Here is a 55009-nt window from a genome sequence, read left to right on the forward strand (position 1 = left end):
GAGTCCCGTGCAATACAGAACTCAGGCCTCGGCTACCCGCTAGAATTTAACCGTCCAACTTCGTGGGGTCAGTTCACTTGCCGTGGCGTTTGCGTTTGTGCCGAGCGGTTCAGCGGCGGCGGAACATCAGATCCCACACGCCGTGTCCGAGCTTGAGTCCCCGTCGCTCGAACTTCGTGACGGGGCGAAAATCCGGGCGTGGCGCATAGCCGTCCGCGGTGTTTTCCAGCGCGCTTTCCGCCGAAAGGACTTCCAGCATCTGCTCGGCATAGTTCTGCCAGTCGGTCGCGAGATGAATGTAGGCGCCCGGCTTCATGCGCGACACGAGCAACGCGACGAACTTCGGCTGAATCAGACGGCGCTTGTGATGACGCGCCTTGTGCCACGGATCGGGGAAGTAGATATGCACGCCGTCGAGGCTGTCCGGCGCGATCATGTGTTCGAGCACTTCGACTGCGTCGTGCTGAAGGATGCGGATATTAGCGAGCCCTTGCTCGCCGATCAGCTTCAGCAGCGCGCCGACGCCCGGCTCATGCACTTCCACGCCGATGAAGTCATCGCCCGGACGCGTGGCCGCGATCTCCGCCGTGGTCGCGCCCATGCCGAAGCCGATTTCCAGCACGCGCGGCGCCTTGCGGTCGAACAGCGCGTCCCAGTCGCCGGGTTGCGGCGTGTAGGGCACGACGAAGCGCGGGCCGAGTTCGTCGATCGCGCGTTGCTGCCCCGGCGACACGCGGCCCGCGCGGGTGACGAAGCTGCGGATGCGGCGATGGCGCAGCGTGGCGTTCGCGTCTGTTTCGGGGGGGACGTCGTTTTCGATGCCGTCGTCGGCGTCGTCCTGAGGATCGTGGTTCATGGCGAGCGATGCTGGAAACTAAAAAGCCGCCCAAACGTGACTTGGGGCGGCTTTCGCTGGGATTCTGGAGCGGGCGATGGGAATCGAACCCACGTCTGTAGCTTGGGAAGCTACGGTAATAGCCATTATACGACGCCCGCATGAGGCGGCTATTGTAAGCGCAACGCGTCCCGAGGCGCAATCGCGCCCGCTGGCGCTCAGATGCCGAAGAGCGTCATCGAGACCGCCATGCGCGTCACCACCATCAACAGCACCTGCACGATCACGAACAGCAGGATCGGCGAGAGATCGATGCCGCCCAGGCGCGGCAGAATGCGGCGCAGCGGATCGAGGAACGGCGCGGTGATCTGGTAGAGCAGCGGCATCGCCGGCGACTGCGGGTTGAGCCACGACAGCAGCGCCATCAGGATCGTCACCCAGATGATCAGGTTCAGCGCCCATTTGACGACGGTCAGCAATGCGACGAGCAGAAGCATCGGCACCATGAGCGTCGGGTCGATGCCCGCGAGCACGACCATCAGCGTCACATAGACAGCCGACGCAATGAAGGCCGCGAGAATGCTGGCCCAGTCGATCTTGCCGCCAGGCAGGATCTTGCGCAGCGGCAGCACGAGCCAGTTGGTCGCCTGCATCACGGCATTCGAGACGGGGTTGTAGGGCGGCATGCGTACGACCTGCATCCACGCGCGCAGCAGAAGCGCCGCGCCGAACAGGGTGAACAGGGTATTGAGCAGAAAACGGGCGATCTCGCCGAACATCTCGGGTCCTCTAGGATGCGTGGGGTCGTTAAAGCGAAAGGTTGAAGAAGGCGAAGGCTAGCGAGTCAAGCGTCGCCCGCCGGGGGTGTCGATATCGACGAGGCCGTCCGCGCGGCGCGAATGGTGGATGCTGACCTTGATCATTGTTCGTTCTCTGGACTTGAGTATCGTGCCGGAGGCATCGCGGCGCGGCGCCTGGATTCCCCGCCCGCCAAATCGTCTGGTGGGATGCGCCGGACGTCACCTTATCATGGCTTTAAAGCAGCTTGGGGACGTTGTCGCACGTGCCGCGCGCGATTCTTCGCGCGAATGCATGAAAGGCTGACGAAAGCTATGTGCAAGCCGGTTTGCACGGTGCGCGCCAGCATCGGAAAACCCTAGTGTTGCCAATTTGAGACGATCTCGGAAAAGCGTATTTCATGCAAAACTGGCAGGATATAAAGACAGAAAGCGAAAAGGCGAAACGGCAGGACGGATGCAAATGTGTTTCCCGCCGGACACGCGAACGGATAAGAACAAGGGCTTTTTTTAACGCGGAGGTGTGTATCGAAACGGCATGCTTTCTGCTGAATGTGGTTTAACGCACATCGATGTGAAGACTTGGTTTCTTTGCGAACATCGATGTACGGACAGGGCGCTCAATATCAAAGAGAAGACGGATTCAGCGGGATAGAACGTGCGGTCCGAGGCCGCCGGGCTTCCCTTGGGGTTTCATTCGCTACGTTCGGAGGTCGCCATGAGCATTTTCTCTTATCGAAAGCATCTGCGATTCTTGAGCCAGGCCCAGCGTCGCCGCTGGTGGGACCAGAAGAAGCGTCTGACGCCGCGGGTCGTGATCGGCGCGGCTTATGTGCCGCCGAACGTCACGCGTGAGTTTGCCTACGTCAAAGTGGGCTGAATCAAACACTAGCTTCGGGTAATTCGCGTAATACATTAAAAGCCCCGCCGGACGGATTGTCCGGCGGGGCTTTTCCATTGTTTTGTAATTAGACGTTACGCGCTTTTTATCGCTTGCCGACGGGTTCGCGCGCCGCGTCGCGCTGAAGTCCGCCGAACGGTCGATCGGAGCGCGGTTGCACGCGCGCTCCGGCTTACACATTCGCATGCGCGTTAAGGAACTTGCAATTTGCAACAAATGGCTTCTGCGACTGGCGCGCTTTTTCGATAAATTGTTTTCATACCGTCGCTCGTGAGCCGTGCAGACCGGCCAACACGCGAAGCGGCGAGGAGAACGAAAGTGAAAAAGCTCGGTGGTCTTTTGGTTGCTGGCGCGCTCGGCGTGGGTTTCGCCACTGTTGCGCAAGCGCATGTTTCGGTCGGCGTGGGTATCGGGGTGCCGGCCTATCCGGTGTATGCCGCGCCGCCCGCGCCCGTCTATATGGCTCCGCCGCAGCCGGTGTATGTGGCGCCGCCTCCGCCTGTCGTGTACGCGCCGCCGCCCGCGGTGGTCGTCGGCGGTTATGGCGGATACGGTTATTACGGCCGTCCGTACTATGGCCGCCCTTACTACGGGCATCACGGCTATTACCGGCACGGGCCGGGCTACTGGCGCCATTAAGCGGTCCGCCGGATAAAACAGAAAGGCGATGCGAGCATGCATCGCCTTTTTGTTTGGGCGTGGGAAAATGGTGTCCCTCTTCGCCTCGCAGGCCGACTCCGATGTCCTCACTTCCCGCCCCGACTTTCGATGACGTCGCCGATGCCGCCAGGCGCATCGAAGGCGCCGCGCATCGCACGCCCGTCCTGACCTCCCGCACCGCCGACGCCATCGCGGGCGCGTCGCTCTTCTTCAAGTGCGAGAACTTCCAGCGCATGGGCGCATTCAAGTTCCGCGGCGCGTACAACGCGATCTCGCATTTCGACGAGCGTCAGCGCGCGGCCGGTGTCATCACGTTCTCATCGGGCAATCACGCGCAGGCGATCGCGCTGTCCGCGAAGCTCGCCGGCATCCGCGCGACGATCGTGATGCCCGAGGACGCGCCCGCCGCGAAGATGGCCGCGACGCGCGGCTACGGCGGCGAAGTGATCACCTACGACCGCTATACGCAGAACCGCGAGGAAATCGGCCGCAAGCTCGCCGAGGAGCGCGGCATGACGCTGATCCCGCCTTACGACCATCCGCATGTGATCGCGGGGCAGGGCACGTCGGCGAAGGAACTGATCGAGGAAACCGGACCGCTCGATTACCTGTTCGTGTGTCTCGGCGGCGGCGGGCTGATTGGCGGATGCGCGCTCGCGGCGGCGGCGCTTGCGCCGGACTGCAAGGTCATCGGCGTCGAGCCGGAAGCGGGCAACGACGCGCAGCAGTCGCTCGCGCGCGGCGAGATCGTGCATATCGAAGTGCCGCGCACGATCGCCGATGGCGCGGCTTCGACGCATGTCGGCGAATACAACTTCCCGATCATTCAACGTCACGTGGACAGCATCGTCACCGTGAGCGACGCGCAACTCATCGAGACGCTGCGCTTTTTCGCGCAACGCATGAAGATGGTCGTCGAGCCGACCGGTTGTCTCGCGGCGGCGGCCGTGCTGCAGAAGGTAGTGCCGGTCGAGGGCAAGCGGGTCGGCGTGATCGTCTCGGGCGGCAACGTCGATCTGGCGAAGCTGGCTCAGTTCGTCGCGTGACGCCGCATTTTCACGATGCCGCGTGGACGATCAGATCGCGGTAGCCATTGACGATCACGCTATACGAGAAGTAAGCGAAGAGCACTGCGGACATGACGTGGCAGGCGCGCAGAAGCCGGGTTCCGGCGCGCTTTCTGCCGTGGCTCGCGAGCGTGCAGATGAAGATCGTCCAGCCGAGCCCGCCGGCGAAGAAGCCGATCAGAAACACCGAAGCGCTCACGGGACTCGTCGCGCCGCTCTTCGCGATCAGCGCGCCGCCCACCGCCGCGAACCACAGAATCGCACTCGGCGATGAAACCGCCAGCAGGCATCCGCGCACGAAGCTTTTCCAGTGCGCGGGCAGCGGCGCGCAGAAATCCGCTTCGCCTTCGACGGGCGGCGCGGTCGCGGGATTGAGCGCCTCGCGCGCCATCTTCCAGGTCAGAAAGAGCAGCACGATCGCCCCGCCGATCCACACGACCCAGCGCACGGCGGAAAACTGCAGCAACGCCGACATGCCGGCCAGCGCGAGCGCCGCATAGAACAGATCGCCGAAACACGTTCCCAGGCCGAGCACGAGCCCCGGCCTGAAGCCATGCGAAAGCGCGAGCGAAATGATCGCGACATTGGCGATCCCGATATCCAGACACAAAGACAGCGACAGAAAAAAACCGTCCGACAGCAGCGACCACGAATGCATGTTGTTATTAATGATTGTGAAGCGTGAAGCTGACATCGAGGCGGCCGGTCGGCACGCTCATCGTGTTGCGCGTCATTGGATTACGGAAGGCGGCGAGCGCATCGCGTTGCCGCTCTGTGCCGATGCCGAGCAGATCGAGCACATGCACGACGACCGCGTTGAGCACCGACGTGTTGCCGTCCTCGACCTTCACCGCGATGCCGAGCGCACCGTGCTCGCGCCGCACGCCGATCGCATAGCTCGCGTCCGCACCCGTCTTGCCGACGAGTTCGCCGCCGAACGCCTGCATCAGCAGCGTGCAGAAGCGCCCCTCGCCCGCGACGAGTTCGGGATACGACGTCATCGCGCGATGGATGCGGGCAAGCGGCGAGCCCTCGGACGCAGCGGCGATCTTCAGATAGAGCCGCGCGAGACGTTCGAGCGGGAAGGCGGGCGTCGGCAGATTGCAGCCGTCGATGGCCCATTGCACTTCGTCGTCGGCGAGATCGACGGCGCGCGCCATCGTGCGCTTCACATGCGCTTGCAGCGGATGCTCTGGCAAGTGGTAATCGGCAAGCGATGCGTTCATCGCCCGCGCGCCCGCCAGCATGCCGGCGTGCTTGCCGGAGCAGTTGCTGCAAACAGCCGTCGGCGTGAAGTCGCGTCTGATCCAGTCTTTGTAGACCGCTTCGGAGATCGGCGGATGGCCGCCGCAGCGCAGATCGCTCTCGCTCGCGTTCGACCGGGCGAGCATCGCCCGCGCGCGCTCGATATGACGCGGCTCGCTGCTGTGCGAGCCGCACATCAGCGCGAGGTCTTCGTCGCTGAAACCGAAGCGCGCGAGCGCGCCCGTTTCGATGACCGCGAGCGCCTGCGCGGGCTTCGCCGCCGAGCGCGGCAGCGTCACGCGATAAGGATCGCCGAAGGAATGCACGAGACGTCCATCCGCATCGACGACCGCGACGTGCGCCGCATGCGTGTTCTCGACGACGTCGCCGCGATAGAGCGTGGCCGCGATCATGATTTATCCAGTCCGAGTTCGTTCCACAGCGCATCGACGCGACGCTTCACGGCTTCGTCCATCACGATCGGGCGGCCCCATTCGCGCGTCGTTTCACCGGGCCACTTGTTGGTCGCGTCGAGCCCCATCTTCGAGCCGAGTCCCGCGACCGGCGAGGCGAAGTCGAGATAGTCGATCGGCGTGTTGTCGACCATCACGGTGTCGCGCGTCGGATCGACACGCGTCGTGATCGCCCAGATGACTTCGTTCCAGTCGCGCACGTTCACGTCTTCATCCACCACGATGATGAACTTCGTATACATGAACTGCCGCAGAAAGCTCCACACGCCGAACATCACGCGCTTCGCGTGGCCGGGGTAGCTCTTCTTCATCTGCACGATCGCCATGCGATAGCTGCAGCCCTCGGGCGGCAGATAGAAATCGGTGATCTCGCTGAACTGCTTCTGCAGCAGCGGCACGAATACTTCGTTCAGCGCGACGCCGAGCACGGCGGGCTCGTCGGGCGGTTTGCCGGTGTAGGTGGAATGGAACACGGCGTCGCGGCGCATCGTGATTTTCTCGACGGTGAAGACCGGAAACCATTCCTGTTCGTTGTAGTAACCGGTGTGATCGCCGTACGGCCCTTCGAGCGCGTGCTCGTACTTCGCGGCGGCGCCAGCCGACGGACGTAGCGGCGCGCCTGCGGGCGCGGGCGGCGGCGCGCCGTCCTGCGGATAGATGAAGCCTTCGAGCACGATCTCGGCGCGCGCCGGCACCTGCAGCGTATCGACGCCCGGCGTCAGACACTTCGCGAGTTCGGTGCGCGAGCCGCGCAGCAGGCCGGCGAACTGATATTCGGACAACGAATCGGGCACCGGCGTCACGGCGCCGAGGATCGTCGCGGGATCGGCGCCGAGCACGACCGCGACCGGGTATGGCTTGCCGGGATTCGCCAGCGCGAATTCGCGGAAGTCGAGCGCGCCGCCGCGATGCGCGAGCCAGCGCATGATGAGCTTGTTGCGCCCGATCAACTGCTGCCGGTAGATGCCGAGATTCTGGCGCGGCTTGTTCGGCCCGCGCGTGACGGTGAGGCCCCAGGTGAGCAGCGGTCCGGCGTCGCCGGGCCAGCAGGTCTGTATCGGCAGCCGATGGAGATCGACGTCGTTGCCTTCCCACACCACTTCCTGACAGGGCGGCGCGCTGACCGTTTTCGGTGCCATGTCCCAGACGGCCTTCGCGAGCGAGAGCAGCTTGCCCGCGTCCTTGAGGCCTTTCGGCGGCTCCGGTTCCTTGAGCGCGGAGAGCAGCCTGCCGACATCGCGCAGCGAGCTGAGCGCGGCGACGTCGCTGCCGAGGCTGACATCGGCGCCGCTCTGCGCTTCCGTTTCGATACCCATGCCGAGCGCGACGCGCCGGGTCGTGCCGAACAAGTTGGCGAGCACGGGCATCGTGTGGCCGGTGGGCGCTTCGAAGAGCAACGCTGGGCCGCTCGCGCGCAATACGCGGTCCGAGATTTCGGTGATTTCGAGAACGGGAGAGACGGGCTGCCGAATGCGGCGCAGTTCGCCGAGCGCTTCGAGGCGGGCGGTGAAGTCGCGCAGATCTTTATATTTCATCAATAGTCGGAATAGGGCTCGAAGGACTCGAAGGCGCCCGACGCACGCGGTGAAGGGCCGGGACGGCTGCGCGCTAGGCGATTGTCGATTTTACCTGCGCCGGCGTCCGTGCGTTGGGGGACATTCAGCAAATTCCGGTTCGAAAGGCCCGTGAGACGTGCTTTTCGGGCGCTGAACGCTGTTCAATATAACTGTAAGTAATTGAAACAGAAGTCTATAGCATTGACGGATCATTAAACCCTGATAGAATCGCCTCACACCCATTGCAGGTTTTGAAAGTTTTTACCTTCGCCTCAGGTTTTTTCAGACGCACGTGCGTCGCCTGCGCCGCTCCTGCCCGGCGATTCATGGCTGTTGGTTGTCCTTGCCGGCGTTTGACACGCCGGTTTTTCGCGTGGAAAGCCATGTGCGCATCCAGGGCATGCAGTTCGTGCCGCGCAACCGGTGGTCTTTGACCGGATCGGCTTTCCAGACGGCGCATGCCGTATCCCCGATGCCGCTTACGCTTGCCAGGTGCGAGCGGTGTCTGATTTGTGTTTCGAATGCGTGTTCAATTCGTATTCATCTGCGCAAATCATGCAACATTGGGAGTATCGATGAACGCTTCATTCTGGTGGGGTTCCGACACCCGCGCCGCGCAGATCGTGCGTGTGGCGCTGCGTCGTGGACGCCGTTTGAGTCACCATCTCTTCGCCATCGTGGGCTGCGCGGCGGTCGTCAGCGCGCTCGCACTGTGGTTGCTGCCATCCTGGCGCACCACGTTTGCCGCAAAGATCATGCCGTTCGTGTCGGCGGCCGTGCAGGCCGGACCGGCGCGTCTGCTCGCGGGCCAGCCGCTGCCGCCGTTCGCGGCGGTACATCGCCCGCCGAGCGATCCGATGCTGCCCGAGAACCTCGCGGCCAACGCCGCAGCGGTCGAGTCCAAGGCGCCCGGCGCTGTCGTGCCGTCGCTCGGCGCGGCCGCCAGCGACGACGCCAGCACGCACCGGCTCACCGGCGGCATCAGCCTCGCAGTCTCGCCCAACGGGCTGGACCCGCGCACGATGCCGTCCGTCGGCATGCTCGCGAGCATGATTCCGGCGCAACGCGTCGTTGCCGATGCGCGTGACGACCGCGTGCTCGTCTCCACGCGCGAGCAGAAGCTCGTCGCGAACTTCATCGCGCGCCGTTATCGCGTGGCGGAAGATCCGGTCAGCGAACTCGTGCGCGCCGCGTTCGACACCGGCCGCGAAGTCGGCCTCGATCCGCTGCTGCTGCTTTCCGTCATGGCGATCGAATCGGGCTTCAATCCGTACGCCGAAAGCGGCGTGGGCGCACAGGGCCTGATGCAGGTGATGTCGAAGGTTCATTCCGACAAATTCCAGTACTTCGGCGGCTCGCACGCGGCGCTCGATCCGCTTGCGAACATCAAGGTCGGCGCGCTGGTGCTGAAGGACTGCATCGCGCGCGGTGGTTCGGTGGCGGGTGGTCTGCGCTACTACGTCGGCTCGACGACGCAGGACGACGGCGGCTACGGCGCCAAGGTGCTGGCCGAGCGTTCGCGCCTGCGCGATATCGCGCGCGGCCGCAATGTGCCGATCAATGCGCCGCAAGCGCCGGTTCAGGCCGCGCCGAAGCAGGTTTTGGCGTCGACGACCGCTGAAAAGCGCGTCCACGTGACGATCGACTCGGCGAAGAAGTCGGCATCGCAGGATGATGGCGACGGCGAAACGAAACACGTTGCGTCGGCGGAATTCGGCGCTTGAGATATTCGTCGGACGTAAAAGAAAAGGGCACCTCGCGGTGCCCTTTTTTCTTGCCTGTTGCGTTCAGGTCATCGGCTGAACAGCGTTCCCAGCCTCTGAACCGCTTCTTCGAGCTTCGAATACGCCGTGGCGTAGGAAAGACGAATGTAGCGCTCCGGCGCATGAAAGCCGAAATCCGCGCCCGGCACGAGCACGACGCCCGCGTCGTGGAGCATCGAGTGCGTGAGCGCATCGCTGTTGCCGGCGGCGGGGTGGTGAACCGAGGTCGTATCGGCGTAGACGTAGAACGCGCCGTCGGGCACGACCGGCACGCCGAAACCCAGCGAGCGCAGCGCCGGCACGATGTAATCGCGCCGCCGCTTGAACTCCAGCCGGCGCGCTTCGTAAATCGCGAGCGTCTCGGGCTGAAAGCACGCGAGCGCGGCATGCTGCGCAAGCGCCGACGCGCAAATGAACAGATTTTGCGAGAGCTTCTCGACCGCGCCGACCATCGCGTGCGGCACGACCAGCCAGCCGAGCCGCCAGCCGGTCATGTTGAAATACTTCGAAAAGCTGTTCACGGTCACCACGTCTTCGCCGAAGGAGAGCGCGGACACGGGCTTCGCGTCGTAGCTCAAACCCTGATAGATCTCGTCGACGATCGTGAAGCCGCCGCGCGCGCGCACCTTTTCGACGATGCGCCGCAACTCGTCCGGTTCGATCGACGTACCGGTCGGATTCGATGGCGACGCGAGCAGCACGCCGCGCGTTTTATCGGTCCAGTTTTCCTCGACATGCGCGGCCGTGAGCTGAAAGCGCTCGGCCGGACCGCTCGCGATGAGCACCGGCTTGCCATCCGCCGCCGACACGAAGTGCCGGTTGCAGGGATAGCACGGATCGGGCATCAGCACTTCGTCGCCGTTATCGACGAGCGCCATGCACGCGAGCAGCAGCGCCGCCGACGCGCCCGCCGTCACGACGATGCGCTCCGGTTCGACCGCGAGGCCGAAGGTATCGCGATAATGCTGCGCGATCGCCTCGCGCAGGGCGTGAATGCCGAGCGCGTTGGTGTACTGCGTGACGCCGCGCTTCAGTGCATCGGCGGCGGCGTGGATTACCGGCTCCGGCGCGGTGAAGTCCGGTTCGCCGATGCTCATGTGGATGACGTCGCGGCCCGCGCGTTCCAGCGCCTGGGCCTCTTTCATCAGCTCCATCACGTAGAACGGCTCGATCGCATCGACGCGCGACGCGAGCCGGACGAGCGGTTCCGAAACGGCGGTCATTTACGCTCCGCGCCCGCGCGCCTGCGCCTCGGTGGGGCGCATCACGACGGCGAGCTTGTCGAGCACGCCGTTCACGTACTTGTAGCCGTCCGAGCCGCCGAAGGTCTTGGTCAGCTCGACCGCCTCGTTGATGACGACGCGATACGGCACGTCGATGTGATGCTTGAATTCGAACGCGGCGACCAGCAGCACCGCGCGCTCGACCGGCGACAACTGCTCGATCGGGCGGTCGAGGCACGGCTGCAACTGTGCGGACAGCGCGTCGGATTCCTTGATCACGCCGTGCAGGATCGCATCGAGATGCGCCTGATCGGCCTTGTCGAAGCCCTGTGCGTTGCGCAATTGCGCGTCGATTTCGCCGGCGGGCGCGCCCGACAGCAGCCATTGATAAAGCCCTTGCGTCGCGAGTTCACGCGAACGGCGGCGTGCGCTCTTCATGCGCGGTCCTCGTCTTCTTCGTCTTCGTCTTCGTCATCGCCGCCGAGCTGCTCGAGCGCGACGGACAGATTCGCCATTTCGACCGCCACGCGTGCAGCGTCGCGGCCCTTCTCGGTCATGCGGGCGACGGCTTGTTCGTCGTTTTCGGTCGTCAGCACGGCGTTCGCAACCGGAATGCCGAAATCGAGCGCGATGCGCGAGATGCCCGCGCCGCTTTCGTTCGACACCAGTTCGAAGTGATACGTCTCGCCGCGCACGACCGCGCCGAGCGCGATCAGCGCGTCGAACTGGCCGGACTCCGCGAGCTTTTGCAGCGCCAGCGGAATTTCGAGCGCGCCGGGCACAGTGACGAGCAGCACGTCCTGGCCGATCACGCCGAGGCGCTCCAGCTCTTCGATGCACGCGTCGGCGAGGCCGTTGCACACCGGTTCGTTGAAGCGCGACTGCACGATGCCGATGCGCAAGCCGTCACCGTCGAGGTTCGGCTGGTATTGTCCGATTTCCATGAATGAGGTCCTTCCCTTGGAATTGTGTGGAATGAGGTTGTGCGGCCGGCGGTCTCAGACCGAGCGCAACTGGGTGAGGGGCGTGTCCACGGGCGCGGCCGTGGCGGGGCAGCCGGGCATCGGCACGAAGCCGGTCACTTCCAGGCCGTAGCCCGACATGCTGCCCAGCTTGCGCGGATTCGCGAGCACTTCCATCCTGCCGACACCGATATCGCGCAGGATCTGCGCGCCGATGCCGTAAGTCTTGAAGTCGATCGGACGGCGTTTGAGCACGGCCGCCTTTTCCTTCTGGTCGAACGCCTGGAACACGTCGACGAGATGGTCCTTCGTGTCGCCGCAGTTGAGCATGACGATTGCGCCGAGGTCGCGCGCGGCGATTTCCTTCATCGCGGCGTCGATGGTCCACGAATGCGTCGAGGAATCGATTTCGAGCAGATCGAGCACTGAAAGCGGCTCGTGCACGCGCACCGGCGTGTCGCGGTCGGGACGCGGCGTGCCGCGCACGAGCGCGATGTGCGGCGAGCCCGTCGGCTCGTCGCGGTACAGCACCGCGCGGAACGGGCCGTGCGCGGTCTGCATGGTGCGCTCGCAGACTTTCTCGATGATCGACTCGGTGCGGCTGCGGTAATGGATCAGATCGGCGATCGTGCCGATCTTGATGCCGTGCTGCTGGCTGAACTCGATGAGATCGGGCAGACGCGCCATCTCGCCGTCGTCCTTGATGATCTCGCAGATCACCGCGGCGGGCGTGAGGCCGGCGAGCGCGGTGAAGTCGCAGCCGGCTTCCGTGTGGCCCGCGCGCACGAGCACGCCGCCCGGTTGCGCCATGATCGGGAACACGTGGCCCGGCTGGACGATGTGCTCGGCGCGCGCATCGTGCGCGACGGCCGCGGCGATGGTCTTTGCGCGGTCGGCGGCGGAAATGCCGGTCGTCACGCCTTCCGCCGCTTCGATGCTGACCGTGAAGGCCGTGCCGTATTGCGTGCCGTTGCGATGCGTCATGAGCGGCAGATTCAACTGCTTGCAGCGGTCCTGCGTGAGGGTGAGGCAAATGAGGCCGCGGCCGTGCTTCGCCATGAAATTGATGGCTTCGGGCGTGACGAATTCGGCGGCGATGACGAGATCGCCTTCATTTTCGCGGTCTTCTTCGTCGACGAGGATCACCATCCGGCCGGCTTTCAGTTCAGCGATGATCTCAGGAGTGGAGGCGAGCGACATGATGACGTCCCGTGCGGGGTCCGGTTTGGGGAAAGGGCGTATTTTACGCCACGGCCGATGGACCGAGGCTGAAATCACTTGCCGTCGACGGATGGCGATTTGCCTAAGCCATTCGGACGAATGGTGTGGCGGCGTTGCGCTTGAGAAACTAGGGGCACCTAAAACTTCAATGCGCAAATATCGTACAATGTTAAGTACATTAATTCGTACGGAGCCTGCCGTGGCTTACACCGCAAAGGACATCATCCCGCTGTCGCAGGCGCGTGCCAATCTTTCCGAACTGGTCGAGGAAGTGCGCGGCGGAACTGAAAAAATCATCACCAAGAATGGCGAAAGTTGCGCAGCGCTGATCAGCACGGAGAAGCTCGAAGCGTTCTACCGAATGGAAAAGGCGCGCATTCATCTGGTGTTGCTGAACGACGCGTTGACGGCGCTGAAGAATCTCGACAGGAACGGCACGGAAGACGCCGACGAGTATTTCGCTCGTCTCAGAGCCCGTCTGGGCGCCGAGCGAAGCGATGACGGGGAGCCGGATCGTGAATGATGAATGCAAGCGCGCGACCATCCGAATCTCGAGCGACTTCGACGCCCGACTCACGGATATCGAGCGCTACTGGAATCGTGTCAACGAGCCGAAAAGCTTTCTGCGGCTGATCGAGGCGATCGACAAAAAGGTCATACCGTTGCTGCAGCGCTTTCCGGCTCTCGGGCGACGCCTGCTCAATTCGAAGCCCGATACGGTCGACGCTTTGCTCGCGATCGAGGAGATCGCCGAGATGACGAAGGCCGGTGGAGTACGCCAGGGCGAACTCCACGAATATGTGTTCGACAACTACGTGCTGCTTTATCTGTTGTCGGGTGACGCGGTGACGTTCCTATCACTGCGGCACACGAAAGAGATTTCCTTCGAATTCAGGGACCTCTGGGGCGCGGAGCGTTAAGTCGCGCCGGGTCGAACAAACGCGGCGAGTCACTGCGCGCTCATCATGCGCTCGACATAGCGCGCGATCAGATCGATTTCCAGATTGACCTTCGCGCCTTTCGCAAGTGCGTTGAGCGTCGTGACTTCGACCGTGTGCGGAATCAGGTTGATGGAGAATTCGCAGCCATCCGCGCGGTCGCTGACGGAATTCACCGTGAGACTCACGCCGTTCACGGTAACCGAGCCCTTGTAGGCCAGATATTTGCCGATGCCCTTCGGCGCGACGATGCGCAATTCATGCGACTCACCCACCGGCTCGAACTTCGACACGACGCCCAGTCCGTCGACGTGACCGGAAACGAGATGCCCGCCCAGCCGGTCGTGCGCCCGCAACGCCTTCTCCAGATTCACGCCCGCGCCGGCATCGCCGAGGCCGACCGTCTTGTTCAGGCTTTCGCGCGAAACCTCGACGTCGAATGCATTGGCGGACTTCTGAATGACCGTCATGCACGCGCCCTGAATCGCGATGCTGTCGCCAAGCTCGACATCCGCCAGATCGAGCGCGCCCGCGGCGACCGTCAGGCGCACGCCCGCTTCCGGCTCCGCGCCGAGCGGCGTGACTTTTTCGATGCGGCCCACCGCCGCGACGATTCCTGTAAACATCGGCTTCGTTCCTTGATTTTCGTGTGTGATCCGCTCAGGCGTTGCGCGCGAGAATGCGCAAGTCGTCGCCGAGCCGGTCGATGCGATGAAATTTCAGATGCGGCCGTGCATCGAGCGTGTCGGGCGGCGCGAAGTCGAACATGCCGGGCGCGCTGCCGAGCAGGCTCGGCGCGAGATAGATCAGCAGTTCGTCGACGCAGCCTTCACGCAGCAGCGAGCCGTTCAGCTTGTGGCCCGCCTCGACGTGCAGTTCGTTGATGCCGCGATCCGCGAGCGCGGTGAGCATCGCGGGCAGATCGACCTTGCCGTGCTCGTTCGCCAGTTCGATCAGATCAGCACCTTTCTCGCGCAACGCGTCGATGCGCGCGGGATCGGCGTCGGCGGCATGGAAGATCCACGGCGGCGCGCCATCGAGGATGTGCGCCTGCATCGGCACGTCCAGACGGCTGTCGATCAGCACGCGCTGCGGCTGGCGTGGCGTGTCGACCGCGCGCACCGTCAGTTGCGGATCATCCTCGCGCACCGTGCCGATGCCCGTGAGGATGGCGCAGGCGCGGGCGCGCCATGCGTGGCCGTCGGCGCGCGCGTCCTCGCCGGTGATCCACTGGCTTTCGCCGGACGGCAGGCCGGTGCGGCCGTCGAGCGTCGCGGCGACCTTCACGCGTACCCACGGACGGCGGCGCGTCATGCGCGACACGAAGCCGATATTCATTTCGTACGCCTCGGTCGCGAGCAGCCCGCAGCGCACATCGATGCCCGCATCGCGCAGCATCGTGAGACCGCGGCCAGATACCGCCGGGTTCGGATCTTCCATCGCGGCGATGACCTTCTCGACGCGCGCATCGATGAGCGCGTGCGCGCACGGCGGCGTGCGCCCGAAATGGCTGCACGGCTCCAGCGAAACATACGCGGTCGAGCCGCGCGGGTCCTTGCCGCGCGAGCGGGCGTCTTTCAGCGCCTGCACTTCGGCGTGATCCTGGCCGGCCGGCTGCGTGTAGCCCATGCCGATCACTTCGCCGTTCTTGACGAGCACGCAGCCGACGCGCGGATTCGGCGTCGTCGTGTACATGCCCTTCGAGGCGAGCGCGAGCGCGCGCTCCATATGCGTGAAGTCGGTTTGCGAGAACATCGGCGTGGCCCGGGCGCGTCAGGCTGCGAGCGACGCGAACGCACCGCGCGCCGCTTCGAGCGTCGCGTCGATCACGGCGTCGTCGTGCGCGCTGGACACGAAGCCCGCCTCGAACGCCGACGGCGCGAAGTACACGCCCGCGTCGAGCATCGCGTGGAAGAATGCGTTGAAGCGCTTCGTGTCGCCTTGCTGGATCTGCGCGAAGCTGCCCGGCACCTGATCCATGAAATACAGGCCGAACATGCCGCCGATCGAATCGGCGGAGAAGGGCACTTTCGCGTCGTGGGCGGCGGCGGTGAGACCGTCGACCAGCTTGCGCGTCTGTTTCGCGAGATTGTCGTAGAAGCCGGGGCGCTGGATCAGTTGCAGTGTCTTGAGGCCCGCGGCTACCGCGATCGGATTGCCCGACAGCGTGCCCGCCTGATACACGCCGCCGAGCGGCGCGAGATGCGCCATGATGTCGCGGCGCCCGCCGAAGGCCGCCGCCGGCATGCCGCCGCCGATGACCTTGCCAAGGCAGGTGAGATCCGGCTTGATGCCGTAGACCTCCTGCGCGCCGCCGAGCGCGACGCGAAAACCGCACATCACTTCGTCGAAGATCAGCACCGCGCCGTGCTCGTCGCAGCGCTCGCGCAGCGCATTGAGGAATTCGGGCGTCGCGCGCACCAGGTTCATGTTGCCCGCGACCGGCTCGACGATCACCGACGCGATTTCCGAACCGAACGCCGCGAACGCCTCGTTCAACTGCTCGACGTTGTTGTACTCGAGCACGGTGGTGTGCTTCGCGATATCGGCGGGCACGCCCGCGGAAGTCGGATTGCCGAACGTCAGCAGGCCCGAGCCCGCCTTGACGAGCAGGCTGTCCGCGTGGCCGTGATAGCAGCCTTCGAACTTGATGATGCGGCTGCGGTTCGTGAAGCCGCGCGCGAGGCGCAGCGCGCTCATGGTCGCTTCCGTGCCGGAGGACACCATGCGCACCTGTTCGATCGACGGCACGAGCTTGCAGATTTCCTCGGCGATCTCGATTTCGGCTTCCGTCGGCGCGCCGAACGAGAAGCCGTTCGCGAGCACGCGCTGAACCGCGTCGAGCACTTCGGGATGAACGTGGCCGAGAATCATCGGGCCCCACGAGCCGATGTAGTCGATATAGCGCTTGTCTTCGGCGTCCCAGAAGTACGGGCCCGCGGCGCGCTCGATGAAGCGCGGCGTACCGCCGACCGAGCGGAACGCCCGCACCGGCGAGTTCACGCCGCCGGGAATGGTTCGCTGGGCGCGTTCGAACAGAGCTTGATTCTTGGACATGGATGAGGACCTGCGCTGAAAGTGGATGCGGGAGTCGCGTGAAGCGTTCCGGGTGCCTGAGCGGCGGCGTGCAGAACGCGCGGTCCGACGCGAAAAAATCTTGTTGAAATTGTACCGGAGTCGATGCGAACAGGCCGTGTCGCGCCTATGTGGCCGATGGCGGCGCGGGCGGCCGCGCGCGCCGTCCGGTGCGCGCGGTCCACAGCTTCTCCAGCGCGCCTTCGGCCATCGGCTTGATGAGCGTGCCGGACATTTGCGCATCCCACGTCTGCACGGAGAACGGATGCGAGCGCAGTTCCTCGCGCGTGACGACGACTTGCGTGTGCGCATCGACGAGCCAGTCGTAGACGAAATCGATGCACAGCCGATAGCCTCGCCTGGCTCCCGCATCGGGCACTTCGTACGGCGCGCGCGTCACCCAGCCCGACGCGAACACGCCCTTCGGCTCCTGCGCCACGCGATGCACGAACACGCGGTCGCCCGGCAGGAGCCCGCGCGCGGTGCCGCAGCCCCACACATCGGCGACGGCATCGCCTGCCGCCACGCGGCGCGCGACATCGGGCAACTCGGGCCACGGCCACTTTTTGGGGCTCCAGATCAGCAGAAAGGCGGTCATCGGATCGACGGAACAGGACGTGAGCGAGCGATGAGCTTAGCGCAACGCGGCGCTCAGGGCCGGATCACGGCAGGGCGTCGCGTACAATGGTCGCTCGCTCGGGCGGCGCAAAGCCGCGTCGCCTTCACCTTTTCCCGTCTCCCGAAATCCATGCCCGACACCACCCGGCGCCGGCCCGACGGCCGGCTGATCCTGTTGCTCGGCGCGCTCGCCGCGTGCGGCCCGCTGTCGATCGACATGTATCTGCCGAGCCTGCCTGCGCTCGCCGCCTCGTTCGGCACGAGTCCGGCCGCCGCGCAAAGCACGCTCACGAGCTTCATGTTCGGCTTCTCGTTCGGCATGCTGCTCTACGGCCCGATGTCCGACGCCTACGGCCGCCGCCCGGTCCTGCTCGGCGGCATCGCGCTGTATGCGCTCGCGAGCATCGGCTGCGCGGTGGCGTTTTCCATCGATACCCTCGTCTCCGTGCGCTTTCTGCAGGCGCTCGGCGCGGGCGCGGCGTCGGTGCTCGCGCGCGCCATCGCCCGCGATGCTCACGAACCGACCGACGCCGCCCGTGTGCTGTCGATGCTCTCCATCGTTACGTCGATCGGACCATTGCTCGCGCCGCTCATCGGTGGGCAATTGCTGCTGCTCGGCGGCTGGCGTGTGGTGTTCGTCGCGCTGACGCTGTTCGGTCTGACCTGCGCGGTAACCGCGTACCTGCGCGTGCCCGAGACCTGGCCGAAGGAGAAACGCGCGAGCGCGGCGATCGGCAAGTCGTTCGCCGCGTACGGGCATCTGCTGACCGATCCGGTCACCTGGGGCCACATGATGTGCGGCGGCATGGCGTTCGCGTCGATGTTCGCGTATATCACCGCGACGCCGTTCGTCTACATCGATTATTTCCACGTCAAGCCGCAGTATTACGGGCTGCTGTTCGGGCTGAACATCGTCGGGATCATCGCGGGGAACGTGCTCAACACGAAGTTCGTCGGCCGCGTCGGCGCGATGAAGATGATCTCGGCGGCGTCGTTCGTGAGCGTCGTGGCGGCCCTCGCGGTCGCGCTCGTGTCGCTGACGGGGTGGGGCGGTCTGTGGTCGATCGTGGTGACGCTGTTTTTCGTCGTCGGCGTGGTCGGATTGTTGTCGGCGAATTGCACGACGGAGCTGATGCACCGCTATCCGCACAACGCGGGCGCGGCCGCCGCCGTATTCGGCGCGATGCAGCTTGCGCTCGGCGCGCTCGCGAGTCTCGCGGTCGGCGCGTTTCACGATGTATCGCCGCACGGCATGGGCGTCGTGATCGGCGTATGCGGCGTGCTGACCTTCGCCGGGCGCACGCTGGTGCTGCGCTCGCATGCGGCGCCCGTGAAAGTCTGAATCAGGCGAGCGGCCCGATCGTCGCCGCGAGGAACGCGAACGCGGCCGCTTCCGCCTGCGCCACCGCGCCCGGCTCGACGCCCGCGCCGTGTCCGCCGTCGCCGGTTTCCTGATACCACACGTTCGCGTGGCCTTGCGCCTGCATCTTCGCGGCCATCTTGCGCGCGTGCGCCGGATGCACGCGGTCATCGCTCGTCGACGAAGTGAAGAGCGCCGGCGGATACGCGACGTCCGCCTTCACGTTCTGATAGGGCGAGTACGCGAGCAGATGACGCAGATCGGCGTCGTCGTCGGGGTCGCCGTATTCGTCGATCCACGATGCGCCCTGCAGCAGCAGGTGAAAGCGCGCCATGTCGAGCAGCGGCACTTCCGACAGCACCCCGCCGAACAGCTCGGGCCGCTGGATCATGCAGGCACCGGTGAGCAGGCCGCCGTTGCTGCCGCCGCGAATCGCCAGTTGCCTTGCCGTGGTGACGCCCGTATCGATGAGCGCCTCGGCTACCGCGATGAAATCGTCGAAGGCGATCTGGCGTTTCTCGCGCAGCGCCGCCTGATGCCATGCCGGCCCGAATTCGCCGCCGCCGCGAATGTTCGCGACTGCGTAAAGCCCGCCACGCTCCAGCCACGCGATGCCGGTCGTCGCGTCGTAGCCCGGATCGAGCGCGACTTCGAAGCCGCCATAGCCGTAGAGCAGGCAAGGGCGCGCGTCGGTGCGCGTTTCGACCTCGCGCCCGATCAGCCAGTAGGGAATGCGCTCGCCGTCCGGCGCGAGCGCGTGGCGGCGCACGGCGGTGAGACCGGCCGCATCGAACTGGGCGGGCAGGCGCGCGAGCAGTTGCCACGGGGCGTCGTTGGCGAGATCGGCGTGATACAGCGACGGCGGCGTCAGAAAGTGCTCGACGTGGATGAGCACGGTGTCGTCACGCTCGCTGTCGATCGAATCGACCCATGACTGGCTCGCATCCGGCAGCGCGAAGGCGCGCGATGCCCACTCGCCGTCGGGCGTCGCGGGCGGGCGCAGCAGCGTGACGCGCGGCGTGCCGTCGTCCATCTGCGAGACGATCAGCCAGTGTTTCGTGAAGTCGATGCCCGCGAGCACGAGCCGCTCGGACGGCGTGAAGAGCGCGGTGAAGTGGCGCGAGCCTGCGAGAAACGCGTCGCGGCGGATCACGGTCAGCGTGCCGGGCGCGTAGCGACGCCCGCCCGCGTTCCAGAACTTGCGCGGCGTCACGAAGAGCCAGCCGTTCCAGTGCTCGATCTCCGTGTGCGTCGGCAGATCGTATTGACGCCATTCGTTCGACGTCTCGTCGAGCCAGTAGTTGAGCGTGTCGAAGAACGTCACCGCGCGCGACGCCAGATGCAGCTTTTCGAGCGGATCGTAGTCTACGCCCGCCGACACATCGCGCCGGTTGCCCTCGAACACGACGGGCGCATCCGCGAGCGGCGTGCCGCGTTTCCAGCGCCGCGCCTGGCGGGGAAAGCCCGAGGTTGTGAGCGCGGGGCGCGGGTTGGTCTTGCTGTCGTCCCAGCCGACATAGACCGTGTCGCGATCGATCCACGAGATGTCGTGCTTGCCGACATCGGGCAGCACGAAGCCATCCGCGACGAAGCTTTTCGATGCGATATCGAACTCGCGCACCATGCACGCGTCCGAGCCGCCCGGCGACAGGCTCACGAGCGCGCGGTCGTAGTCGGGGTAGCGCATGTCGAAGTCGGCGAGGGCCCAGCGGGTGTCGTCGTGCTCTTTGGTGTTGAGATCGAGTGCGTCGACGTCGAGGATCGTTTCCCAGACGGGCGCGCCCGCGAGCCACGCACTCCACGGCGTGCGGCGCACGATGCCGAGCGGATGCGCGTCGTCCTGCCAGGTGTTGTAGGCCCAGTCGCCATAGCGCGAACACGACACGATGCGGTCCTGCGATGTGTACGCTTTTTCGAGCCGTCGGGCGAGCGCGCGCGCTTCCGACGTGTTGCCGAACGCGGCTTCGGTGCGGCGGTTCTGGGCATCGACCCAGGTTTGCACGTTGGCGTCACCGAGGGTTTCGAGGCCGATGAAGGGGTCGAGCGCGTCCGAGGTGGGCCAGGCGAGTTCGGGATGGGAAGAGAGGAGAGGCATGCGGGCGGGCGGATCGAATTGCAAAACGCCGATTGTGCCTTGTAAATGGTCGCACAATGAAAAACGCCACGGCTGACCGTGGCGTCTGAAGTCAATCGAACAGCAGGCTCAAGCCAGCCGCTCCTCCGTCTGCGGATCGAACAGCACCGCCTTCGACACATCGAACAACAGCGTCATGTTCGACATCGGCTGCGGATTCGACGCCGGGTGCACGCGCGACACGATGCGCTTGCCGTTCACCTGCGCGAACACCAGCGTGTCCGGACCCGTCGGCTCGATCACGTCGACGCGCACATCGACCGGTTGCAGGCTCGTATCCGACACATCATGCGCGCTGCGCGAGTCGGTGATGCGCTCGGGGCGCAATCCGAGAATCACGTCCTGTCCGACCTTGCCGCGCAACCGGCCCGCATCGAACGGCAGATTCAACACCTTCTGCGCGATGCCCGTATCGAGCTGCAAACCGACGCCCGAGCCCGCCTCCACCAGCTTGCCGGCGATGAAGTTCATCGGCGGCGCGCCAATGAAGCCCGCGACGAACAGGTTCGATGGCGAATCGTAGATTTCCTGCGGCGCGCCGAACTGCTGCACGATGCCGTCCTTCATCACCGCGATGCGGTCGCCGAGCGTCATCGCTTCGATCTGATCGTGCGTCACGTAGACGATCGTCGTGCCCAGACGCTGATGCAGCAGCTTGATCTCCGAGCGCATCTCGATACGCAGCTTCGCATCGAGGTTGGAGAGCGGCTCGTCGAACAGGAACATCACCGGATCGCGCGCGAGCGCGCGGCCCATCGCGACGCGCTGACGCTGACCGCCCGACAGCTGCCCCGGCTTGCGATCGAGCAGGTGACCGATCTGCAGCGTTTCCGACACGCGATCGACGATCTTCTTCTGCTCGTCCTTCGGCACCTTGCGGATATTGAGGCCGAACGAGATGTTCTCGCGCACGCTCATCGAAGGGTAGAGCGCGTAGGACTGAAACACCATCGCGATGTCGCGATCCTTCGGCGAGAGGTCGTTGACCGTCTTGCCGTCGATCATGATGTCGCCGCGCGTCACGGTTTCGAGACCCGCGATCATGTTCAGCAAGGTCGATTTGCCGCAGCCCGAGCCGCCGACGAGGATCAGGAACTGACCGTCCTCGATGTCGATGTTGACGCCCTTGAGAACCGGCACCCCGTTCGGGTAGGTCTTGTACACGTCACGGATGGAAAGGCTTGCCATGTGAATCCTCTATATCTCTGTCGGGAAACGCCCGATTAACCCTTCACCGCGCCGGCCGTCAGCCCGCGCACGAAATAACGTCCCGCGATCATGTAGACGAGAATCGTCGGCAATGCGGCGATGATCGCGCCGGCCATGTCGACGTTGTATTCCTTCACGCCCGTCGACGTGTTCACGAGGTTGTTCAGCGCAACCGTGATCGGCATGGAATCCACGCCCGAAAACACGATACCGAACAGGAAGTCGTTCCAGATCTGCGTGAATTGCCAGATCAGGCAGACCATGAAGATCGGCAGCGAGACGGGCAGCAGAATCTTCGTGAAGATCGTGAAGAAGCCCGCGCCGTCGATGCGCGCCGCCTTCACCAGCTCGGCCGGAATGCTCACGTAGAAGTTGCGGAAGAACATCGTCGTGAACGCGATGCCGTAGATCACGTGGACGAGCACGAGGCCGGTCGTCGTGTTCGAGAGGCCGAGGAAGCCCTGCAGGCGCGCCATCGGCAGAAGGATCGCCTGGAAGGGGATGAAGCAGCCGACGAGCAGCATCGTGAAGAGGCCGTCCGCGCCGCGAAAGCGCCAGTGCGTGAGCACGTAGCCATTGAACGCGCCGACGAACGACGAGATCAGCACGGCCGGAATCACCATGCGTACCGAGTTCATGAAGAACGGCTGCATGCCGTCGCAGCGCACGCCGGTACATGCTTCCTGCCACGCCTTGACCCACGGCGCGAACGTGAAGTGCGTGGGCGGGGTGAGCAGGTTGCCCGTGCGAAGCTGGTCGAGATCCTTGAAGGAGGTCGACAGCATCACGTAGATCGGGAACAGGAAGTAGAGCGCGAACAGGATCAGCACCGCGTAGATGACGGCGCGGCTCAGGGTCATCTTAGTTTCCATTGCGGGTGCTCCTCGATTCCAGATACATGAGCGGCACGAGCACGGCGACGACGGTGGCAAGCATCATCATCGACGATGCGGCGCCCACGCCGAGCTGGCCACGGTTGAACGAGAACGTGTACATGAAGATCGCCGGCAGCGAGGACGAAGTGCCCGGACCGCCCGCCGTCAGCGCGACGACCAGATCGAAAGTCTTGATCGTGATGTGGCAGAGAATCAGCAGCACGGAGAAGAACACCGGGCGCATGCTCGGAATCACGATCTTGCGGTAGATGGTCGGCAAGCCCGCGCCATCCATCTGCGCGGCCTTGAAGATTTCGCTGTCGACGCCGCGCAGGCCGGCGAGGAAGAGCGCCATCACGAAGCCCGTCGACTGCCATACGGCCGCGATCACGACGCAGAAAATCGCCTTGTCGGGGTCGCCCAGCCAGTTGAACGAAAAGCTCGTCCAGCCCCAGTCGTGGAACACTTTCTCCAGACCCAGGCCCGGATTCAGAATCCACTGCCACGCGGTGCCCGTCACGATGAACGAGAGCGCCATCGGATAGAGGAAGATCGCGCGCAACGCGCCTTCGTTGCGGATCTTCTGGTCGAGAAGGATTGCAAGGAACAGGCCGAGAAACACGCAGATGCCGATGAACGGAATGCCGAACCAGCCGAGATTGGCGGCGGACGTCCACCAGACGTCGTTGGCGAAAAGTTGTCGATAGCGGTCGAAGCCCGCGAAATCGTAACGCGGCATCAGCCGCGATTCCGAGAGCGACAGATAACCCGTAATGCCGATGAAGCCGTACACGAAAACGAGCGCGATCACGACGCTGGGAGCGAGCACCAGCTTCGGAATCAGGCGATCGGCGAGCGCCGCCGTCGGTGAAACGCGACGGGGCGGATTTTGCGGTTTCTTGTCCGCACTGATGGAGGCAGTCACGACTCGACTCCTGGAAGATGCGCCGGCGCTGTCGTGCGCTGGATGGCACGGACTGGCGCGCATGCGTCGGATGGCTGCGGCGCTTGAATAGTGCGACCTTGCTTGGGTCCTGCAAACCGCCCGGCGCGTGCTTTCGCACACGCGCCGGGCGGAAGCCTTACTTCGTCTTGGCGGCGTTCGCGAGCGCGGCAACCGCGCTCTTCGAATCCTGCGACGAATTCATGAACTTCGTCACGACGTCGGTCATCGCGCCGGCGACGGCGTCGCCCTGAGCCATGCCGTGCGCGAGCGACGGAACATAGCCGCCCGATTTGATCGCCGTCTGTTCATCAGCGTAGGACTTCTTCGCGCAGTCGTCGAACTTACCCATCGGCACGCCGAGACGGACCGGGATCGAGCCCTTGTTCAGGCTGAACTGCTCCTGGAATTCCGGCGTCATGATGGTCTTGGCGAGCGCGAGCTGGCCCGGCGTCGCGGTCTTCTGGCCCTTCTGCTGGAAGAACACGAACGAGTCGACGTTGAACGTATAGGCCTTTTCCGTGCCCGGCACCGGCGCGCAGATATAGTCCGTGCCCGCCTTCTTGTTCGCGCCGGCGAATTCGCCCTTCGCCCAGTCGCCCATGAACTGCATGCCGGCCTTGCCGTTGATGACCATGGCCGTTGCGAGGTTCCAGTCACGGCCCGTGCGGCCGCTGTCGAAATAGCCCTGGATCTTGCGGACCGTGTCGAACACCTGAACCATCTTGTCGGAGGTCAGGGTCTTCTGGTCGAGATCGACGATCGCCTTCTTGTAGAAGTCCGCGCCCTGCGACAGCACGACGTCTTCCCACAGCGTCAGGTCCTGCCACGGCTGGCCGCCCATCGCGATCGGCATGATGCCCGCGGCCTTCATCTTGTCGGCGACCTGGAAGAATTCGGTCCAGTTGGCCGGCACCTTGCCGCCGGCCTTGTCGAGCGCGGCCTTGTTGATGTACAGCCAGTTCACGCGGTGCACCGAGAAGGGCGCGGCGACGTAATGGCCGTCGGCGTGGATGATCTTGTCGATTTCCGGCGGCAGGTTCTTCTTCCAGTCACCCGCGACGGAATCGATCGGCGCGAGCACGCCTTGCTCGGCCCATTCCTGGATCAGCGGGCCCTTGATCTGCGCCGCCGACGGCGCGTTGCCCGAGATCACCTGCGTTTTCAGCGCGGTCATCGCGGCCGCGCCCGCACCGCCCGCGACAGCGAAGTCTTTCCAGGTGTAACCCTGCTTCGTCATGTCGTCCTTGAGCACGCCGACTGCCTTGGATTCGCCGCCGGACGTCCACCAGTGCAGCACGGAAACCGCCTCGGCAGCCTGAACCGCCGACGCCGTCGCGCCACACAGAAGACCTGCGGCGCACAGCGCGCCCATGAGCTTACGGACTTTCATTGTTTATCTCCTCCAGACACCTGAACAAGAAACGATTGGCTTCCGATGCGGCCAGAAGCACGAGTAAGAAGCGATGGTCAAAAAAAACGGCAAAACTGGATGGCCGGAGATCGGCGGTGTCGGCGGGGAAGCGGCAGCGCGCGTCACGAGCAACGCGGCGCGCCGGGCCGGCAAACCGATGAACGGCCGCACGGCTCTCAAGCGATGAGTGGATTGAATCGCAACGGTTGTCTCCTCTTTTGATTTTTCCCCGGCCGTTCAGGCGCCGCCACGAAGGGCGCGCTCGACGGCGAGGCGCGAGGCCCGAACGCATGAGCTGCAAGGCGCGCCTTCCGTGAAAAGCGATCCGCCGCAGGCTCCGTTAACATGCGCTCAGAACGTCTACCCGAAAAAAATTCGCTGCCCAGACTGATCTGATTGACAGTGATGATTTTTCGTAGGTGACATTTCCTCTTGATTTGGATTGTAGTTAAACTACAATTCAGTGTCAAAAAAAATTTTATCGGACTACGGGCGCGCTCGTGGACTCATGGGCGACGCGCCCCGAATCGACTCACATCCGGCTCTCGAACCCACGTTCAGACACATGCAAAGCGACTCGAACTTCACCTTCGTACTCTTCGGCGGCACCGGCGACCTCTCGATGCGCAAGATTCTTCCCGCGCTCTTCGAGGCGCATCGCGCGGGCTCGCTCAATCCGGCGGGCAGGATCGTCTCGGTCGCGCGCGAGACCATGGAGCAGGGCGCATACCGCGCGTGGGTCGAGGATCATGTGAAGCCGCATGTATCGAAGGACGGTGTCGACGAAGCCGCGTGGCGCAGCTTCGTCGAACGCTTTCAGTACGTCGGCCTAGACCTCGCGCGCGCGGAGGACTTCGTGTTGCTGCGCGACACGCTCACGCAATTCGGCGGCACGCGCGTCTTCTATCTCGCGACGGGGCCGTCGCTGTTCGTGCCGATCTGCCGCGCGCTCGCCGATGTCGGGCTGAATCAGAACGCGCGCATCGTGCTGGAGAAGCCGCTCGGCTACGATCTCGAATCGTCGAATGCGATCAACGATGCGGTCGGCGAAATCTTCCAGGAAGAGCAGATCTACCGGATCGATCACTATCTTGGCAAAGAGCCGGTGCAGAACCTGCTCGCACTGCGTTTCGGCAACGCGCTGTTCGAGCCGCTGTGGCGCCGCGAATGGGTCGAGAGCATCCAGATCACGATCGCGGAGGAATTGGGCGTGGAAGCGCGCGGCGACTTCTACGACAATACGGGCGCGCTGCGCGACATGGTGCAGAACCATTTGCTGCAACTGCTCTCCATCGTGACGATGGAGCCGCCGCACTCGATGCACTCCGACTCCGTGCGCGACGAGAAGCTGCGCGTGCTGCGCGCGCTCAAGCCGGTCGACGAGCGCGACATCAGCCGGGTCGCGGTGCGCGGGCAATATCATGCGGGTGTGGTGCGCGGCACAGCGGTGCCGGCGTATGCGACCGAGAAAGGCGTGCGCCCCGACAGCACGACGGAAACCTTCGTCGCGCTGAAGGTGGAAATCGAGAACTGGCGCTGGGCGGGCGTGCCGTTCTTCCTGCGCACCGGCAAGCGTCTGGCCGATCGCGTCGCGGAGATCGTCGTGAACTTCCGCGCGGTGCCGCATTCCTCGCTCGGCTCGATGCCCTTGCGCGCGGGCGCGAACCGGCTCGTGATCCGGCTGCAGCCCAACGAGACGATTCGCCTGTATTGCCTCGCGAAGCAGCCGGGAGAGGGCATGAATCTCGCGAGCGTGCATCTGGATCTCGCGTTCGACCAGTTCTTCAGGGAAGGACAGATGGAGGCGTATCAGCGTCTTTTGCTCGACGTGATCCACGGGCGCCTCGCGCTCTTCGTGCGGCGCGACGAGCAGGAAGCGGCCTGGCGCTGGGTCGAGCCGATCCTGAACGCGTGGGCGTCGTCGACAACGCGGCCGAAGCCTTACGCGGCGGGCACGTGGGGACCGGCGGCGTCGAGCGCGATGCTCGCGCAGGCGGGCACGTGCTGGCTCGAAGAAGAGAATTGACGGCGTGACGCCGACGCCGCCCGAACCGGGCGCGCGGCGGGCACGGCGATACCGGACACCGCTTCGTCCATCGTTGCGATGGCGCGTACAGAAAGCGGATCGATAAACCAGAACAAGCAGGAGGAGCAGTGATCGAGCTTCGCACTTTCGACGATCCGCGCGCCCATTCGGACGCGCTGGCGCAAGCCGTGGGCGACGCGCTGAAGGCGTCCCTCGCGGCAAGGGGCGCGGCATCTGCCGACGCCAATGGACAGGCCGCTCACGCCACGCTCGCAGTATCGGGCGGCACGAGCCCGAAGCCTTTCTTGCAGACGCTCTCGCATGCGCCGCTCGACTGGGCGCACATCGACGTGACGCTCGTCGACGACCGCTGGGTGCCCGAGACCGATCCGGCGAGCAACGCGCAGCTCGTGCGCGACACGCTGCTGCAGAACGCAGGCGCGGCGGCGTACTTCCTGCCGCTCGTGGACACGGGCAAGCCGCTGGAGACGCATATCGCCGAACTGAATGCCGACGCGCGCCGCCGTCTGCCGGATGTCGCCGTGCTCGGCATGGGCGAGGACGGCCACACGGCCTCGATCTTCGCCGACGCGCCCGAGTGGGATTTCGCGATCTCGACGCCGCAGCGTTTCATCTCCGTGCATCCGGGCGCGGCGCCGCACGCGCGCGTGAGCCTGTCGATGTCGGCATTGAAGCAGATCGGGCAGGTATATCTCTTCATCGCCGGGCAGAAGAAACTCGACGTACTGAACGCGGCGCTCGCCGCGCCGCAAAAGAACGCCATCTCGACGCTGGCCCACGCTGAAGGAGTGAAGCTCGATGTCTACTGGTGTGCATAAGACAGCGACGCAGCACGCCGACGGACCGCGGCTCCTGGCCGACATCGGCGGCACCAACGCGCGCTTCGCGCTGGAGACCGCGCCCGGCGAGATCGGGCAGATCCGCGTGTATCCGGGAGCCGATTACCCCGGCATCGCGGAGGTGATGCAGCAGTATCTGAAGGACACGAAGGTCGGCCGCGTGAATCATGCGGCGATCGCGATCGCGAATCCCGTCGACGGCGATCACGTGAAGATGACCAATCACGACTGGAGCTTTTCGATCGAGGCGACGCGCCGCGCGCTCGGCTTCGACACGCTGCTCGTCGTGAACGACTTCACCGCGCTCGCGATGGCGCTGCCCGGCCTCACCGACGCGCAGCGCGAGCAGGTCGGCGGCGGCTCGCGCCGGCAGAACAGCGTGATCGGCCTGCTCGGTCCGGGCACGGGTCTGGGCGTGTCGGGGCTGATTCCGGCCGATGACCGCTGGATCGCGCTCGGCAGCGAAGGTGGCCACGCCACGTTCTCGCCGTTCGACGAACGCGAAGACATCGTGATGCGCTATGCGCGCCGCAAGTTTCCGCACGTGTCGTTCGAACGCGTATGCGCGGGGCAAGGGCTCGAACTGATCTACCGCGCGCTCGCGGAGCGCGACGACGTCACGGTCGCCGATACCTTCAACGCCGCCGACGTCACGAACCGCGCGCTCGCGGGCGAAGCGCTCGCGCTCGAAGTGGTGAACTGCTTCTGCGCGATTCTCGGCACGTTCTCCGGGAATATCGCGGTGACGCTCGGCGCGCTGGGCGGCATCTATATCGGCGGCGGCATCGTGCTGAAGCTCGGTGAACTGTTCCACAAGTCGCCGTTTCGCGAGCGTTTCGAGGCGAAAGGGCGCTTCCAGCAGTATCTGTCGGGCATTCCCACGTACATCATCACGGCGGAATATCCGGCGTTTCTCGGCGTCTCCGCGATTCTCTCGGAGCAGTTGTCGAACCGCGCGAACAGCGGCTCGTCGGCGGTGTTCGAGCGCATCCGGCAGATGCGCGACGCCCTGACGCCCGCCGAGCGGCGCGTCGCCGATCTCGCGCTCAATCATCCGCGCTCGATCATCAACGATCCGATCATCGACATCGCGCGCAAGGCCGACGTGAGCCAGCCGACCGTAATCCGTTTCTGCCGATCGCTCGGCTGCCAGGGTTTGTCGGACTTCAAGCTGAAGCTCGCGACGGGCCTCACGGGCACGATTCCGGTGAGCCACAGTCAGGTGCATCTCGGCGATACCGCCACCGATTTCGGCGCGAAGGTGCTCGACAACACCGTGTCCGCGATCCTGCAGTTGCGCGAGCATCTGAACTTCGAGAACGTCGAGCGCGCGATCGATATCCTGAACGGCGCGCGGCGCATCGAGTTCTACGGGCTCGGAAATTCGAACATCGTCGCGCAGGACGCGCATTACAAGTTCTTCCGCTTCGGCATCCCGACCATCGCTTACGGCGATCTGTACATGCAGGCGGCATCGGCGGCGCTGCTCGGCAAGGGCGACGTGATCGTGGCCGTGTCGAAGTCGGGCCGCGCGCCGGAACTGCTGCGCGTGCTCGAAGTGGCGATGCAGCAGGGCGCGACGGTCATCGCGATCACGTCGAGCAATACGCCGCTCGCCAAGCGCGCGACGGTCGCGCTGGAGACGGATCACATCGAGATACGCGAATCGCAGCTCTCGATGATCTCGCGCATCCTGCATCTCGTGATCATCGATATTCTCGCCGTCGGCGTGGCGATCCGCCGTGCCGCGCCGAAGCCGGGCACGAAGATCAGCGAGACGGTCGCGAAGGCGCGTCAATCGGGCGGCGAGGACGCGGCCGCGGTGCTCGACTGGCTGAGCCACGGCGCGTCGGGCATGGCGCGGGACTAGACGCGTTCCTACGTCGACGCAAATCGACGCTCGCGGCAAAAAAAAACGGTGCGATACCACGCTGGGTATCGCACCGGCACGCGCCTCTCGCAGCGGCGTGAAAACCTTCCTTCGTATGTCTTAGAACGAGTGCTGGATACCTGCGTACACGCCCGTCTGGCTGTGGCCGACAAGCGGGTTGTCCGTCGATGCCGCCGAGCCGAAGTTGTTGGCGTTCAGACCGTAGTTCGCGGTCTTGCTGTTCTGCACCGTCGCGACCTGGATGTCCAACAGCGTGCGCCTGGACAGGTTGTACGAACCACCGACCGTGTAGATGGTCGCGTTGCCCGCGCCGTTGTTGCCGTTCACGTGATAGACCGCGCCGATCAGCGCTGCCGCCGGCGTCGCCTGCCATGTCACGCCGCCCCATTCGTGATCGAGCGTGGTCGGCTGGCCGGGCAACTGGCCCGTCATGCCGGCGGAGCGGATCGCCTGATAGCCGCCTTGCAGCTTGAACTGGCCGAGGAACACGTTGAGCATCGCCGTGTATTCGCGCGAGTAGGCGTAGGCGCCGTTGCCGCCGTCGCTGTACGAGCCGCCGAGCGATCCGTTCGACGGATTGCGAATCTCGTCGTAGATGCCGCGAACCTGGAAGAGCGGCGCCGTGTAGGTGAGCTGTGCGCCTGCCTCACGGCCTTGCGCCGTGGTGCCGTTGCCGTTCCAGTTGGTCGCGTTGGAGAGCGCGTACTGGCCGTAGAAGTCGAAGCCCGCGACCTTCGGTGACTGATACGAGATGTTGTTGCTCGATTGCGGCCAGTTGCGGCCACGCACCAGCGACGCCGACGACCAGTTCGACTGACCGAACGGATCGAAGTCCCAGATGCCGTTCGAAATGAAGAGCTCACGGCCCAGCAGCATCGTACCGAACTGGTTGTTCGAGATACCGACCGTCGCCCAGCGATTGAACAGGCCGTTGTTGGCAGGGCCCTGACCCGTCATGGTGTTGAAGCTGCCTTCCAACTGGAACACGGCGCGATTGCCGCCGCCCAGATCTTCCGCGCCCTTCAGGCCCCACAGGCTCGTGCCCCAGTCGCCGCTCTCCGCCCTGAACCGATGCGAAGTGCCCGAGCCGGCCGGCACGCCGTTCATGTATTCGAGCCCCGCGTCCAGTCGACCATAGAGCGTCACGCTGCTCTGTGCTTGCGCGACCGCGCTGAATGCCAACAGCGCCGCTGCCGCGAGCAAAGCCTTCTTCATCATCTCCTCCAAACCCCAAAAAAAGGTGAAACTCGAAATTGCTGTGATGTGTTCGAGTCGACCGGACATCCGTGTTCTGTCACGTCGCGCGGTTTCGGCTCGATTTCGAATTTTGGAGGAGAACTATATTTTTCAGAGCCGTTGATTTGTAGTTTTTGGTCTTCGGCTTGACAAACTCATGCGGAGTGCTAGGCGGATCGCGCGTCCAAATAAAAAACGGTGCGATACCCTTTCGGGCACCGCACCGATACGCGCCTCTCGCAGCAGCGTGAAAACCTTCTAAAAAGACTCTTTGGTCAGACTCGCCGATCAGAACGAGTGCTGGATACCTGCGTACACGCCCGTCTGGCTGTGGCCGATGATCGGGTTGTCGGTCGCCGCGGACGTACCGTAGTTGTTGGCGTTCAGGCCGTAGTTTGCGCCCTTGCTGTTCTGCACCGTCGCGACCTGCAGATCCAGCAGGGTGCGCTTGGACAGGTTGTACGAACCGCCGGCCGTGTAGATGGTCGCGTTACCCGCGCCGTTGTTGCCGTTCACGTGGTAGACCGCCGCGATCAGCGCGGCCGCCGGCGTCGCTTGCCACGTCACGCCGCCCCACTCGTGATCGAGCGTCGTCGGCTGACCGGGCAGCTGGCCCGTCATGCCCGCGGTGCGAATCGCCTGATAGGCGCCCTGGATCTTGAACTGGCCGAGGAACACGTTGAACATCGCCGTGTACTCACGCGAGAATCCATACGCACCGTTGACCGCGCCGGAGTTGGCCGCATTGATCGGGTCGTAGACGCCGCCGAGCGTACCGTTGGCCGGATTGCGGATTTCATCGTACATACCGCGGATCTGGAAGAGCGGTGTCGTATAGGTGATATACGCGCCCGCATTACGGCCTTGCGGGGTCGTGCCGTTACCGTTCCAGTTGGTCGCGTTGGAGAGCGAGTACTGACCGTAGAAGTCGAGGCCCGCGAACTTCGGCGACTGGTACGAAATGTTGTTGCTCGATTGCGGCCAGTTGCGGCCACGCACCAGCGACGCCGACGACCAGTTCGACTGGCCGAACGGATCGAAGTCCCACACGCCGTTGGAGATGAAGAGTTCGCGACCCAGCAACAGGGTACCGAACTGGTTGTTCGCGACACCGACCGTCGCCCAGCGATTGAAGAGACCGCCGCCGCCCGGGCCCTGACCCGTCATGGTGTTGAAGCTGCCCTCCAACTGGAACACGGCGCGGTATCCGCCGCCCAGGTCTTCGACGCCCTTCATACCCCACAGGCTCGTGCCCCAGTCGCCACTTTCCGCCTTGAAGCGGTGCGAGCTGCCGGTGGCCGCGCCGTTGGCGCCCACGCCTGTCGGCACACCGTTCATGTATTCGAGCCCCGCGTCCAGGCGGCCATACAGCGTCACGCTGCTCTGAGCGTGTGCCACTGCGCTGAACGTCAGCAGTGCTGCCGACGCGAGCAAAGCTTTTTTCATCATCTCCTCCAACCCTGTCAAGAAATAGAACCCAAGTGCTGCCGTGTGGTTCGATGCGGGCGCACCCAACCGAAAATTGTTTTCAGAGGAAGGACGCGCGGGCTGCAGTGCTATGTGGCCATTCGCGCGTCGTGGGCGCGAACCCGACGCCGATCCGTCGATCGGTGCCGTCCTCCGTTTCTTTTGGACTTTTGAAGTAAAACTACTTTTTGAGAACTTCGTTTTGGTACTTTCATTACCAATTTAACAAAATACGTTATAGCCGCCAAAGAAATTTGGCGTTCTGTGAACGTTTGTGTCAAAAACGCAATGCCCATCTGCTAGGGACATTACCCACAGCATGGGAAATGCCCCGCAAAGCCTTATCCCATAAGGGCTACGGTTTGTTGTAAGTTTCAGCGTCAGGTTTGTCGCCTATTGACGCGAGCGTGTCGCAGCGCTAGGTCGAGGCGGGGCGGGAAAGAGGCGCACCGTCACGCACCCGGGCGCAAAAAAAGCGCCTCGCGGGCGCCTTTTCTGGAGTGGAAGGTTGCTTCCGGCAGCAATCATGCGGATTACTTGAGGCTGCCCGACAGGAACTGCTTGAGCCGCTCGCTCCTTGTGTTGCCGAAGACCGCATCCGGATGGCCTTCTTCCTCGATGCGCCCCTGATGCAGAAACACCACATGGTTCGACACGTTGCGCGCGAACGCCATTTCGTGCGTGACGACGATCATCGTGCGGCCTTCCTCGGCGAGCGTCTGCATGACCTTCAGCACCTCGCCGACGAGTTCCGGATCGAGCGCGGAGGTCGGCTCGTCGAACAGCATGACGTCGGGATGCATCGCGAGCGCGCGCGCGATCGCCACGCGCTGCTGCTGTCCGCCCGACAGATGCGACGGATACTGCTTCTCCACGCGCGGCGCGAGCCCGACCTTCTCTAGATACGTGCGGGCGCGCTCCTCGGCTTCCTTCTTCGAGAGCCCGAGCACGTTGACCGGCGCCTCGGTCACGTTCTCCAGCACGTTCATGTGCGACCACAGATTGAAGTGCTGAAACACCATCGAGAGCTTCGAGCGCACTTGCCGAAGTTGCTTCGGATCGGCGGCCTTGAGCGCGCCGGTCTTGTCCTTCAACGTGCGCACTTCGCTGCCGTCGACGAAGATGCGCCCCTGGTTCGGCTGCTCCAGAAAGTTGATACAGCGCAGCATCGTGCTCTTGCCCGAGCCCGACGAGCCGATGATGCTGATCACATCGCCCGCCTTCGCCTTGAGCGAAACGCCCTTGAGAACTTCGTTGCTGCCGTACTGCTTGTGAATGTCGTCGACGAAAAGCTTGTGCATCTGGGAATTCATGAAGTGTCCTTGGCTGACGCGATGGTCTTATTTGCCTTGCGGCCGCAAATAAGCGAGCCAGCGATGCTCCGCGCGGCGGAACAGCCACACGAGCGCGAACGAAATGCAGAGATAGAGCAGGGCGGCGATGCCGAACGCCTCGAACGACTGATACGTGGCCGAATTGACGTCGCGCGCGATCTTGAGGATGTCCGGCACGGTCGCCGTGAATGCGACGGTCGTCGCGTGCAGCATCAGGATGACCTCGTTGCTGTAGTACGGCAGCGCGCGCCGCAAGGCCGACGGCAGAATCACCCGCCGATACAGCGTGAACGAGGACATGCCGTAAGCGCGCGCCGCTTCGATCTCGCCGTAGGGCGTCGCCTTGATCGCGCCGGCGAAGATTTCCGTGGTGTACGCGCAGGTGTTCAGCGTGAAGGCGAGCAGCGTGCAGTTCATGCCGCTGCGGAAGAACTCGGCGAGCAGCATGTGATCACGCACGACCTGCAAGCTGTACAGACCCGTGTAGCACAGCAGCAACTGCACGTAGAGCGGCGTGCCGCGAAACACATATGTATAGAGCCACACCGAACGCGACAGCAGCTTGTTCTTCGACACGCGCGCGACCGCGAGCGGCACCGAAAGGCAGAAGCCGAGGCCGATGGAAATGACCAGCAGCCACATCGTGATCGCGAGACCGGTGATGCGGTAGCCGTCGGTGAAGAGGTAGTTCTTCCAGTATTCCTGGATGATTTCGATCATGATCTCTGCCGCTCTTGATTGGACCGATTAGAGGTCGGCCTTGCGCACGCCGATGGAATAGCGCCGCTCCAGCCAGATCAGCACGAGGTTCGAGATCGTGGTGATCGCGAGATAGATCGCGCCCGCGAGAAGCGTGAAGAAGAAGAAACGCAGCGTGCCCTTGCCCGCGTCCTGCGAGGCCTTGACGACATCCGCGAGCCCGATGATCGACACGAGCGCCGTCGCCTTGACCATCACCTGCCAGTTGTTGCCGATGCCCGGCAGCGCGAAGCGCATCATCTGCGGAAACATAATGCGCGAGAAGGTCTGCCACGGCGACATGCCGTAGGCCGCGCCCGCTTCGAGCTGGCCGCGCGGTACCGATAGAAACGCGCCGCGGAAGGTTTCGGTGAAGTACGCGCCGTAGATGAAGCCCAGCACCAGAATGCCGGCCAGGAATGGATCGATGTCGATCTGGTCCCAGCCCATTGCGTCGGTGAACAGGTTCAGCCAGATCTGGATGCTGTAGAAGAGCAGCAGCATCAGCACGAGATCGGGCACGCCGCGAATCAGCGTCGTGTAGACCGTGCCGGCACCCGACGCCAGGCGGTTTTTCGACAGCTTCGCCGCCGCGCCGATCAGGCCGATCACAAAGGCGAACACGAGCGACAGCACCGCCAGCTTGACGGTCTGCCAGGTGCCCGCGAGGATCAGCGGACCGTAGCCTTGCAACATGGTGATTCCTTGGTAAGGTGCCTAACGTGCATGGAGTGCTGCATGGCGTGCAATCGGCGCGGCGCGCGACGGTCGTTCGCGTGCTGCGTATGGTTTCATGTTTTTCCTCAGCTGGCGGTCGGTATTCTAGATGGCCAAAATTGGGTTGCCCTTGCTGCCGACCCTGCCAGCGCGCGATCGACGCGCCGCCGCTCCGAAAAGCGCGGTATTTTACCCGAAGCCGCCGCGCACGGGTCCGAAGCCGGAAGCGTCCGATTACATGCATGGGCGGAACAATGTAGTGCCTTTGCGCCCGTTGTTCCGGAGGGGCGGCGCCCTTACATTCTCTCCATCGCAAAACAACGCCTTGGGCGGGAGCAAACATCATGTTCGAGATTCGCCGCAGCAACGAACGGGGTCACGCCAACCACGGCTGGCTCGACTCGTATCACACGTTCTCCTTCGCCGATTACTACGATCCGCAGAACATGCACTTCGGCGCGTTGCGCGTGATCAACGAAGACCGCGTCGCGGGCGGCCAGGGTTTCGGCGCGCACGGCCACCGCGACATGGAAATCGTGAGCTACGTGCTCGAGGGCGCGCTCGCGCACCGCGACAGCATGGGCAACGGCTCGACGATCCGTCCCGGCGACGTGCAGCGCATGAGCGCCGGCACCGGCGTGCGCCACAGCGAGTTCAACGGCTCGCCGACGGAAACCGCCCACTTCCTGCAGATCTGGATCATTCCGGACGCGCCGGGCGGCGCGCCGGGTTACGAGGAAAAGCGCTTTGCGGATGAGGAAAAGCGTGGCCGGCTGCGCGTGATCGCAGCGCCTGGCGGTGCGGAAGGCTCGGTGAACATCGGTGCGGACGCACGCATCTTCGCGGGTCTCTTCGACGGCGACGAGCGCGCGGACTTCGACGTCCCGGCGGGCCGCCGCGTCTATGTGCACGTGGCGCGCGGCGCGGTGACGGTGAACGGCGAGGCGCTCGGCGCGGGCGATGCCGCGAAGCTCGAAGGCATCTCGAAGGTCACGCTGGAGAATGGCGAGAACGCGGAAGTGCTGTTGTTCGATCTCGCCTGACCGTCGCGTTTTCGATGTGAAGAAAAGCCGCGGAGCTTGACGCTCCGCGGCTTTTTGCTTCTGGCCGTTCCGGCCGCTTACGGCTTGGCGGTGGCCGATGCACCCGCAGCCGCGCCCGGCGCGCCGTCCGGTCCGCCGCGGTGCTTGCCCCAGCGCTCGTGCATCTTGTGCTCGTGCTCGCGCATCTTCGCGAAATGCTTCTTGAGCGACGTGCTGACGGTGGTTTTCTGCTGATCGTTCAGCGAGTTGTAGAAGTTGAGCCAGGCGGTCGCGGTCTGCTCACGCAGTTCCGCGTTTTGCGTCTCGATCTTCTGATGCGCCGCGTGCATCGCGTTCAGGTCGAGGATCGGCTGGTTTTCCATCGACTTGAACTGATCGCGCATCTGCTTGTGGCTTTCGCGCATGGCCTGATGGTTCTGCTTCATCGTGGTGAGCGCGGTCTGCCACAGCTTTTCCTGATCCGCGTTCAGCTTCAACTGGCCGTGCAGTTCGTCCAGTTGCTTCTGCATGCGCATTTCCATGCGGTGACCGCCGGGGCCGCCGTGACCGCCCATCATGGCCGGGCCGCCGGGGGGCGGCGCGGCCGGTGCGTCGTTCGTGGCGGCGTAGGCCGTGCCGAACGTGAGCGCGATTGCCGCAGCGGCGGCGGTGAGAATGCGGTATTGCTTGGCCATCTCGATACTCCCTTGATTGTTTTCGAAGCCGAAGCCGCGAGGCCGTGTTCGACGTATCGGAAAGTGCGTCGAGGTCTTGCGCTTGTCGGTGAGACACAGCGTAGGGGTTCGCAACCGGCCGCGTGTTACGGCAAGGTTCAGGCTTGTTACGCCGGTTTACGCCTCGCTTTCGTCGTAACACCCCGTAACCCTTATGGCAGGGCTGTCATCAATCGAGGTCTGGCTCACGCGCTAAACTCCATCCCATGACTACGCAAATACTTGTCGTCGACGACGACGCCGAACTGCGCGACCTTCTGCGCGACTATCTGGTCCGGCAGGGCATCGAGGTATCGGTGCTGCATGACGCCGGTGGACTCGAACGCCGCATCGAACGCGAGCGGCCGGATCTGATCGTCCTCGATCTCATGATGCCGGGCGTCGACGGCCTGACCGCGCTCAAGCAACTGCGCGCGTCCGGCGACGACATCCCCGTCATCATGCTGACCGCGCGTGCGGATGACGTGGACCGCATCGTCGGCCTGGAGCTGGGCGCGGACGATTATCTCGGCAAGCCGTTCAACCCGCGCGAACTGCTCGCGCGCGTGCAGGCCGTGCTGCGCCGCCGCCGCACGATTCCGTCGGCCGCGCCCGAGCAGCGCGAGCCGTATTCGTTCGGCCGCTTCCGGCTGGATTTCCAGTCGCGCACGCTGCAACAGGACGACAAGCCGCTCACGCTGTCCGGCAGCGAATTCGCGCTGCTCAAGATTTTCGTGAACAACCCGATGCGCACGCTCACGCGCGAACGCCTGCTCGAACTGCTGCACGGCCCGGAATACGACGGCACCGACCGCGGCATCGACGTGCAGGTGTGGCGTCTGCGCCGCATCCTGGAGACCGATCCGTCGGCGCCGCGCTTCATCCAGACGGTGCGGGGGCGCGGTTACGTGTTCGTGCCGGACGGCGAGCAAAATGCGCCGGGCAATTGACACGCTGTTCGGCCGGCTGGTCGTCATCGTCATCGGCATGCTGGTGTTGTCGCATGTCGCGTGGTTTGCGATCATCCGCTTCGAGCGCGACAACGTGCAGACGCGCTTCGCCGTCGAGGAGGCCGTGTTTCTCGTCGAGGCGGTGCGCCAGCACATCGCCAATACGCCCGATCAGCCCTTGCCGCCGCGCGTGCGCCTGGTCGCGCCCGATAGCCCGGATGTGCCGAGACAACCCGACGAGAACATGCCGCCGCCGTTGCAGCGGTTCGTCGAGGACCTGAAAGACCGTCTGCCCGATGGCACCGATGTGCGCCTGAGCGAGCCTGGCGGTCCGCCGAGCGTGTGGGTGCACGGCGCGAAAGACACGGGATGGGTCGTCGTGCCGGTGCAGCCGCTCAGGCCGCCGCGCTCGCGCGACCGCATGCTGGTGTGGCTCGCGCTGATTTTCTCGACCGCGGTGCTCGCCGCGCTGTGCGGCGCGTGGCAGTTGCAATATCCGTTGCGTTCGCTCGCGCAGGCCGTCGCGCGCTTCGGACGCGGCCAGCCGACGCCGCCCGTGCCCGAGCGCGGTCCGCGCGAACTGCGGCAGCTCACGCACGGCTTTAACCAGATGGTGCGTGAAGTATCACAGACCGAGAACGACCGCGCGGTCATGCTCGCGGGCGTCGCGCACGATCTGAAGACGCCGCTCGCCCGCCTGCGCCTGCGCGCCGAAATGATGGACGACGCAAAGATGCGCGACGGCGTCGTGCGCGATGTCGATTCGATGGCCCATATCGTCGATCAGTTTCTCGTGTTCGCGCACGACCGTCCGGACGGCAGCGAGCCAGTTCCGGTCGACGAGCAGTGCGAGCGCATCGCGCGCGCCTATCGCGCGGTGGCGCCGGGCGCGCAGCCTGTGCGCCTGAATCTGGAGGCGGGGCCGGCGTTCGCGTTGCCTGCGGCCACGCTCGACCGGCTGCTGTCGAATCTGCTCGACAACGCGCATGCGTATGGCGCGCCGCCAGTTGTCATCGAGACGCGGCGGGACGCGAAGGGCTGGGTATTGTCCGTGTCCGATCACGGCAAGGGCATTGCGCCGGACGATCTCATCAAGGCAAGCCGGCCGTTCGTGCGTCTCGACCCGGCGCGCGGCGGCAGCGGTCACAGCGGGCTCGGGCTCGCCATCGTGGAGCGGCTTGCGCGGCGCGCGGGTGGCGAATGCGAGATCGGCAATCGCGCCGGCGGCGGCCTGGAGGTCGCGATGACCTTTCCGTTCGACATCGCCACGCGGCCAGTGGCCGAACGCCGTGCCGGCCCGCAGCACGAAGAGCGCGCGCTGTAACGGCGCGGCGTCAGTCGAATAACGTATCGAGCGCCGACGCCGCTTCGCTGTCCACCGTGTTGTAGGTGACCGTCGACGCTTCGAAGATGTAATGCGTGGTGTACTTGCCGAGCCGCGAGAGAATCTCTTCCTGAATCACTTCGGGCGCGAGATCGATCTTCAGGAACCACGCCGTCGACGAAAGCCGCGTCTGAAACGAGCCGTACTCGGCGAGCAGGTGGTCGAACGTTTCAGCGTCCTGATCCCGGCACACGATGACCAGATTTCCCTTCATGCAATTCTCCCGATTCACGGCATTCGATTTCGAATATCGATGATACCTGCGCGATGCGTTGCGCGTTGCGACACTCGCATGATCGTGCGATGACCGGACGCCGCGCTCACTTGCCGGCGAGCGTGTTCTCGGGATACCGCGTGGACGAGCCGGGATCGGCGGGGCGCACCTCGCTGCGGTCGCGGCCGCGCGATTTCGCCTCGTAGAGCGCCAGGTCGGCGCGCGACAGGATCCATTCGAGCGCGTCGTCGGGCGCAAGCTCGGTGATGCCGATGGACACCGAGAGCACCGCGTCGTCGGGCAGATGCGCGCAGTGTTCGTGGTGGAAGCGCTTTCTCAGGCGCTCCAGCACGGCCTGCGCGTCGGCGAGCGAGGTTTGCGGCAGGAGAATCCCGAATTCCTCGCCGCCGAGCCGTCCGATCGCATCGCTCGGACGGAGCTGCGCGCGGCACACCTCGACGAAATGCTCCAGCGCGCGATCGCCCGATGCGTGACCGAAGCGGTCGTTGACCTGCTTGAAGTGATCGAGATCGGCAATCGCGACCGACAGTGGCGCGCCCGCGGAACGTGCGAGCTCCACTTCGTGGCGCAGCGTGTCGAGGAAATAGCGCCGGGAGAGGGCGCCGGTCAGCGCATCGTGGCGTGCCTCGGCCGACAGCAGCGTATTGGCCGATTGCAACTGCTCGGCGAGATCGCGCGTCGCGCGATGCAGGCGGCGCTCCCGCGAGTAGGAAATCGCGATCACGATGGCGAGCGTCACGACGCCGAGCATCGTCAGAAACACGAGAATGCGGTCGCGGCTGTGGTTGCGGCTGATTTCCGGCCAGCTCGTGAGCGGATGCACGATGTGCGCCGAGAGCCCTGAATTGAGCCCGGTGCGCTCGTCGTAGAGCGACGGCACGTTGCTGCCGTTGGCGGCGTAGAAGGTCTGCGCGAGCGCGGGCGCGAGCCAGTGCTCGGAGGCGCGCATCTGCTCGCCGATATGCGACACGCGCAGCTCCGGAAACGACTCGCGCCGATAATGCTCGACGCGTTCGTGCTCGGTCATGCGCGCGACCGGTGCATTGGGCATCGCCTGGTATTCGAGCCGGCCGTCGTGGGCCATTACGACGACGCCGTTCTCGTCGGTCACGAAGGTGCCGGCGCGCGACACCCAGTGCCGCAGCCGGTCGATGCTCACCTTGGCGATCACCGCGCCGACCAGAATGCCGTCTTCGTAGGCGGGCGCCGCGATAAAAATGCCCGGCTCGCCGGACAGCCGGCCGACGCCGTACATCTCGACGAAGCCGCCGAGCAGCGCCCGCGCGACGTACCCGCGCCCGCTCATGTCGTAGCCGATGAAGCTGTCGTCGTCCGCGGCGTTGCTCGACGCGATGCAAAACCCTTTCTCGTTGACGAGCCAGATGGAATCGAGGCCCGAGAAGCCCTGCGCGTCGTGCAGGAAGTGATTGACCTTCGCGAGGGCGGGGCGCGCGGTCCAGTCGCTGCGGCGTTCGAGTTCCGTCCCGGCCGGGTTCGAGGCATAATTCCGCGACTCCGCCAGCGCCCGCTGGGTGAGGTCCATCTGCGCGAGCGTGGCGGGAATGGCGCGCGACATCGCCAGGTCGCTCGCGATGATCTGCGCCATGTTGTCGACGATAGACGCCGCCATGTTGCGCTCGGTGCGCACCGTCGCCGTCATCTCCTGTTGTACCATTCGGTCCGACAACAAGCCGGCGGCAAGCCAGCACGCGAATGCCAGCGCCGCGAGGCCGAGCGTCGCGATCACACGGTGCAGGATGAGCTTGTTCATCGATCTCGGGCGCGCGGATTGCCGCGCGTGAGGTCTGCCGCGCTTCGGCACACACCCGCCACGGGGCGGCGGGCATGGCTCAGGCGGTCTTCCGGCTCGAATCTGGCGTCTCGCATCGCATCGGCGCTCAATTTATTGTTCGTGATAAGCCAAGATTGGACGATGTTTTTTGCCGTCCATCAAGCGCCTTGTGAGGGCGGGCGGCGTGCAGCCAATATAGCGGACGCGCGCCGGGCGCATAGGACGCGGCCTGACCTTCATTTTGCCCGCGCCGTGCCGAAGAGCAACAGAAACATCGCACGAATGGCGCGCCAGACCGCATGAAGGTTGTGCCTGTCACGACGGTTGGTGTAGTGTCGCTCGGTTCAGCGCGGGCTATATGCGCCGGTCGCGCAGAACGTGTCGTCGTTTTGGCGGCCACATGCGTTGAACATGGGCCGTCTCGGGGAAAGGCGTCTTGCCCGCCGGACGGCTCGCAAGCCGTCTCAAGCAACATCCCGCGCTCGCGCGGTCGGAACAAAGCCTTACGGGGAGGGCCTTGCATGGAATTTGGTTTCAATCTGAATCGCATGGCGAATGCGTCGGCGTGGCGGCTCCTGCCCAACCGCTGGGATTTCGTCGCGTTCCCGATGATCATCTGCATCATCGCGCTCGCCGCCGTCGGTTTCCATGAAACCCTGGCGCCGATCTCGACCCTGCAGACCCAGGCGATCTCGCTCGACCCGTCGAACCTTCCCGAATACGCGCTGCGCACGACCCTGCGCATGCTGATCGCGATGGTGGCGTCGCTCATCTTCACGCTGATCTACGGCACGCTCGCGGCGAAAAGCCGGCGCGCGTCGATCGTGCTCGTGCCGATTCTCGACATCCTCCAGTCGGTGCCGGTGCTGGGCTATATCTCGTTCACCGTCACGTTCTTCCTCGCGATGTTCCCGGGGCGCGTGATCGGCGCGGAATGCGCGGCGATCTTCGCGATCTTCACGAGTCAGGCCTGGAACATGACGTTCAGCTTCTACCAGTCGCTGCGCACCGTGCCGCGCGATCTGGACGAAGTTTCGCGCGGCTTTCACCTTACTAACTGGCAGCGCTTCTGGAAGCTCGAAGTGCCGTTCTCGATGCCCGGCCTCATCTGGAACATGATGATGTCGATGTCGGGCGGCTGGTTCTTCGTGGTCGCGTCCGAGGCGATCACGGTCGGCAACCGCACGATCGTGCTGCCGGGCATCGGCGCGTATCTGGCCGCGGCGATCGGCGAGCGCAATCTCGGCGCGATCGGCTGGGTGATCCTCGCGATGATCGTCGTCATCCTCGCTTACGATCAACTGATGTTCCGTCCGCTCGTCGCATGGGCGGACAAGTTCCGCATGGAAACCACGAGTTCGGGCAATGAGCCGTCGTCCTGGCTGCTCGACCTGATCCGCCGCACGCGCCTGATTCACCGTCTGCTGGTGCCGGCCGGCTGGATTCTCGCGAAGCTCGCGCGCGTGCCGATCAAACTGCCGTCGCTGCAGGGCGCGTTCGAGAACGTGGGCCTGCCGCTGCGCGCGAAGGTGCCGTCCACCCGCGCGGGCGATATCGCGTGGGGCACGCTCGTGCTGCTGATTGCGGTGTTCGTCGTGTGGAAGGTCGCGTCGTTCGTCGCGACCGGCGTGACGTGGGGCGAAGTCGGCCACGTGTTTCTGATGGGCTTCATCACGCTGGTGCGGGTGGTCGTGCTGATCGCGATCGCGTCGGTGATCTGGGTGCCCGTCGGCGTGCTGATCGGCCTGCGCCCCGCGCTCGCGGAAAAGATCCAGCCGCTCGCCCAGTTTCTCGCCGCGTTCCCGGCGAATCTGCTGTTTCCGGTGTTCGTCGTGGTGATCGTGCGCTGGAATCTGAACCCGGATATCTGGCTGTCGCCGCTCATCGTCCTCGGCACGCAGTGGTATATCCTCTTCAACGTGATCGCGGGCGCGTCCTCCTATCCGAACGATTATCGCGAGGCCGCGACCAACTTCCAGATCCGCGGCTGGCAGTGGTGGAAGAAGTGCATGCTGCCCGGCATCTTCCCTTACTACATCACCGGCGCGATCACCGCGTCGGGCGGCGCGTGGAACGCCAGCATCGTCGCGGAAGCGGTGTCGTGGGGCAAGACGGAGGTCGTCGCGCACGGCCTCGGCGCCTACATCGCCCAGACCACGGCCGCGGGCGACTATCCGAAAATCATTCTCGGCATCGCCGTGATGTCGCTGTTCGTCACGCTGTTCAACCGACTGTTGTGGCGCCCGCTATACGCCTATGCCGAAGCAAGACTCCGGCTGGATTGAGGACGAGTTCCGATGCAGAACCTGAAAAATACGCAGACGGCCGCGGCGCCCGGCTTCCAGCGCCCGCAAGGCACGCCGCCGCGCCTCGGCGCGGAAATCCTGCGCGTCGCGAACGTGAGCCGCGGCTTCAACAAGACGCAGGGCGAACTGCTCGTGCTCGACGATGCCAATCTCTCGCTGCGCGAGGGCGAGATCGTTGGCCTGCTCGGGCGTTCGGGCTCGGGCAAGTCGACGCTGTTGCGCATCATCGCCGGGCTGATCGAGCCGACCGCCGGCGAAGTGACGTATCTGAACGAGCCGTTGCGCGGACCCGCCAAGGGCGTCGCGATGGTGTTCCAGACGTTCGCGCTGTTTCCCTGGCTGACCGTGCTGCAGAACGTGGAAGCGGGTCTGGAAGCGCAGGGCGTGGGCGCGCGCGAGCGGCGTGAACGCGCGCTCGCGGCGATCGACCTGATCGGTCTCGACGGCTTCGAGAACGCGTATCCGCGCGAGCTGTCGGGCGGCATGCGGCAGCGCGTGGGCTTCGCGCGGGCGCTCGTCGTCGACCCGACTTTGCTGCTGATGGACGAGCCGTTCTCCGCGCTCGACGTGCTGACCGCCGAAAACCTGCGCACCGATCTGCTCGATCTGTGGACGCAGGGGCGCATGCCGATCAAATCGGTGCTGATCGTCACGCACAACATCGAGGAAGCGGTGTTCATGTGCGACCGCATTCTGGTGTTGTCGTCGAATCCGGGGCGCGTGATGGCCGAGATCAAGGTGCCGTTCAAGCATCCGCGCAACCGCCTGGACCCGGCGTTCCGCCGTCTCGTCGACGATATCTACGCGAAGATGACCGCGCGCCAGATGGACGAGGCGAAGAAGAAGGGGCTGGAGCTGAGCACCTGGCTGCCGTCGGTGTCGACCAACCTGATGGCGGGTCTCATCGAAACGCTCGCGGCCGAGCCGTATCACGGTCGCGCGGACATGCCGGAGATCGCGCGCACGCTGCATCTCGAAGTGGACGATCTGTTCCCGGTCGCGGAAGTGCTGCAGCATCTCGGTTTCGCGGATGTGCGCGAGGGCGATATCTATCTGACGCCGCAGGCGCGCGTGTTCGCGGAATTCGGCACGCAGGAACGCAAGATGATGTTCGCGGAGCATCTGCTGCGGCACGTGCCGCTGGCGGCGCGGATCAAGAAGGTGCTGAACGAGCGGCCGGGGCATCGCGCGCCGCGCGTGCGCTTCGAGCAGGAACTGGAGGATTTTCTCTCCGACAAGGCCGCGCAGGAGACGCTCGACGCGGTCATCGACTGGGGGCGTTATGGCGAGATCTTCTCGTATAACGACCAGACGGAGATGCTGAGTCTGGAGGATGTGGAGGCTTGAAGCGCCTCGATTCGAGTCGATGAAAAAAGCGCGGTGGCCGGTGACGGCGCCGCGCTTTTTCGTTGGTGTTGGCCGTTTGGCTGAATGTTCGTGCACCGCGTTGAATCGTAACGTTTTCGTCTTGAAGGATCACCGCTGCGTGTGTAAAACTACACACGCAGCATTCGGAGACGAGATGGATTCATCGCGCTTGATACGGATGCTTTTGGATGACGGCTGGCAATTGGACCGAATCGTCGGCAGTCACCACCATTTCAAACGTCGGGGAAGTATCAAACTGGTCACGGTACCTCACCCACGCAAGGACCTTTCCATTGGAACGGTCCGGAGCGTCCTCAAAATCGCCGGGATGCTCAACCGGCTGTACTCTTCATAACGGAGATTCGAAAGTGGAATTCCCTGTCGCCATTCATAAGGACCCGGATAGTTGCTACGGGGTGACCGTGCCCGATATCCCCGGCGTTTTCTCCGCGGGAGACACGGTCGACGAGGCGATGAAGAATACGAAGGAGGCGATTTACAGCCACGTCTCGATCCTTATCGAGGATGGCCTGGACGTTTCCCTGGTGCCTTCTCCGATCGAGGATCTGATCCCGAACCCCGACTTCGCCGGCGCAATCTGGGCCTACGTCGAAGTCGATCTGTCGAAGCTCGACTCGCGCCCCGAGCGCATCAACATCAGCCTTCCGCGTTTCGTTCTGCACAAGATCGACAGCTACGTCGAGGCGCGCCACGAGACGCGCAGCGGATTTCTCGCGCGCGTGGCGCTGGAGGCGATTGCGAACGGCTAAACGACAAAAAGCGCGGCACCCTCACAGGAAACCGCGCTCTTTGAAAGCCCAGCAAGGAATTACTGCAAATTCCCCCACCGCTCGACCGCAGGCTCCGCCGACGCCCATTTCCAGCCCTCCGACTGCTGGCAGGCCGTCGCGATGAACCACTCGGCGGGCGCTTTCGCGTCGTCGCCGTCGACCACCGAGAAGGCGAACTCCTTGCACGTCGCGAGCGCGCTGCTGAATTCCCGCAGCACGCGCACTTCGCCGTGCCCGTTTTCCACCGGCAAGGTGTGCTTGACCTTCCACGGCCGCGTCTCGCCGATCTGCGACATGCCCGCCGTCACGGCGATCATCACCTGCTGATCCTGATGCAGCGACTTGGTCACGCGCTTCACGGCCTCGTCGGTGGCGGCCTGCACCGCGATGCCCACGCCGAGTCCGATGGCCGGATTGGTCGTGAACGCGCCCGTCGCGATACCGGCCGTCGCACCGGCTGCGGCGCCGATCGACGCGCAACCGCTCATCGTCACGCACGCGGCGGCGCCTGCCGCGATGAGTCCGAGACGCAGCGCCAGAGGTACGTCGAGAGCCAGCGTCATTGCAGCGAGCCCCAACGCGGCGTCGCCGGCTCGGCCGATGCCCACTTCCATTTGTCACCGTCACGGCACACCGACGCCACATAGAACGCGCTGCCGGCAGGGCGGTCCTTCGTCGCGTCGCGATCGACGGAGAACACGATTTCCTTGCAATCGAGCACACCGCTGCTGATGGTGCGGCTCACCGTCACGCGGCCTTTTTCGTCGTCCTCGATCGGCACCGAATGCACGACCTTCCACGGCGCGACCGCGCCCACCGCGAGCGGCCCGGCGATCGACGCGATCTGATCCTGCGTGTTGGTGTGGGTGACGCGCTGCGTGTACTGCACGCCCGCGCGCGCCGCCGCGACCGCGCCGAGGCCGATGCCCGTCGCTACCGCCGCGTTGCTGGTGACGCTGTTCGCTATCGCCGCACCGGCGATACCGGCGCCGGCCGTCGCGCCTTCGCTGTAGAGCGAGTTGCATCCGCTGAGGCTCACGCACGCAATGGCGCCCGAGATGATCGCGACGAGCGTGGCGGCGCGCGGGCCGCGCCGTTGGACCCTGATCTGCATGTTGCTTTTCCTTCGTCTACCGTTTTCCGATGTTGGCCTCGTGCTCGAATCCTCTTGAGCTATCGCCATCAAGTCACTGCCCGCAAACACAAAGACGGCATGATGCGCGGGCTTCGCGCATTTTGAAGCATGCTTCTAATTACCGTGTCGAGAAAATTGCAAGAAATTGCAAGCGCGGGGAGAAGGTTTCGATTTGTGTATCGCGCGCAGGCAAAAAGAAAGCGAGCGCGGTTGTGCGCGCTCGCTTTTACTGGATGGTGCGAACCAGAGTTAGGTATCGTTGCCTGAAGCCGCTTCGCCGCCTTCGGTGTCCTCGTTTTCGTATGCGCCGAGCCGGTTGTACAAGGTCTTGAGGCTCACACCGAGCGCTTTCGCCGCGCGCCGCTTGTCGCCGCCGCAGTGCTTGAGCGTGCCGAGGATGATCTGCTTTTGCGCATCCGCGAGCGGGGTGCCGACCCAGACGTTCATCGCGTCGCCCTGTGTGACCGGTTTCTTCACGCGCGACGCGAGATGCGGATGCGCGATCTCCACCGTCTTCTCCGCGAGAATGAACGCGCGATACACCGTGTTCTTGAGTTCCCGCACGTTGCCGGGCCACGAGTACGTGCGCAGCACATCGAGCGCGCGCTTGCTGAATGCCTTGCTCGTGCCTTCCTGCGCATTCATTTCCGAGAGGAAATGCTGCGCGAGCAGCTCACGGTCCGAATCGCGCTCGCGCAAAGGCGGCGCGCGCAGCGGAAAGACGGCGAGGCGATACATCAGATCCTCGCGCAGGCCGTTTTCCTTCACGGCCGTGACGGGATCGCGGTTGGTCGCGGCGATCACGCGCACGTCCGAACTGATGAGATCGTTGCCGCCGACGCGAAAGAACGTGCCCGTCTCCAGCGCGCGCAGCAGCTTCACCTGCCGCACGGGCGACATTTCCGTCACCTCGTCGAGAAAGAGCGTGCCGCCGTTCGCGTGCTCGAAATAGCCGATGCGCCCCTGCACCGCGCCCGTGAAGCTGCCTTTCTCGTGGCCGAAAAGCTCGGCTTCGATCAGATTGTCGGGAATCGCGCCGCAGTTCACGGCGATGAACGGCGCGTCCTTGCGCGCGCTGTGGTCGTGAATCGTCCGGGCGACGAGCTCCTTGCCCGTACCCGATTCGCCGATGATGAGCGCAGTCGCATCGGTGGCGGCGACGCGCTCGATCTGCGCGTACAACTCCTGCATCACGGGCGAGGAGCCGTAGAGCAGTCCGTAGGACTTCAATCCCGGCACTTCTCCCGTGTTGCGCCTTCTCTGCGCGGGTGTATCGCCGACCGCGATGGGCGGCGGGTCCAGATCGGTTGACGCCATGTGTCCTGATCGTTCCTGAGTTCTGCGTATGTGGTGTGCGGGCGGGCGCCCTGCGGCGTGCGCGTGTGCCCCGGTGGCAGCCGGCCGCGAGCGCGGGTCGGCGCGCGTGAGCGGCGCAACCGTGGATGACCGCGCCCATCGGCATATGACGCGCCCGTGCGCGTTGCCCGTCGTGCTCACGATTTCGGTGAGCCGCGTTTCCTGGTCGTGCGTCGGTCCAGAATCGTCTGCACCGGATGCATTCGCATCGCGAGTTCGTTGCAAACGAGCCTATCTCATAAACGCTATTTAACCATTCGCAACGACCTTGCGGCAATGTGCCGACCGGAGCGCGATGCATTTTGTCTGAGCCGCGCGGCGCGTTCCGGAAAGGTTCTCCTTTCGGCTCTCAGAATTTACAAGACCATGGCGTAATTGTTACCCGATCACCGTCACCGCCGCGCTGAAACATGTCGCTGCATGCCGATGCCTGGCATGGCACGAAAGCTGCATACGTGGTGTCATCGTGATTTCTATTCGAAAGTCGCCGACAAGCATCTGCTTCGAAGGCGCACACACGAGGATGGGCGAGAGAGGCAAGCATCATGGATAACTACTTTAATTTCGACGTCGCCATACCCGAGCTACCCGAGCGTCAGCCCCGTGCGCGCCGGGCCCACGGTTCGGGCGGCACGCGACCGGAACTCGCGACGGGCGAGCCGATCGACATCTATCACTGGGCCGCCGTCGCGCTCGTGACCGCGCTGATGTGCGCGGTGCTAGGCTATGCGGCGGGCACGCCAGCGCTCGCGCGCGCCGCGAACGTGACGAGCCTCGTGTTCGCCGCGATGGGCGGCGCGTTGATGGCAAGCGGCGTCGTGCGCAGCCTGCGGGCGCGTTTCGTGGCGGGCGAGCGCCTCGCCGTGCAGCGTGTGTCGGTCGCCGAGACGCACTGACGCAGCGACGCTACGACCCGCTTCAGACAACAACCCACTTGGGCGAGGACTACATTTCATGAGTCAGACGACTGTCCAGCTTGCGTTGGGCAAGCAAAAAATCATCGAAGACATCAAGGTGTTGCTGAACGACTCGGAGGAATTGCTGCGATTGTCGGCGACGCTGCCGGGCGAGGGCGTCGAAGCGCTGCGCTCGCGTCTGCGCGATCACGTCGATTCGGCGCGTGGCGCGCTAGAGGACGCACAGGCGAGCGCGCAAAGCCGCTATCGCGCGGGCGTCGATTGCACCGAGAAATACGTGAAGGACAATCCGTGGCAGTCGCTCGGCATTGCCGCGGGCGTCGGCTTTCTGGTGGGGCTTCTGGTTTCGCGCTGATCCGCCCAGCAACTTATCTTGACGACGGGAGTGAACACAAATGGCACGGCCTTCGATCGGAATATTCGGCGCGCTGTTCGCGGTAGGCAGCGTTCTCGCATGGAAATGGGTGCAATCGCAGGATGCCGCGGGCCGGCGCACGGTGCGTGACCTGAACCGCTGGGAAGACGAGGGCGGCAAGGTGCTCTCACCCGCGACGGGCGCGAGCGCCAAGGTGGTGAACGGCCACGGCGAGGTCGGCGGCACGCCCGACGCGTGGCGCTTCCCGCGCAGTTGACCGGTCGTTCAGGAGCGAGGCCGGGATTTCGACCGGTTGCCGCTTCAATGATGCGATCAATGAAACGCACGCTGAACCAGCGTGCGTTTCTGCCTTGATGAACGCTTATAATCTGTGAAAGTTCGTCGATAAAGCGGCCTAATTGGCAAAACTTACGTCGAACTGCGCCAAGCGTGCAGAACATCGGAAATTATTTTATTTTTCGCGCATGTCGCGTTGCGCCGGTCGCTTTCGATCGCGCGCAAGCGTGAATCGCACCGGCCCGCGCAGCGACTTGCCGCACGGAGAAGACCACGCCATCAGCTGGCGTGTGACCCTGAAACGCTATGGAAGAATTCGAGACGCAATGCCACACGTATTGATTGTCGATGACGATCCCAGTACCCGCGAGGCGCTAGCCGCGATCATCGGCGAAGACGGTTTGACGACGGCCACCGCCGGCGACTTGCGCGAGGCGCGCATTCAGCTCGTGCGGCAGACGCCGGACGTCGTATTCACCGATCTGAAACTGCCCGACGGCACCGGCGTCGATCTTTTCGAGGATCTCGATCCGCGCTCGGGCGTCGAGGTGATCGTCATCACCGGTCACGCGACGGTGGAATCCGCCGTCAGCGCGCTCAAGATGGGCGCCGCCGACTATCTCGTCAAGCCGATCAACATGCAGCGCGTGAAGGCCATCCTCTCGCGCCTGCCGCGCGCCGGCGACCTGAAGGCGGAAATCGGCACGCTGCGCGGCGAACTGCGCCGCATGGGCCGCTTCGGTCTGATGCTCGGCAATTCGCCCACCATGCAGACGGTGTACGACCAGATCGGGCGGGTCGCGCCGACGGCCGCGTCGGTGCTGCTGATCGGCGAGTCGGGCACCGGCAAGGAAGTCGCCGCGCAGACGCTGCACGAACTGTCGCTGCGCCGCAAGCATGCGTTCATTGCGGTGAACTGCGGCGCGATCTCGCCGAACCTGATCGAATCGGAGATGTTCGGGCACGAGCGCGGCTCCTTCACGGGCGCGGATCGCCAGCACAAGGGCTACTTCGAGCGCGCGAACGGCGGCACGCTGTTCCTCGACGAAATCACCGAAATGCCGATCGAGCTTCAGGTGAAGCTGCTGCGCGTGCTGGAGACGGGCATGTTCATGCGCGTCGGCACGACCAAGGAGCTGGAGACGGACGTGCGCCTGATCGCCGCGACCAACCGCGATCCCGAGCAGGCCGTGCTCGAAGGCAAGCTGCGCCTCGACTTGTATCACCGCCTGAATGTGTTTCCGATCAACTTGCCGCCGCTGCGCGAACGCGGCAAGGATGTCGAACTGCTCGGCCAGGCGTTCCTCGACGAACTGAATTCCCGCTACAACACGAAGAAGGCGTTCCCGGCCGCCGTGCGCGAGATGCTGGCCTCGTACAACTGGCCCGGCAACGTGCGCGAGCTGAAGAACTACGTGCAGCGCGCGTACATCATGTCGGCGAACGATTCGGACAGCACGGCGACCGTGCCGCTGCAAATCTCCTTGTCGAAGCCGTCGGCGGGCACGGCGGTGACGATTCCGTTCGGCACGTCGCTCGCGCAGGCCGACCGGCAACTGATCCTCGCGACGCTCGATCAGTGCGGCGGCGTGAAGACGCGTGCCGCGGAAATCCTCGGCATCAGCCTGAAGACGCTCTATAACCGGCTTGTCGAATACGGCGAGGATGCCAACAAGGCAGCCGTGGGCGAGGGCGGCGACATCAACGATCCCGACAGCGAAAATACCTGAACTTCGCTTATCTTTAGACGAAATCACCGCCTGCGGCTTTTAAAACCGCAGGCGTTTTTCATTGGCAGGCGCGTTTTCTACGCCGATAATGAGACAGGAAAGTGAGGACGGGCGATTTCGAGGGGCATGCCCCTTGCTGCCGATCGAATGCATCCGCGCGCCGCGCGCTGGATGGGAAAGTACGATCACAAGACCGCAAGGAGCCCGCCATGTCACTTAGCACGCCCGTTCGCGATTCCGTTGGCGCTCGTATCGAAGCACAGACGCCGCAGCCGCCGGACCCGCCGGTCACGCCGCCCGACCAGCCGCCGCCCACGCCGATCCCGCCCGACACCAATCCGGACCCGACGCGTGAGCCGCCGGTACCGCCGTCGCAGCCGATCGGCGATCCGCCGCCGGGGCCGGGCGAGTCCCCGCACGTGTATTAGCAAAGCCGCAGGACGCTGGATTGCAGACGTTGGACAATGCCCAGAATTCGTGCAAGGTTTGAATAAGTTTCCATCCGGAACGTAGGGATTACAACGGATGGCGCAACAATGACCGGCGACACGCTCTGTCGCCGGTCGCTTTTTCTGAAGCCGCGCTCCCAAGCGCAACGGTCCGACGCCGCCGACGTCACTATCGCGACGGCCTTCTTCTCTGGAGGCATCATGAGGCATCCCGCACTTCGACGCTCCGCGCGTCACTCGTCCAAACGCGAAGCACGCGCCGAAGCGGCCAAGGCAGCCGGCGCGCAGGGGGCATCGGCGCCGCCCGCCGATCACGATCCCGCTGGCCAGAACCGCCCCGCGCCTGGCGCGCCGCCGGATGGCGAGCACAACCAGGGCGGCGTGCGTCGCGAGGGCATCGATTATCAACGCGACCTGGGCTCCGAGCAGGACGCGTGATCCAGGCCGGCGAAGCACCCGGCAGAAGAATAAAAAATTTCTACGCGGCCCGCCCTGGCCGCGTGTTTTCGTTCGTCCGTAACATCTTCATACAAACTTTCATTTACAAAAACCAACAAAAGGGCACAACTTTTGCATACCCTTGATCGCCAATTCGAGCATGCAACGACAACTGATGAGGTGATGCTGTAATGAGCAGATTGATCGTGGTATCGAATCGCGTCGCACCGATCCAGGAAGGCAAGCCCAGCGCGGGCGGCCTCGCGATCGGCGTTCTGGACGCGCTCAAGGAGACTGGGGGCGTGTGGTTCGGATGGAGCGGCGAGATCGTCGGCGAAGCGGGCGCGCCTGTCGTGGAAAAAGGCGGCAAGGTGACCTACGCGACGGTCGGACTCACGCGCCGCGATTATGACCAGTACTATCGAGGATTCTCGAACGCCACGCTGTGGCCGGCTTTTCACTATCGCAATGATCTCTCGCGCTTCGATCGCGAGGAATACGCGGGTTACATGCGCGTCAACGCCAGCCTCGCGGCGAAGCTGAAGTCGATGCTCAAGCCCGACGACATCATCTGGGTGCACGACTACCACATGCTTCCGTTCGCGCAGGAGCTGCGCAAGCTGGGCGTTGCGAATCCGATCGGTTTCTTCCTGCACATCCCGTTTCCGGTGCCCGAGATCATGCGCACCGTCCCGCCGCACGAGGAACTGATCGCGGCGATGTGCCAGTACGACGTGGTCGGCTTCCAGACCGACAGCGACAAGCAGTCGTTCATCGATTACGTGGAGCGCACGAGCCGCGGCCACTTCAACGAAGAAGACGGCATGCTGCAGGCCTTCGGCCGCATGCTGAAAGTGGGCGCGTATCCGATCGGCATCTATCCGGACGCCATCGCGAAATCCGCCGATCAGTTCGCGAACCGCAAGCAGGTGAAGAGCCTGCGCGACAGCATGCGCGGCCGCAAGCTCATCATGAGCGTCGACCGGCTCGATTATTCGAAGGGTCTCGTCGAGCGTTTCCAGGCGTTCGAGCGGTTGCTGCTGAACGCGCCGGGCTGGCATGGCCGCGTGTCGCTCGTGCAGATCGCGCCGCCGACGCGCTCGGACGTGCAGACTTATCAGCGCATTCGTCAGAACCTGGAAGGCGAAGCCGGGCGCATCAACGGCCGCTTCGCGCAACTCGACTGGACGCCGATCCAGTATCTCAACCGCAAATACGAACGCAACCTGCTGATGGCGCTATTCCGCCTCTCGCAGGTCGGCTATGTGACGCCGCTGCGCGACGGCATGAATCTCGTCGCGAAGGAATACGTCGCGTCGCAGGACCCGGCCGATCCGGGCGCGCTCGTGTTGTCGCAATTCGCCGGCGCGGCGGATCAGTTGCCGGGCGCGCTCGTCGTCAATCCGTTCGATCTGTCGCAGATGTCCGAGGCGCTGGAGCGCGCGCTGTCGATGCCGCTCGCCGAGCGTCAGGCGCGTCACGCCGACATGATGGTGCCGCTGCGCGAGAACAATCTTTCGGTCTGGCGCGATTCGTTCCTGTCCGACTTGCGCAGCGTCGCGACGGCGACATCCGTCACCGAAAAGACCGTCAAGACGGTAAAGGCGGGCGCGAGCGGTGCGACGCGTCCGTCGGCGAAGGCCTGAGCTGGCCGCAGCTTGATTGCAATGACGGCCCCGCCACGTGCGGGGCTTTTTCATGCTCGAAGCCGAAGGCGTTCGCGGAACGGGACTTGCGGAATCATCGTCGACACGAACGAAGGAGGTCACGATGAGCGGAAGCACATTGAACCCGCCGGAAGACGACGGCGCGGAATACGGCAAGGGACACGGCACTGGCGCGCTCGGCCCGAGCGACTCGTCGGATAGCGGCTCGGACGTGCAGGGCGAGAAGCGCCATCCGGGCGAGATCGAGGACGAACTCGACGCCCACGCGCTCGGCCAGTCCGAAGCCGAACTCAACAGCGACACGGATCGCTATGGCACCGGCGAAGCGGCATCGGCGGACGGCGACAACAACCTGGAATCCGACGCCGATATCCTGCCCGACCGGATCGAGGACGAAGGCGCCGATCGACCCTGACATGCATCGCCGCACGCGCTTCGAACACGGCGCGCTCCTTCGGGGAGCGCGCCTTTTTTACACGCGCATCGCAGGGCGGGGCTAACATCGTCGGTTGACACTTTCGCCACGCTCACGCTTTCGCCGATGGATCAGGACGTTCCCACTCAAT

At 64.3% G+C, this 55009-nt stretch carries 55 protein-coding genes and 1 tRNA gene (1 of these 56 cut by a window edge); 26 read left to right on the forward strand and 30 right to left on the reverse strand.

The features are described from left to right. Positions 1-109: 109 nt before the first annotated feature. The 3 genes from trmB to AWB80_RS36100 all read right to left on the reverse strand — a co-directional run bounded on the left by trmB (position 110) and on the right by AWB80_RS36100 (position 1614). Positions 110-856 (reverse strand): tRNA (guanosine(46)-N7)-methyltransferase TrmB, encoded by a 747-nt coding sequence (trmB, locus tag AWB80_RS36090; RefSeq protein ID WP_061179426.1) that lies wholly within the window; start codon positions 854-856, stop codon positions 110-112. 65 nt (positions 857-921) lie between these two features. Further along, positions 922-996, reverse strand: a tRNA-Gly gene (locus AWB80_RS36095). A gap of 57 nt (positions 997-1053) precedes the next feature. After that, positions 1054-1614 (reverse strand): YggT family protein, encoded by a 561-nt coding sequence (locus AWB80_RS36100; RefSeq protein ID WP_061179427.1) that lies wholly within the window; start codon positions 1612-1614, stop codon positions 1054-1056. A gap of 736 nt (positions 1615-2350) precedes the next feature. Between AWB80_RS36100 and AWB80_RS44500 the strand changes: the two genes are divergently transcribed. The 3 genes from AWB80_RS44500 (at position 2351) to AWB80_RS36110 (ending at position 4239) form a co-directional block, all read left to right on the forward strand. Then, entirely contained in the window at positions 2351-2512 is a 162-nt protein-coding gene (locus AWB80_RS44500) for a hypothetical protein (protein ID WP_167354150.1), read from the forward strand. A gap of 339 nt (positions 2513-2851) precedes the next feature. After that, the gene (locus AWB80_RS36105) at positions 2852-3172 is read left to right on the forward strand and encodes a hypothetical protein (RefSeq protein ID WP_061179428.1); all 321 of its coding nucleotides are present in this window, start codon (positions 2852-2854) and stop codon (positions 3170-3172) included. Between the two features lie 101 nt (positions 3173-3273). Continuing rightward, positions 3274-4239 carry a threo-3-hydroxy-L-aspartate ammonia-lyase gene (locus tag AWB80_RS36110; RefSeq protein WP_061179429.1) on the forward strand — a complete coding sequence of 322 codons (966 nt, stop codon included), beginning with the start codon at positions 3274-3276 and terminating at the stop codon, positions 4237-4239. A gap of 10 nt (positions 4240-4249) precedes the next feature. Here AWB80_RS36110 and AWB80_RS36115 read toward each other — a convergent pair whose 3' ends face one another. The 3 genes from AWB80_RS36115 to AWB80_RS36125 are packed head-to-tail and all read right to left on the reverse strand — an operon-like array spanning position 4250 to position 7513. Then, the gene (locus AWB80_RS36115) at positions 4250-4918 is read right to left on the reverse strand and encodes a LysE family translocator (RefSeq protein ID WP_061179430.1); all 669 of its coding nucleotides are present in this window, start codon (positions 4916-4918) and stop codon (positions 4250-4252) included. A 7-nt stretch (positions 4919-4925) separates the two neighbouring features. After that, positions 4926-5918, reverse strand: coding sequence for an asparaginase (locus tag AWB80_RS36120; protein ID WP_061179431.1), 993 nt, complete (start codon positions 5916-5918; stop codon positions 4926-4928). Continuing rightward, positions 5915-7513, reverse strand: a complete 1599-nt coding sequence (locus tag AWB80_RS36125; RefSeq protein ID WP_061179432.1) for a UbiD family decarboxylase — start codon at positions 7511-7513, stop codon at positions 5915-5917. The genes AWB80_RS36120 and AWB80_RS36125 overlap by 4 nt, the downstream gene beginning before the upstream one ends. Before the next feature lie 596 nt (positions 7514-8109). On the opposite strand from AWB80_RS36125, the gene AWB80_RS36130 reads away from it, so the two are divergent. Then, on the forward strand, positions 8110-9258 hold the full coding sequence (locus AWB80_RS36130) for a transglycosylase SLT domain-containing protein (protein ID WP_061179433.1): 1149 nt from the start codon (positions 8110-8112) through the stop codon (positions 9256-9258). 68 nt (positions 9259-9326) lie between these two features. Here AWB80_RS36130 and AWB80_RS36135 read toward each other — a convergent pair whose 3' ends face one another. The 4 genes from AWB80_RS36135 to ribBA are packed head-to-tail and all read right to left on the reverse strand — an operon-like array spanning position 9327 to position 12682. Then, a complete protein-coding gene (locus AWB80_RS36135) occupies positions 9327-10520 on the reverse strand; it encodes a pyridoxal phosphate-dependent aminotransferase (protein ID WP_061179434.1) in 1194 nt (397 codons plus the stop codon). Further along, positions 10521-10958 (reverse strand): transcription antitermination factor NusB, encoded by a 438-nt coding sequence (gene nusB / locus AWB80_RS36140; protein WP_061179435.1) that lies wholly within the window; start codon positions 10956-10958, stop codon positions 10521-10523. Next, entirely contained in the window at positions 10955-11464 is a 510-nt protein-coding gene (ribH, locus tag AWB80_RS36145) for a 6,7-dimethyl-8-ribityllumazine synthase (protein WP_061179436.1), read from the reverse strand. Before ribH ends, nusB begins: the two co-directional genes overlap by 4 nt. Before the next feature lie 54 nt (positions 11465-11518). Continuing rightward, complete coding sequence (gene ribBA, locus AWB80_RS36150) at positions 11519-12682, reverse strand: bifunctional 3,4-dihydroxy-2-butanone-4-phosphate synthase/GTP cyclohydrolase II (protein ID WP_061179437.1); 1164 nt, start codon at positions 12680-12682, stop codon at positions 11519-11521. On the opposite strand from ribBA, the gene AWB80_RS45125 reads away from it, so the two are divergent. Next, positions 12681-13226, forward strand: coding sequence for a type II toxin-antitoxin system Phd/YefM family antitoxin (locus AWB80_RS45125; protein ID WP_244206919.1), 546 nt, complete (start codon positions 12681-12683; stop codon positions 13224-13226). The genes ribBA and AWB80_RS45125 overlap by 2 nt on opposite strands. Then, on the forward strand, positions 13219-13623 hold the full coding sequence (locus AWB80_RS36160; RefSeq protein WP_061179439.1) for a type II toxin-antitoxin system RelE/ParE family toxin: 405 nt from the start codon (positions 13219-13221) through the stop codon (positions 13621-13623). Before AWB80_RS45125 ends, AWB80_RS36160 begins: the two co-directional genes overlap by 8 nt. Positions 13624-13652: 29 nt before the next feature. Here AWB80_RS36160 and AWB80_RS36165 read toward each other — a convergent pair whose 3' ends face one another. From AWB80_RS36165 to AWB80_RS36180, 4 genes are all read right to left on the reverse strand, one after another. Next, entirely contained in the window at positions 13653-14267 is a 615-nt protein-coding gene (locus tag AWB80_RS36165; protein WP_061179440.1) for a riboflavin synthase, read from the reverse strand. Between the two features lie 34 nt (positions 14268-14301). Continuing rightward, positions 14302-15396 (reverse strand): bifunctional diaminohydroxyphosphoribosylaminopyrimidine deaminase/5-amino-6-(5-phosphoribosylamino)uracil reductase RibD, encoded by a 1095-nt coding sequence (ribD, locus tag AWB80_RS36170; RefSeq protein WP_061179441.1) that lies wholly within the window; start codon positions 15394-15396, stop codon positions 14302-14304. A gap of 18 nt (positions 15397-15414) precedes the next feature. Beyond that, positions 15415-16698, reverse strand: a complete 1284-nt coding sequence (hemL, locus tag AWB80_RS36175) for a glutamate-1-semialdehyde 2,1-aminomutase (protein ID WP_061179442.1) — start codon at positions 16696-16698, stop codon at positions 15415-15417. Between the two features lie 145 nt (positions 16699-16843). Then, complete coding sequence (locus AWB80_RS36180) at positions 16844-17314, reverse strand: hypothetical protein (RefSeq protein WP_061179443.1); 471 nt, start codon at positions 17312-17314, stop codon at positions 16844-16846. A 150-nt stretch (positions 17315-17464) separates the two neighbouring features. Between AWB80_RS36180 and AWB80_RS36185 the strand changes: the two genes are divergently transcribed. Beyond that, positions 17465-18676 (forward strand): Bcr/CflA family multidrug efflux MFS transporter, encoded by a 1212-nt coding sequence (locus AWB80_RS36185; protein ID WP_061179444.1) that lies wholly within the window; start codon positions 17465-17467, stop codon positions 18674-18676. 1 nt (position 18677) lies between these two features. Here AWB80_RS36185 and AWB80_RS36190 read toward each other — a convergent pair whose 3' ends face one another. From AWB80_RS36190 to AWB80_RS36210, 5 genes are all read right to left on the reverse strand, one after another. Further along, positions 18678-20789: a prolyl oligopeptidase family serine peptidase gene (locus AWB80_RS36190; protein ID WP_061179445.1), complete on the reverse strand. Its 2112-nt coding sequence runs from the start codon at positions 20787-20789 to the stop codon at positions 18678-18680. A gap of 108 nt (positions 20790-20897) precedes the next feature. Then, positions 20898-22016 carry an ABC transporter ATP-binding protein gene (locus tag AWB80_RS36195; protein WP_061179446.1) on the reverse strand — a complete coding sequence of 373 codons (1119 nt, stop codon included), beginning with the start codon at positions 22014-22016 and terminating at the stop codon, positions 20898-20900. 35 nt (positions 22017-22051) lie between these two features. Continuing rightward, positions 22052-22909 carry a carbohydrate ABC transporter permease gene (locus tag AWB80_RS36200; RefSeq protein WP_061179447.1) on the reverse strand — a complete coding sequence of 286 codons (858 nt, stop codon included), beginning with the start codon at positions 22907-22909 and terminating at the stop codon, positions 22052-22054. Continuing rightward, positions 22899-23837, reverse strand: a complete 939-nt coding sequence (locus AWB80_RS36205; protein WP_061179448.1) for a carbohydrate ABC transporter permease — start codon at positions 23835-23837, stop codon at positions 22899-22901. Before AWB80_RS36205 ends, AWB80_RS36200 begins: the two co-directional genes overlap by 11 nt. Positions 23838-23994: 157 nt before the next feature. Continuing rightward, positions 23995-25248: an ABC transporter substrate-binding protein gene (locus AWB80_RS36210; RefSeq protein ID WP_061179449.1), complete on the reverse strand. Its 1254-nt coding sequence runs from the start codon at positions 25246-25248 to the stop codon at positions 23995-23997. Positions 25249-25834: 586 nt separating this feature from the next. Between AWB80_RS36210 and zwf the strand changes: the two genes are divergently transcribed. The 3 genes from zwf (at position 25835) to AWB80_RS36225 (ending at position 30025) form a co-directional block, all read left to right on the forward strand. Next, complete coding sequence (gene zwf, locus AWB80_RS36215) at positions 25835-27295, forward strand: glucose-6-phosphate dehydrogenase (RefSeq protein WP_061179450.1); 1461 nt, start codon at positions 25835-25837, stop codon at positions 27293-27295. A 128-nt stretch (positions 27296-27423) separates the two neighbouring features. Continuing rightward, on the forward strand, positions 27424-28134 hold the full coding sequence (gene pgl, locus AWB80_RS36220) for a 6-phosphogluconolactonase (protein ID WP_061179451.1): 711 nt from the start codon (positions 27424-27426) through the stop codon (positions 28132-28134). After that, a complete protein-coding gene (locus tag AWB80_RS36225; RefSeq protein ID WP_061179452.1) occupies positions 28115-30025 on the forward strand; it encodes a bifunctional transcriptional regulator/glucokinase in 1911 nt (636 codons plus the stop codon). The genes pgl and AWB80_RS36225 overlap by 20 nt, the downstream gene beginning before the upstream one ends. A 120-nt stretch (positions 30026-30145) precedes the next feature. On the opposite strand, the gene AWB80_RS36230 is transcribed toward AWB80_RS36225, so the two are convergent. From AWB80_RS36230 to AWB80_RS36250, 5 genes are all read right to left on the reverse strand, one after another. Further along, positions 30146-31261 (reverse strand): porin, encoded by a 1116-nt coding sequence (locus AWB80_RS36230; protein WP_061179479.1) that lies wholly within the window; start codon positions 31259-31261, stop codon positions 30146-30148. Positions 31262-31570: 309 nt separating this feature from the next. Continuing rightward, on the reverse strand, positions 31571-32728 hold the full coding sequence (locus tag AWB80_RS36235) for a porin (protein WP_061179480.1): 1158 nt from the start codon (positions 32726-32728) through the stop codon (positions 31571-31573). Between the two features lie 554 nt (positions 32729-33282). Then, the gene (locus AWB80_RS36240) at positions 33283-34062 is read right to left on the reverse strand and encodes an ABC transporter ATP-binding protein (RefSeq protein WP_061179453.1); all 780 of its coding nucleotides are present in this window, start codon (positions 34060-34062) and stop codon (positions 33283-33285) included. A gap of 27 nt (positions 34063-34089) precedes the next feature. Continuing rightward, a complete protein-coding gene (locus AWB80_RS36245) occupies positions 34090-34803 on the reverse strand; it encodes an ABC transporter permease (protein WP_061179454.1) in 714 nt (237 codons plus the stop codon). A 27-nt stretch (positions 34804-34830) separates the two neighbouring features. Further along, positions 34831-35517: an ABC transporter permease gene (locus AWB80_RS36250; RefSeq protein WP_061179455.1), complete on the reverse strand. Its 687-nt coding sequence runs from the start codon at positions 35515-35517 to the stop codon at positions 34831-34833. A gap of 365 nt (positions 35518-35882) precedes the next feature. Between AWB80_RS36250 and AWB80_RS36255 the strand changes: the two genes are divergently transcribed. Further along, the gene (locus tag AWB80_RS36255) at positions 35883-36581 is read left to right on the forward strand and encodes a pirin family protein (RefSeq protein ID WP_061179456.1); all 699 of its coding nucleotides are present in this window, start codon (positions 35883-35885) and stop codon (positions 36579-36581) included. A 77-nt stretch (positions 36582-36658) separates the two neighbouring features. Here AWB80_RS36255 and AWB80_RS36260 read toward each other — a convergent pair whose 3' ends face one another. Beyond that, a complete protein-coding gene (locus AWB80_RS36260) occupies positions 36659-37255 on the reverse strand; it encodes a Spy/CpxP family protein refolding chaperone (RefSeq protein ID WP_061179457.1) in 597 nt (198 codons plus the stop codon). A 245-nt stretch (positions 37256-37500) separates the two neighbouring features. Here AWB80_RS36260 and AWB80_RS36265 point away from each other — a divergent pair, with 245 nt between their 5' ends. Then, positions 37501-38223 carry a response regulator gene (locus tag AWB80_RS36265; RefSeq protein ID WP_061179458.1) on the forward strand — a complete coding sequence of 241 codons (723 nt, stop codon included), beginning with the start codon at positions 37501-37503 and terminating at the stop codon, positions 38221-38223. After that, entirely contained in the window at positions 38207-39547 is a 1341-nt protein-coding gene (locus AWB80_RS36270) for an ATP-binding protein (protein WP_061179459.1), read from the forward strand. The genes AWB80_RS36265 and AWB80_RS36270 overlap by 17 nt, the downstream gene beginning before the upstream one ends. Positions 39548-39557: 10 nt before the next feature. On the opposite strand, the gene AWB80_RS36275 is transcribed toward AWB80_RS36270, so the two are convergent. Then, positions 39558-39821, reverse strand: coding sequence for a double-stranded DNA-specific endonuclease (locus AWB80_RS36275; RefSeq protein WP_061179460.1), 264 nt, complete (start codon positions 39819-39821; stop codon positions 39558-39560). A gap of 106 nt (positions 39822-39927) precedes the next feature. Then, on the reverse strand, positions 39928-41613 hold the full coding sequence (locus tag AWB80_RS36280) for a GGDEF domain-containing protein (RefSeq protein ID WP_061179461.1): 1686 nt from the start codon (positions 41611-41613) through the stop codon (positions 39928-39930). Positions 41614-42155: 542 nt separating this feature from the next. Between AWB80_RS36280 and AWB80_RS36285 the strand changes: the two genes are divergently transcribed. From AWB80_RS36285 to AWB80_RS36300, 4 genes are all read left to right on the forward strand, one after another. Continuing rightward, entirely contained in the window at positions 42156-43919 is a 1764-nt protein-coding gene (locus AWB80_RS36285) for an ABC transporter permease (RefSeq protein ID WP_061179462.1), read from the forward strand. A gap of 12 nt (positions 43920-43931) precedes the next feature. Further along, a complete protein-coding gene (locus AWB80_RS36290) occupies positions 43932-45287 on the forward strand; it encodes an ABC transporter ATP-binding protein (protein ID WP_061179463.1) in 1356 nt (451 codons plus the stop codon). Positions 45288-45462: 175 nt separating this feature from the next. Continuing rightward, a complete protein-coding gene (locus AWB80_RS36295; RefSeq protein ID WP_061179464.1) occupies positions 45463-45663 on the forward strand; it encodes a type II toxin-antitoxin system HicA family toxin in 201 nt (66 codons plus the stop codon). A gap of 13 nt (positions 45664-45676) precedes the next feature. Beyond that, on the forward strand, positions 45677-46078 hold the full coding sequence (locus AWB80_RS36300; protein ID WP_061179465.1) for a type II toxin-antitoxin system HicB family antitoxin: 402 nt from the start codon (positions 45677-45679) through the stop codon (positions 46076-46078). A gap of 59 nt (positions 46079-46137) precedes the next feature. On the opposite strand, the gene AWB80_RS36305 is transcribed toward AWB80_RS36300, so the two are convergent. From AWB80_RS36305 to AWB80_RS36315, 3 genes are all read right to left on the reverse strand, one after another. After that, positions 46138-46662, reverse strand: a complete 525-nt coding sequence (locus AWB80_RS36305) for a hypothetical protein (protein WP_061179466.1) — start codon at positions 46660-46662, stop codon at positions 46138-46140. Continuing rightward, positions 46659-47213 (reverse strand): hypothetical protein, encoded by a 555-nt coding sequence (locus tag AWB80_RS36310; protein WP_061179467.1) that lies wholly within the window; start codon positions 47211-47213, stop codon positions 46659-46661. Before AWB80_RS36310 ends, AWB80_RS36305 begins: the two co-directional genes overlap by 4 nt. 270 nt (positions 47214-47483) lie before the next feature. Then, positions 47484-48551 carry a sigma-54 interaction domain-containing protein gene (locus AWB80_RS36315; RefSeq protein ID WP_061179468.1) on the reverse strand — a complete coding sequence of 356 codons (1068 nt, stop codon included), beginning with the start codon at positions 48549-48551 and terminating at the stop codon, positions 47484-47486. A 584-nt stretch (positions 48552-49135) separates the two neighbouring features. Between AWB80_RS36315 and AWB80_RS36320 the strand changes: the two genes are divergently transcribed. The 9 genes from AWB80_RS36320 to AWB80_RS36360 form a co-directional block, all read left to right on the forward strand. Next, positions 49136-49486, forward strand: a complete 351-nt coding sequence (locus AWB80_RS36320) for a hypothetical protein (protein ID WP_061179469.1) — start codon at positions 49136-49138, stop codon at positions 49484-49486. A 58-nt stretch (positions 49487-49544) separates the two neighbouring features. After that, positions 49545-49862: an ElaB/YgaM/YqjD family protein gene (locus tag AWB80_RS36325; protein WP_061179470.1), complete on the forward strand. Its 318-nt coding sequence runs from the start codon at positions 49545-49547 to the stop codon at positions 49860-49862. Between the two features lie 40 nt (positions 49863-49902). After that, positions 49903-50139: a hypothetical protein gene (locus AWB80_RS36330; RefSeq protein WP_061179471.1), complete on the forward strand. Its 237-nt coding sequence runs from the start codon at positions 49903-49905 to the stop codon at positions 50137-50139. A gap of 346 nt (positions 50140-50485) precedes the next feature. After that, the gene (locus AWB80_RS36335) at positions 50486-51889 is read left to right on the forward strand and encodes a sigma-54-dependent transcriptional regulator (RefSeq protein ID WP_061179472.1); all 1404 of its coding nucleotides are present in this window, start codon (positions 50486-50488) and stop codon (positions 51887-51889) included. 209 nt (positions 51890-52098) lie between these two features. Next, positions 52099-52317, forward strand: coding sequence for a hypothetical protein (locus AWB80_RS36340; RefSeq protein ID WP_061179473.1), 219 nt, complete (start codon positions 52099-52101; stop codon positions 52315-52317). 222 nt (positions 52318-52539) lie between these two features. Then, positions 52540-52776 carry a hypothetical protein gene (locus AWB80_RS36345; RefSeq protein WP_061179481.1) on the forward strand — a complete coding sequence of 79 codons (237 nt, stop codon included), beginning with the start codon at positions 52540-52542 and terminating at the stop codon, positions 52774-52776. Between the two features lie 191 nt (positions 52777-52967). Next, complete coding sequence (gene otsA / locus AWB80_RS36350) at positions 52968-54422, forward strand: alpha,alpha-trehalose-phosphate synthase (UDP-forming) (RefSeq protein WP_061179474.1); 1455 nt, start codon at positions 52968-52970, stop codon at positions 54420-54422. Positions 54423-54546: 124 nt separating this feature from the next. Further along, the gene (locus tag AWB80_RS36355) at positions 54547-54858 is read left to right on the forward strand and encodes a hypothetical protein (RefSeq protein WP_061179482.1); all 312 of its coding nucleotides are present in this window, start codon (positions 54547-54549) and stop codon (positions 54856-54858) included. 126 nt (positions 54859-54984) lie between these two features. Further along, positions 54985-55009, forward strand: partial view of a YihY/virulence factor BrkB family protein gene (locus tag AWB80_RS36360; protein ID WP_061179475.1) — the 5' end (the start) only. It continues 884 nt past the right edge of the window; only the first 25 of its 909 coding nucleotides appear in the window; it begins with the start codon at positions 54985-54987; its stop codon lies beyond the right edge, outside the window.

It is taken from the genome of Caballeronia pedi (assembly GCF_001544915.2).
Lineage (GTDB): Bacteria > Pseudomonadota > Gammaproteobacteria > Burkholderiales > Burkholderiaceae > Caballeronia > Caballeronia pedi.

Coding starts and splice junctions, on each gene's coding strand:
- trmB (WP_061179426.1), bottom strand. CDS start 856: ATGAACCACGATCCTCAGGACGACGCCGACGACGGCATCGAAAACGAC.
- AWB80_RS36100 (WP_061179427.1), bottom strand. CDS start 1,614: ATGTTCGGCGAGATCGCCCGTTTTCTGCTCAATACCCTGTTCACCCTG.
- AWB80_RS44500 (WP_167354150.1), top strand. CDS start 2,351: ATGAGCATTTTCTCTTATCGAAAGCATCTGCGATTCTTGAGCCAGGCC.
- AWB80_RS36110 (WP_061179429.1), top strand. CDS start 3,274: ATGTCCTCACTTCCCGCCCCGACTTTCGATGACGTCGCCGATGCCGCC.
- AWB80_RS36115 (WP_061179430.1), bottom strand. CDS start 4,918: ATGCATTCGTGGTCGCTGCTGTCGGACGGTTTTTTTCTGTCGCTGTCT.
- AWB80_RS36120 (WP_061179431.1), bottom strand. CDS start 5,918: ATGATCGCGGCCACGCTCTATCGCGGCGACGTCGTCGAGAACACGCAT.
- AWB80_RS36125 (WP_061179432.1), bottom strand. CDS start 7,513: ATGAAATATAAAGATCTGCGCGACTTCACCGCCCGCCTCGAAGCGCTC.
- AWB80_RS36130 (WP_061179433.1), top strand. CDS start 8,110: ATGAACGCTTCATTCTGGTGGGGTTCCGACACCCGCGCCGCGCAGATC.
- AWB80_RS36135 (WP_061179434.1), bottom strand. CDS start 10,520: ATGACCGCCGTTTCGGAACCGCTCGTCCGGCTCGCGTCGCGCGTCGAT.
- nusB (WP_061179435.1), bottom strand. CDS start 10,958: ATGAAGAGCGCACGCCGCCGTTCGCGTGAACTCGCGACGCAAGGGCTT.
- ribH (WP_061179436.1), bottom strand. CDS start 11,464: ATGGAAATCGGACAATACCAGCCGAACCTCGACGGTGACGGCTTGCGC.
- AWB80_RS45125 (WP_244206919.1), top strand. CDS start 12,681: ATGATGACGTCCCGTGCGGGGTCCGGTTTGGGGAAAGGGCGTATTTTA.
- ribBA (WP_061179437.1), bottom strand. CDS start 12,682: ATGTCGCTCGCCTCCACTCCTGAGATCATCGCTGAACTGAAAGCCGGC.
- AWB80_RS36165 (WP_061179440.1), bottom strand. CDS start 14,267: ATGTTTACAGGAATCGTCGCGGCGGTGGGCCGCATCGAAAAAGTCACG.
- ribD (WP_061179441.1), bottom strand. CDS start 15,396: ATGTTCTCGCAAACCGACTTCACGCATATGGAGCGCGCGCTCGCGCTC.
- hemL (WP_061179442.1), bottom strand. CDS start 16,698: ATGTCCAAGAATCAAGCTCTGTTCGAACGCGCCCAGCGAACCATTCCC.
- AWB80_RS36180 (WP_061179443.1), bottom strand. CDS start 17,314: ATGACCGCCTTTCTGCTGATCTGGAGCCCCAAAAAGTGGCCGTGGCCC.
- AWB80_RS36185 (WP_061179444.1), top strand. CDS start 17,465: ATGCCCGACACCACCCGGCGCCGGCCCGACGGCCGGCTGATCCTGTTG.
- AWB80_RS36190 (WP_061179445.1), bottom strand. CDS start 20,789: ATGCCTCTCCTCTCTTCCCATCCCGAACTCGCCTGGCCCACCTCGGAC.
- AWB80_RS36195 (WP_061179446.1), bottom strand. CDS start 22,016: ATGGCAAGCCTTTCCATCCGTGACGTGTACAAGACCTACCCGAACGGG.
- AWB80_RS36200 (WP_061179447.1), bottom strand. CDS start 22,909: ATGGAAACTAAGATGACCCTGAGCCGCGCCGTCATCTACGCGGTGCTG.
- AWB80_RS36210 (WP_061179449.1), bottom strand. CDS start 25,248: ATGAAAGTCCGTAAGCTCATGGGCGCGCTGTGCGCCGCAGGTCTTCTG.
- zwf (WP_061179450.1), top strand. CDS start 25,835: ATGCAAAGCGACTCGAACTTCACCTTCGTACTCTTCGGCGGCACCGGC.
- AWB80_RS36225 (WP_061179452.1), top strand. CDS start 28,115: ATGTCTACTGGTGTGCATAAGACAGCGACGCAGCACGCCGACGGACCG.
- AWB80_RS36230 (WP_061179479.1), bottom strand. CDS start 31,261: ATGAAGAAGGCTTTGCTCGCGGCAGCGGCGCTGTTGGCATTCAGCGCG.
- AWB80_RS36235 (WP_061179480.1), bottom strand. CDS start 32,728: ATGAAAAAAGCTTTGCTCGCGTCGGCAGCACTGCTGACGTTCAGCGCA.
- AWB80_RS36240 (WP_061179453.1), bottom strand. CDS start 34,062: ATGAATTCCCAGATGCACAAGCTTTTCGTCGACGACATTCACAAGCAG.
- AWB80_RS36245 (WP_061179454.1), bottom strand. CDS start 34,803: ATGATCGAAATCATCCAGGAATACTGGAAGAACTACCTCTTCACCGAC.
- AWB80_RS36250 (WP_061179455.1), bottom strand. CDS start 35,517: ATGTTGCAAGGCTACGGTCCGCTGATCCTCGCGGGCACCTGGCAGACC.
- AWB80_RS36255 (WP_061179456.1), top strand. CDS start 35,883: ATGTTCGAGATTCGCCGCAGCAACGAACGGGGTCACGCCAACCACGGC.
- AWB80_RS36260 (WP_061179457.1), bottom strand. CDS start 37,255: ATGGCCAAGCAATACCGCATTCTCACCGCCGCCGCTGCGGCAATCGCG.
- AWB80_RS36265 (WP_061179458.1), top strand. CDS start 37,501: ATGACTACGCAAATACTTGTCGTCGACGACGACGCCGAACTGCGCGAC.
- AWB80_RS36270 (WP_061179459.1), top strand. CDS start 38,207: ATGCGCCGGGCAATTGACACGCTGTTCGGCCGGCTGGTCGTCATCGTC.
- AWB80_RS36275 (WP_061179460.1), bottom strand. CDS start 39,821: ATGAAGGGAAATCTGGTCATCGTGTGCCGGGATCAGGACGCTGAAACG.
- AWB80_RS36280 (WP_061179461.1), bottom strand. CDS start 41,613: ATGAACAAGCTCATCCTGCACCGTGTGATCGCGACGCTCGGCCTCGCG.
- AWB80_RS36285 (WP_061179462.1), top strand. CDS start 42,156: ATGGAATTTGGTTTCAATCTGAATCGCATGGCGAATGCGTCGGCGTGG.
- AWB80_RS36290 (WP_061179463.1), top strand. CDS start 43,932: ATGCAGAACCTGAAAAATACGCAGACGGCCGCGGCGCCCGGCTTCCAG.
- AWB80_RS36295 (WP_061179464.1), top strand. CDS start 45,463: ATGGATTCATCGCGCTTGATACGGATGCTTTTGGATGACGGCTGGCAA.
- AWB80_RS36305 (WP_061179466.1), bottom strand. CDS start 46,662: ATGACGCTGGCTCTCGACGTACCTCTGGCGCTGCGTCTCGGACTCATC.
- AWB80_RS36310 (WP_061179467.1), bottom strand. CDS start 47,213: ATGCAGATCAGGGTCCAACGGCGCGGCCCGCGCGCCGCCACGCTCGTC.
- AWB80_RS36315 (WP_061179468.1), bottom strand. CDS start 48,551: ATGGCGTCAACCGATCTGGACCCGCCGCCCATCGCGGTCGGCGATACA.
- AWB80_RS36320 (WP_061179469.1), top strand. CDS start 49,136: ATGGATAACTACTTTAATTTCGACGTCGCCATACCCGAGCTACCCGAG.
- AWB80_RS36325 (WP_061179470.1), top strand. CDS start 49,545: ATGAGTCAGACGACTGTCCAGCTTGCGTTGGGCAAGCAAAAAATCATC.
- AWB80_RS36330 (WP_061179471.1), top strand. CDS start 49,903: ATGGCACGGCCTTCGATCGGAATATTCGGCGCGCTGTTCGCGGTAGGC.
- AWB80_RS36335 (WP_061179472.1), top strand. CDS start 50,486: ATGCCACACGTATTGATTGTCGATGACGATCCCAGTACCCGCGAGGCG.
- AWB80_RS36340 (WP_061179473.1), top strand. CDS start 52,099: ATGTCACTTAGCACGCCCGTTCGCGATTCCGTTGGCGCTCGTATCGAA.
- AWB80_RS36345 (WP_061179481.1), top strand. CDS start 52,540: ATGAGGCATCCCGCACTTCGACGCTCCGCGCGTCACTCGTCCAAACGC.
- otsA (WP_061179474.1), top strand. CDS start 52,968: ATGAGCAGATTGATCGTGGTATCGAATCGCGTCGCACCGATCCAGGAA.
- AWB80_RS36355 (WP_061179482.1), top strand. CDS start 54,547: ATGAGCGGAAGCACATTGAACCCGCCGGAAGACGACGGCGCGGAATAC.